This is a genomic window from Pseudoalteromonas sp. MIP2626 (genome assembly GCF_013414205.1).
Taxonomy (GTDB): Bacteria; Pseudomonadota; Gammaproteobacteria; order Enterobacterales; family Alteromonadaceae; genus Pseudoalteromonas; species Pseudoalteromonas nigrifaciens.
The window spans coordinates 1-55,103 of the sequence record NZ_JAATTW010000023.1 but is presented as its reverse complement, the minus strand read 5'-3'; the positions used below and the strand labels follow the sequence as shown (position 1 = coordinate 55,103).

At 40.4% G+C, this 55,103-nt stretch carries 40 protein-coding genes, 4 tRNA genes and 5 pseudogenes; 27 read left to right on the top strand and 22 right to left on the bottom strand.

Features of this window, described 5'->3' with window-relative positions; all coding sequences use genetic code 11:
- Positions 1–183 precede the first annotated feature (183 nt).
- The 5 genes and pseudogenes from HC000_RS11155 (at position 184) to HC000_RS11135 (ending at position 8,688) form a co-directional block, all read left to right on the top strand.
- A pseudogene (locus tag HC000_RS11155) lies at positions 184–950 on the top strand (PhzF family phenazine biosynthesis protein).
- Positions 951–1,296: 346 nt separating this feature from the next.
- A complete protein-coding gene (locus tag HC000_RS11150) occupies positions 1,297–2,481 on the top strand; it encodes an efflux RND transporter periplasmic adaptor subunit (RefSeq protein WP_179807660.1) in 1,185 nt (394 codons plus the stop codon).
- An 11-nt stretch (positions 2,482–2,492) separates the two neighbouring features.
- A complete protein-coding gene (locus HC000_RS11145; protein ID WP_179807659.1) occupies positions 2,493–5,618 on the top strand; it encodes an efflux RND transporter permease subunit in 3,126 nt (1,041 codons plus the stop codon).
- A 190-nt stretch (positions 5,619–5,808) separates the two neighbouring features.
- Positions 5,809–6,375, top strand: a complete 567-nt coding sequence (locus HC000_RS11140; RefSeq protein WP_179807663.1) for a chitin-binding protein — start codon at positions 5,809–5,811, stop codon at positions 6,373–6,375.
- 234 nt (positions 6,376–6,609) lie between these two features.
- Complete coding sequence (locus tag HC000_RS11135; protein ID WP_179807658.1) at positions 6,610–8,688, top strand: S9 family peptidase; 2,079 nt, start codon at positions 6,610–6,612, stop codon at positions 8,686–8,688.
- 104 nt (positions 8,689–8,792) lie between these two features.
- Here the strand turns inward: HC000_RS11135 and HC000_RS11130 are convergent, their stop codons facing one another.
- Entirely contained in the window at positions 8,793–9,266 is a 474-nt protein-coding gene (locus HC000_RS11130; protein ID WP_011329579.1) for a Dps family protein, read from the bottom strand.
- A 340-nt stretch (positions 9,267–9,606) separates the two neighbouring features.
- Here HC000_RS11130 and HC000_RS11125 point away from each other — a divergent pair, with 340 nt between their 5' ends.
- Complete coding sequence (locus HC000_RS11125; protein WP_011329578.1) at positions 9,607–9,816, top strand: hypothetical protein; 210 nt, start codon at positions 9,607–9,609, stop codon at positions 9,814–9,816.
- On the opposite strand, the gene HC000_RS11120 is transcribed toward HC000_RS11125, so the two are convergent.
- Together HC000_RS11120 and HC000_RS11115 are read right to left on the bottom strand one after the other, a co-directional pair.
- Entirely contained in the window at positions 9,813–10,418 is a 606-nt protein-coding gene (locus tag HC000_RS11120) for an alpha/beta hydrolase (protein ID WP_086993140.1), read from the bottom strand. The genes HC000_RS11125 and HC000_RS11120 overlap by 4 nt on opposite strands.
- A 21-nt stretch (positions 10,419–10,439) precedes the next feature.
- Positions 10,440–10,976 (bottom strand): YaeQ family protein, encoded by a 537-nt coding sequence (locus HC000_RS11115; protein WP_058374423.1) that lies wholly within the window; start codon positions 10,974–10,976, stop codon positions 10,440–10,442.
- Between the two features lie 491 nt (positions 10,977–11,467).
- Between HC000_RS11115 and ylqF the strand changes: the two genes are divergently transcribed.
- The 8 genes and pseudogenes from ylqF (at position 11,468) to fusA (ending at position 21,061) form a co-directional block, all read left to right on the top strand.
- On the top strand, positions 11,468–12,421 hold the full coding sequence (ylqF, locus tag HC000_RS11110; RefSeq protein WP_011329575.1) for a ribosome biogenesis GTPase YlqF: 954 nt from the start codon (positions 11,468–11,470) through the stop codon (positions 12,419–12,421).
- A gap of 633 nt (positions 12,422–13,054) precedes the next feature.
- A pseudogene (locus tag HC000_RS11105) lies at positions 13,055–15,318 on the top strand (PAS-domain containing protein); the annotation flags it as partial.
- A pseudogene (locus HC000_RS11100) lies at positions 15,318–16,190 on the top strand (homoserine O-acetyltransferase); the annotation flags it as partial. The pseudogenes HC000_RS11105 and HC000_RS11100, both read left to right, overlap by 1 nt.
- Before the next feature lie 9 nt (positions 16,191–16,199).
- Positions 16,200–16,961 (top strand): annotated as a pseudogene (locus tag HC000_RS11095) (3-hydroxybutyrate dehydrogenase).
- 9 nt (positions 16,962–16,970) lie between these two features.
- Positions 16,971–17,661, top strand: a pseudogene (locus HC000_RS11090) (CoA transferase subunit A).
- A gap of 11 nt (positions 17,662–17,672) precedes the next feature.
- Positions 17,673–18,329 carry a 3-oxoacid CoA-transferase subunit B gene (locus tag HC000_RS11085; RefSeq protein WP_179807657.1) on the top strand — a complete coding sequence of 219 codons (657 nt, stop codon included), beginning with the start codon at positions 17,673–17,675 and terminating at the stop codon, positions 18,327–18,329.
- 88 nt (positions 18,330–18,417) lie between these two features.
- On the top strand, positions 18,418–18,777 hold the full coding sequence (locus HC000_RS11080) for an HTH domain-containing protein (RefSeq protein ID WP_226898045.1): 360 nt from the start codon (positions 18,418–18,420) through the stop codon (positions 18,775–18,777).
- Positions 18,778–18,976: 199 nt separating this feature from the next.
- Entirely contained in the window at positions 18,977–21,061 is a 2,085-nt protein-coding gene (fusA, locus tag HC000_RS11075) for an elongation factor G (protein WP_179807656.1), read from the top strand.
- Positions 21,062–21,467: 406 nt separating this feature from the next.
- On the opposite strand, the gene mdoH is transcribed toward fusA, so the two are convergent.
- From mdoH to HC000_RS11005, 14 genes are all read right to left on the bottom strand, one after another.
- On the bottom strand, positions 21,468–23,429 hold the full coding sequence (gene mdoH, locus HC000_RS11070; protein WP_179807655.1) for a glucans biosynthesis glucosyltransferase MdoH: 1,962 nt from the start codon (positions 23,427–23,429) through the stop codon (positions 21,468–21,470).
- Entirely contained in the window at positions 23,401–25,008 is a 1,608-nt protein-coding gene (locus HC000_RS11065) for a glucan biosynthesis protein G (protein ID WP_179807654.1), read from the bottom strand. The genes mdoH and HC000_RS11065 overlap by 29 nt, the downstream gene beginning before the upstream one ends.
- A gap of 255 nt (positions 25,009–25,263) precedes the next feature.
- Positions 25,264–27,978 carry an ExeM/NucH family extracellular endonuclease gene (locus HC000_RS11060; protein WP_179807653.1) on the bottom strand — a complete coding sequence of 905 codons (2,715 nt, stop codon included), beginning with the start codon at positions 27,976–27,978 and terminating at the stop codon, positions 25,264–25,266.
- Positions 27,979–28,106: 128 nt separating this feature from the next.
- Positions 28,107–29,117 (bottom strand): porphobilinogen synthase, encoded by a 1,011-nt coding sequence (hemB, locus tag HC000_RS11055; protein ID WP_011329560.1) that lies wholly within the window; start codon positions 29,115–29,117, stop codon positions 28,107–28,109.
- Positions 29,118–29,119: 2 nt separating this feature from the next.
- Positions 29,120–30,985 carry a diguanylate cyclase gene (locus tag HC000_RS11050; RefSeq protein WP_179807652.1) on the bottom strand — a complete coding sequence of 622 codons (1,866 nt, stop codon included), beginning with the start codon at positions 30,983–30,985 and terminating at the stop codon, positions 29,120–29,122.
- Positions 30,985–31,770 (bottom strand): TatD family hydrolase, encoded by a 786-nt coding sequence (locus HC000_RS11045; RefSeq protein ID WP_179807651.1) that lies wholly within the window; start codon positions 31,768–31,770, stop codon positions 30,985–30,987. The genes HC000_RS11050 and HC000_RS11045 overlap by 1 nt, the downstream gene beginning before the upstream one ends.
- On the bottom strand, positions 31,770–32,267 hold the full coding sequence (locus HC000_RS11040; RefSeq protein ID WP_011329557.1) for a hypothetical protein: 498 nt from the start codon (positions 32,265–32,267) through the stop codon (positions 31,770–31,772). Before HC000_RS11040 ends, HC000_RS11045 begins: the two co-directional genes overlap by 1 nt.
- 1 nt (position 32,268) lies before the next feature.
- The gene (gene tatC / locus HC000_RS11035) at positions 32,269–33,009 is read right to left on the bottom strand and encodes a twin-arginine translocase subunit TatC (RefSeq protein ID WP_011329556.1); all 741 of its coding nucleotides are present in this window, start codon (positions 33,007–33,009) and stop codon (positions 32,269–32,271) included.
- Positions 33,010–33,057: 48 nt separating this feature from the next.
- On the bottom strand, positions 33,058–33,390 hold the full coding sequence (gene tatB, locus HC000_RS11030; RefSeq protein ID WP_008467380.1) for a Sec-independent protein translocase protein TatB: 333 nt from the start codon (positions 33,388–33,390) through the stop codon (positions 33,058–33,060).
- Between the two features lie 5 nt (positions 33,391–33,395).
- On the bottom strand, positions 33,396–33,644 hold the full coding sequence (tatA, locus tag HC000_RS11025; protein ID WP_008467382.1) for a Sec-independent protein translocase subunit TatA: 249 nt from the start codon (positions 33,642–33,644) through the stop codon (positions 33,396–33,398).
- A gap of 80 nt (positions 33,645–33,724) precedes the next feature.
- Positions 33,725–35,326 carry a ubiquinone biosynthesis regulatory protein kinase UbiB gene (gene ubiB / locus HC000_RS11020; RefSeq protein ID WP_011329555.1) on the bottom strand — a complete coding sequence of 534 codons (1,602 nt, stop codon included), beginning with the start codon at positions 35,324–35,326 and terminating at the stop codon, positions 33,725–33,727.
- A gap of 9 nt (positions 35,327–35,335) precedes the next feature.
- A complete protein-coding gene (locus HC000_RS11015) occupies positions 35,336–36,013 on the bottom strand; it encodes an SCP2 sterol-binding domain-containing protein (RefSeq protein ID WP_011329554.1) in 678 nt (225 codons plus the stop codon).
- Positions 36,014–36,024: 11 nt separating this feature from the next.
- Positions 36,025–36,780 carry a bifunctional demethylmenaquinone methyltransferase/2-methoxy-6-polyprenyl-1,4-benzoquinol methylase UbiE gene (gene ubiE / locus HC000_RS11010; protein WP_011329553.1) on the bottom strand — a complete coding sequence of 252 codons (756 nt, stop codon included), beginning with the start codon at positions 36,778–36,780 and terminating at the stop codon, positions 36,025–36,027.
- A gap of 82 nt (positions 36,781–36,862) precedes the next feature.
- Positions 36,863–37,846 (bottom strand): diguanylate cyclase, encoded by a 984-nt coding sequence (locus HC000_RS11005; protein WP_179807662.1) that lies wholly within the window; start codon positions 37,844–37,846, stop codon positions 36,863–36,865.
- A 354-nt stretch (positions 37,847–38,200) separates the two neighbouring features.
- Between HC000_RS11005 and HC000_RS11000 the strand changes: the two genes are divergently transcribed.
- Positions 38,201–39,982 carry a DUF885 domain-containing protein gene (locus tag HC000_RS11000; protein ID WP_086994415.1) on the top strand — a complete coding sequence of 594 codons (1,782 nt, stop codon included), beginning with the start codon at positions 38,201–38,203 and terminating at the stop codon, positions 39,980–39,982.
- 142 nt (positions 39,983–40,124) lie between these two features.
- On the top strand, positions 40,125–41,606 hold the full coding sequence (locus HC000_RS10995; RefSeq protein WP_179807650.1) for an FMN-binding glutamate synthase family protein: 1,482 nt from the start codon (positions 40,125–40,127) through the stop codon (positions 41,604–41,606).
- Positions 41,607–41,739: 133 nt separating this feature from the next.
- Here HC000_RS10995 and HC000_RS10990 read toward each other — a convergent pair whose 3' ends face one another.
- Positions 41,740–42,369 carry a methylthioribulose 1-phosphate dehydratase gene (locus tag HC000_RS10990; RefSeq protein WP_179807649.1) on the bottom strand — a complete coding sequence of 210 codons (630 nt, stop codon included), beginning with the start codon at positions 42,367–42,369 and terminating at the stop codon, positions 41,740–41,742.
- 412 nt (positions 42,370–42,781) lie between these two features.
- Here HC000_RS10990 and HC000_RS10985 point away from each other — a divergent pair, with 412 nt between their 5' ends.
- Positions 42,782–43,555 carry an amidohydrolase gene (locus HC000_RS10985; RefSeq protein WP_086994424.1) on the top strand — a complete coding sequence of 258 codons (774 nt, stop codon included), beginning with the start codon at positions 42,782–42,784 and terminating at the stop codon, positions 43,553–43,555.
- Between the two features lie 69 nt (positions 43,556–43,624).
- Positions 43,625–45,052 (top strand): mannose-1-phosphate guanylyltransferase/mannose-6-phosphate isomerase, encoded by a 1,428-nt coding sequence (locus HC000_RS10980; RefSeq protein WP_179807648.1) that lies wholly within the window; start codon positions 43,625–43,627, stop codon positions 45,050–45,052.
- A gap of 7 nt (positions 45,053–45,059) precedes the next feature.
- Here HC000_RS10980 and HC000_RS10975 read toward each other — a convergent pair whose 3' ends face one another.
- The 3 genes from HC000_RS10975 to HC000_RS10965 form a co-directional block, all read right to left on the bottom strand.
- Positions 45,060–47,216 (bottom strand): ATP-binding protein, encoded by a 2,157-nt coding sequence (locus HC000_RS10975; RefSeq protein WP_179807647.1) that lies wholly within the window; start codon positions 47,214–47,216, stop codon positions 45,060–45,062.
- 225 nt (positions 47,217–47,441) lie between these two features.
- Complete coding sequence (locus HC000_RS10970; protein WP_086994433.1) at positions 47,442–48,098, bottom strand: response regulator transcription factor; 657 nt, start codon at positions 48,096–48,098, stop codon at positions 47,442–47,444.
- Positions 48,099–48,311: 213 nt separating this feature from the next.
- Complete coding sequence (locus HC000_RS10965) at positions 48,312–48,683, bottom strand: histidine triad nucleotide-binding protein (RefSeq protein WP_011329544.1); 372 nt, start codon at positions 48,681–48,683, stop codon at positions 48,312–48,314.
- Between the two features lie 93 nt (positions 48,684–48,776).
- On the opposite strand from HC000_RS10965, the gene HC000_RS10960 reads away from it, so the two are divergent.
- Positions 48,777–49,379, top strand: a complete 603-nt coding sequence (locus HC000_RS10960; protein WP_179807646.1) for a DUF2057 family protein — start codon at positions 48,777–48,779, stop codon at positions 49,377–49,379.
- A 74-nt stretch (positions 49,380–49,453) separates the two neighbouring features.
- Here the strand turns inward: HC000_RS10960 and HC000_RS10955 are convergent, their stop codons facing one another.
- A complete protein-coding gene (locus HC000_RS10955; RefSeq protein WP_179807645.1) occupies positions 49,454–51,295 on the bottom strand; it encodes a M1 family metallopeptidase in 1,842 nt (613 codons plus the stop codon).
- Between the two features lie 143 nt (positions 51,296–51,438).
- On the opposite strand from HC000_RS10955, the gene murB reads away from it, so the two are divergent.
- The 8 genes from murB to HC000_RS10915 form a co-directional block, all read left to right on the top strand.
- Complete coding sequence (gene murB / locus HC000_RS10950) at positions 51,439–52,449, top strand: UDP-N-acetylmuramate dehydrogenase (protein WP_179807644.1); 1,011 nt, start codon at positions 51,439–51,441, stop codon at positions 52,447–52,449.
- On the top strand, positions 52,446–53,438 hold the full coding sequence (birA, locus tag HC000_RS10945) for a bifunctional biotin--[acetyl-CoA-carboxylase] ligase/biotin operon repressor BirA (RefSeq protein WP_179807643.1): 993 nt from the start codon (positions 52,446–52,448) through the stop codon (positions 53,436–53,438). Before murB ends, birA begins: the two co-directional genes overlap by 4 nt.
- A complete protein-coding gene (locus HC000_RS10940) occupies positions 53,435–54,142 on the top strand; it encodes a pantothenate kinase (RefSeq protein WP_179807642.1) in 708 nt (235 codons plus the stop codon). Before birA ends, HC000_RS10940 begins: the two co-directional genes overlap by 4 nt.
- A 117-nt stretch (positions 54,143–54,259) precedes the next feature.
- A tRNA-Thr gene (locus HC000_RS10935) sits at positions 54,260–54,335 on the top strand.
- Positions 54,336–54,376: 41 nt separating this feature from the next.
- Positions 54,377–54,461, top strand: a tRNA-Tyr gene (locus HC000_RS10930).
- Positions 54,462–54,506: 45 nt separating this feature from the next.
- Positions 54,507–54,581, top strand: a tRNA-Gly gene (locus HC000_RS10925).
- A 12-nt stretch (positions 54,582–54,593) separates the two neighbouring features.
- Positions 54,594–54,669, top strand: a tRNA-Thr gene (locus HC000_RS10920).
- Positions 54,670–54,804: 135 nt separating this feature from the next.
- Positions 54,805–55,103: GTP-binding protein (locus HC000_RS10915; protein ID WP_244363788.1), on the top strand; the 299-nt coding region annotated here is incomplete at its 3' end.

The following is a 55,103-nucleotide window of genomic DNA, read 5'->3' as shown; positions in this document are numbered from 1 at the left end:
TTAGTTCTTCAGCTATCTGTTTTTGGTTATTTCCTGCTTTTATTAACGCGTAAATCTGGTATCTTTCTTCTTGTGTCAGCTGTTTATATTTCATTAAAGCAATTTCCTTTGGCGAGAAAATGGCCGAATTATAACAGCTGGCCATCTAATCTGAGAAATTGCACTTATTATCCGAATTTAGGAATAGATGCGTTTACTAATGAATTATTTAAAGGCAATTATGCCGCAGTGATCCCCCTAGATACGTGGTTAAGCGACGATTTAATGCTAAAAATTGGCGCAGAAAATAACGTGTCTGAAACCGCTTTCACTTGCCAGCAAAGCGATGGCAGCTTTGCTATTCGCTGGTTCTCACCTTTGATGGAAATTGACTTTTGTGGCCATGCCACACTGGCAGCTGCTTATGTGCTTTGTGAGCAGCATAATTTAGCGCAAGTGCGTTTTTATGCTGCTGCCGTGGGCGAGTTAGTCGTTAATAAAATAGCGATGGTAGCTTTGCCATGACCTTTCCAAAACAAGCCCCGGTTGCTGTATTAAATACCCCTTCTGCACTGCTAAATGGTTTATCAAAAGCGCCCACAAAAGTGCTAAAAAACCGCCAAGCTTATTTTGTTATTTACGATAATGAGCAAGATGTAACTCAGCTTAAAACCGATTCGCAGTTACTAAAAACGTTATTTCCGCTCGATGTGGTTGCCAGCGCGCCTGGAGATAAATACGATTTTGTGTCTCGCTACTTTTGGCCCGCCAGTGGTGGCGATGAAGATTATGTAACAGGCTCTATTCATACCGGCCTTGCCCCTTATTGGGCGCAGCAATTAACTAAAACAAGGTTACGTGCTTATCAGGCTTCGAGCCGTGGAGGGCAGTTACTATGCGATGTTGGTGATACATATGTAACGATCACAGGGCATGCGGTAAGGTATTTAACCGGCACTATTTTTATTTAGCAAAGCGCTACATACTTTCTAAATTGTGTATAAATAAATCATGCTATTACTCTTGCGCTGCGAATAAAACGTTTTTATTTAAAAATATAATTTTTGAAAGTTAGCACAGGCGACGCAGCCGCCACTATATACTTATTACTTCAAACCGCGCCTCTACTATTCATTCTTGTTTAAAGTTATTGATTTATAAACTTAAAAATTACAGCTTTAATTTCTCTGTAGTATTACTTGTTATTCTTTTTATTAATTGAGAGCTATTTTAGAAATAGTTACTTACAAATGCGTCGTTAATATTTGGTTAAGCTCTGTTATTATGTTGTTAGTGAGTTTTTGAGGTAATTAAGTTATGCAAACAAGAATACTTAAATGGGTTTTTCCTTTTGTTGCACTTGCCATTGGCATAGTGAGCTTTATGGGAATTAACGCTATTGCAGAAGAATCGGCAGAAAAAAAACCAGTAGATACACGCCCTACCGTTACAGTAGAAAGTGCTTTGGCAAATAATCATCAGGTTATTATTAATAGTTACGGTGAAGTAAAGCCGCTTGAAAATACCCAATTGTCGGCGCAGGTGTCGGGTGAGGTATTAAGTTGGCATCCTAACTTTATTGCCGGTGGTGTAGTTGGCCGAGGCGAAACCCTATTTACTATTGAAAAAGACAATTACCAAGCAGCCGTTTTAATGGCAGAGGCTGAGCTTGCACGCGCACAAGCAGGCTTAATTGAAGAGCAAGCACAAGCACAAGTAGCAGCAGACGAAGCAACCCGCTTTCCAGGTAAGGCCCGTACAGATTTATTTTTACGTAAACCACAAGTGTTGAGTGCACAAGCGGCGGTTAAATCGGCACAAGCTGCTTTAAAACGTGCGCAACGTGACTTAGAAAACTGCGAAATAACTGCGCCATACGATGCGCTCGTTATTAGTCGTAATATTGGTGTTGGTCAGTTTGTATCTATGGGCTCGCAAGTGGCCGAAATTAATAACATAGAAACCGCAGAGGTGATCATTCCTATTGCCGGTTTTGATAGCATTTTTTTACCAGAGCGTATTAAAGGTATTACTGCAACAGTGATTCAAAAAGGACTAAATAGCTTTACTCGTGAAGCAGTAATAGACCGCGATTTAGGTATTGTAGATAGTGCTACCCGCATGAGTAGTTTAGTGGTGCGAATTGACGACCCTTACGGTTTAAAAAGCAAACAACCAGCAATTAAATTTGGCAGCTACGTACAGGTAAGTTTTGCAGGCGCTATGCTCAGTAACATTTACCGTTTACCGCAAGCATTAGTGAATAATCAAACGGTATGGATAGTAAATGATCAGCAACAACTTGAGCCGCGCAAAGTAACGGTTATTAGAGAAGAAGGTGAGTTTTTTTATATTAACAGCGGTTTAAATGCAGACGATAAACTCGTTGTTACCTTGCCAGAGTATCCGCAAAAGGGCATGGAAGTAAAAGTGGCTGGTACTAATACTAACAGCGCAACTGAAAGCTCAGAGACAAGCAACTCTAATACTCAGCAGTTGTAAGGCAGCAAAATATGAATGAACCAATAGAGCAAAAGCAAACGGGTATTATTGCCTACTTTGCAAAAAATTCGGTAGCTGCCAATTTAATGATGTTTTTTATCATTGTAATGGGGATTATTAGTTACTTTACTATTCAGCGCCAAATGTTTCCTAATGTAGAAATTAACTACATTAATATTGAAGCTAACTATCCTGGTGCATCGCCACAAGAAATAGAAGAAAGTATTCTCATAAAAATTGAGGAGTCGCTTAAGGATGTAACCGAAATTAAAAAAGGCGTGTATCGTGCGTTTCGTAATGGTGGCCGTGCGAGCTTAGAAATAAATACTGACGTTAAACTTACCGACGTGCTCGATAAAGTAAAACTTCGCGTAGATGGTATAGCCACGTTTCCTGGCGGTATGGAGCCGGTAACAATTAGCCAAGTAGAGTTTAGACAAGACGTAATAGGCATGACCTTAGTAGCCGACCTGCCACTGAGCGAGCTTAAGCCAATTGCAAACCAAATAGAGAGTGAGTTATTGCAGCTTTCTAATGTATCGCTAGTTGTTAACGATGTGCCACTTGATGAAATAGCCATTGAAATTGAACCCGATACGCTGCGCCAATATAACTTAACCTTAAGCGATGTAATGACTGCAGTACGCAGATATTCAGCTAACTTTTCGGCAGGGCAGCTAAAAACTGACTCGGGAGTTATTTCGGTACGCGTAGAAAATCAATTTTATAGCGGCGAAGAGTTTCGAAAAATACCGGTAAAAATTGGCGAATATGGCGCAAAAGTATTGTTGCAAGATATTGCCGTAATTAAAGACCAATTTACCGAAGGTGAGCGCTACTTTAAGTTTAATGGGCAAAATGCGGTGTATCTTTCGGTTAAAGCAACCCAAGAGCAAAACATGATCCCGGTTGCCGAGTCGGTTAAAGCATTTATAGAGCAAAAAAATAATCAGCTGCCACCCAGTATACGGTTAGAGCCATTAATGGATATGACTTACTATCTAAATGCTCGCCTTGATATGATGAAAGCTAACTTGTTTCAGGGCGCTATTTTAGTGGCAATTATGTTGTCGTTATTTTTGCGTTTTAAACTGGCGCTGTGGGTAATGCTAGGGCTGCCAGTGTGCTTTTTAGGTGCGATGATGATGATGCCGGTATTTGGTATTAGCATTAATATTATTTCGTTATTTGCGTTTATTATGGTGCTGGGAATAGTGGTGGACGACGCCATAGTCATAGGAGAGAGCGCCTACACCGAAATAGAAAGAAGTGGTGGTGGTGTTGAAAGCGTAGTGCGCGGCGCTAATCGTGTTGCAACGCCTGCGACTTTTGGCGTATTAACCACAATTGCAGTGTTTGCACCATTTACCTTATCGAGCGGCCCAGAAAGCGCGTTTTTTTACGGTATAGCGGTAGTGGTAATGCTGTGCTTAGTATTTAGTTTGGTTGAATCAAAACTAATTTTACCGGCGCATATTGCTCATACGCACTTTGCACCTATTAAAAAAGGCAGTTGGCGCGATCGCTTTAATACCCGTTTTTTTGGCTTTGTAAATGGCCCGTATAAACGCTTTATTGTGCGCTGCGTAGAATGGCGCTGGACGGTGATGTTTGCATTTATAGCAATGCTTATTCTTAGCGTTGGGTTAATTACCTCAAACAAAGTACGTACTGTACCCACCCCTAAAGTACCGCACGACTTTCCACAAATACGCGTAGAAATGAATGACAATGTTTCAGACATACAAACCATTGCAGCTATTCGCGACATTGAAGCTATGGTGCTGCAAGTTGATGAAGCAACCGAGCGTGAATTTGGTAAAAAAATGATCCGCGATATCTTGGTATTTAACCAAGGTAGAACAGAGTCACAGTTATTAGCGCCATTAGTTGATGAAGACTTGCGTCCGTATAACGCCTTTGAGTTATCGCGTCGTTGGCGTGAGGCTATGCCAACCATAGCTGGCGTTAAGTCGTTAACTATTCAAGATGATGCTGGCGGCGGCGGTGCCAACGGTAATGGTGAGTTTGGCTATTTATTGTATGGCTCAGACATAGACACGCTAAATAATGCAGGGCGTCGTTTTATTCAATTACTGCAGCAACAAAAAGGTTTGTTTGATATTAGCTCGACCATTGATCCTGCTAGTAAAGAAGTGCAAATGAGCTTAAAACCGGTTGCTTACGACTTAGGTTTAGATCTTTCGAGTGTTGCCACCCAAGTAGGTGCTAGCTTTTATGGTGGTGAAGCGCAGCGCGTGATCAGAAACGGCGAAGAAGTACGTGTAATGGTTCGTTACCCTAAGCTTACTCGCGAAGCATTTTCATCACTTAAACATGCAGTGATCACCACACCACAAGGGCGTGAGGTATTACTCGGTGATGTAGTTGAGCTAACCGAAACACCAGGCATTAGTTATATTCGCCGTGAAGGAGGCTATCGTACAGTTTATGTATATGGCAGTATCGACGAAGAACAAATAGAGCCAGGTGAAGTAGTTAAACAAGTTAAAGAAAACTTATTGCCGCAGCTTAAAGATGAGTTCCCTACAGTTAAATCTGAGCTAGGTGGTGCAATAGAGGAGCAACAAGCGCAAGCAAGTGAGCAAATGATGTTTTTTATTGGCGGCATGATCCTCGTTTATATTTTACTGGCTGTGCCATTAAAAAGTTACTCGCAACCGCTTATTGTTATGTCGGTTATTCCGTTTAGCTTAACGGGGGCTATTTGGGGGCATTATTGGTTTGGTTTAGATATTAGTTTAATGTCGGGCTTTGGTTTAATAGCCGCTGCAGGGGTAGTAATAAACGACTCCCTAGTTATGACCGATTATGTAAACCAAGTACGCCGTAACGGCGTAAGTATTAAAGATGCCGTTATTGAGGCAGGCTGTGCACGCTTTAGAGCTATATTGCTCACCTCAATTACTACCTTTGCAGGGGTATTACCCATTATGTTTGAAACCAGCCTACAAGCTAAATTTGTTACCCCAATGGCAGTAGCGCTGGGCTTTGCTGTTATGTTTGCTACTTTAATAACACTGATATTAGTACCGTGTTTATATATTATTTTAACGGATATAGGCGCGTTATTTAAACGCCCGTTTAGTAAAAAAACCACTAAAGCTACAATTTAAAATAGCATTGTAAGTAAGCAGCAAAGTAAAAAGCCAACCGAATTAGGTTGGCTTTTTGTTTTGTATAGAGCTTAAGTATTAGATTTAAATCTTGGTTACATTCTTTTGTTTGTTTATTGCTCTAAATGTCTTGGCTGTGTATTTGTGTATTACCAATGCAAGGTTTGGATTTTAAGGTGTTGCTGTGTTTATGCATACGTCATTGGTCTGTGGAAAATGGACACCAATAGGTTGCTTAAATCAGGATGTCCAATTATCTATTGGCGATTCTGTGGTAGTAACCTTTTATGACATGCAAGGAGAGCTAGTCGATTTATCATTTAGTTATGAAGTGACGGTATCTGAGCAGGGAGGGCCTAATACGTGGCCGCGCCTAATAGCAGAATATATTAATGTGCATGTTCCCTTAGTTAGCGCAGGGCGCATGACCGATACAGGGCTAGTAGTTGCTTATCGTTATAATCAAATATTTGCACTAGAATCAAGCGGTATTTGTAAAGCGGATGTTAGTGTTAATTGTTTGGCTAAACGCAATGTGTCGGTGATAGAAAATAGCGCAGAATACGATAGTGTTTATCCCGCTGGTGGCGATAGTTATAATGCAGGCATAAAAGTATTGCAGCCCAAAACAGGGCATATTTATCAGTGTAAAGCATGGCCATTTAGTGAGTATTGCCGTGTTAATGGTGAGCAAAGTGCCATGTTTGAACCCGGAGTGGGTAAAAGCTGGGCTATGGCTTGGCAGCAAGTAAAATAAATAGCTTGTATACAGTTTTGAATTGGAATTATTTCTCAAGGTGTTTTTCTTAAGATATTCTTCTTGAGGTACTCTCTTCCCAAGGTGCTCTCTTCCCAAGGTATAAAGACAACAATAAAAATTGCAGAAATTTTAGTAATTGTACTTATACCGTTTAGCCCGCTCAGCAATGAGTGGGCTTTTTTATTTTTATGGTAAACTGGCAAATATTGTTATTTTTTAATCGGTTTATTTGTGTCTACTTCTGATTTTTCTTTGGCCTTGCTGCCAAGCTCCCCTATTGCTGAAAAGCAAGCCTATACCCTTAACACACACGATAAAACACGTATCGATAATTACTATTGGATGCGTGATGACGAACGTCAAAATAAAGATGTATTAGCGCATTTACATGCTGAAAACAGCTATTGTGAAGCGCAATTAGCGCCAATGCAGCCATTGCAAAACATTCTTTTTGAAGAGCTAAAGGGCCGTATTGTAAAAGACGACAATACAGTACCGGTTAAAGATGGCAAATACTGGTATCACTCTGAAGTGCGTGGCGATGACGAATATTCTCGTCATTATCGCAGTAGTGATATGAGTACTAGCGATAAGCAAATTTTATTAGATGTAAATAAGCTAGCGGCCGGATTTGAATTTTTTGAGCTAGGCGAAGTAGCACTGAGCCCGTGTGAGCAATTAATGGCGTACTCAGAAGATACTGAAGGGCGTCGTATTTATACCGTGCACTTTAAAAATATAACCACTGACGAAATGCTCACCGATAAGTTAGAAAACACCGAAGGCCAAGTGGTTTGGGCTAACGACAATAAAACGGTTTTTTACGTTAAAAAAGATCTAAAAACATTATTAGGTTACCAAGTATTTAGGCACGTGCTGGGTACAGAGCAAAGCCAAGATGTAATGGTGTACGAAGAGCAAGACAGCAGCTTTTTTATGGGGCTGGGCAAAAGTCGCGACGAAAGCCTTATTATTATTGATTTAGCCAGCACCGAAACTAACGACACCTGGGTACTTGATGCTGACCAGCCAAACGGCGAGTTCAACGCATTAATGCCACGCGAAGAAGGCCATGAATTTGACGTTGATAAGCTTGGCGATACTTTTTACATAGTGACGAATTGGCAAGCCAAAAACTTTCGCTTAATGACCGCAACCAGTCAAACTATTGCCGATAAAACCCAGTGGCAGCAGCACACAGCTCATCGCGATGATGTACTGCTTGAAGGTGTAGAATTATTTAACGACTTTTTAGTATTAAGTGAGCGCGAGCAAGGGCAAGCCCGTTTTGTGGTTGTTAATAAACAAGGTGAACGCATGACATTAGCGTTTGAAGATCCTTGCTACTACGCCGCCATAGCAATGAATCCAGAGCCAGAATCACGCAGTGCCCGTATTTACTACTCAAGCTTAACTACGCCTGGCTCGCTATACGATGTTGATTTAACTACAGGCGAAAAAACCTTACTAAAACAACAGCAAATATTAGGAGACTTTAACGCCGATAATTATCAGTCAGAACGCCTAATGATAACTGCACGCGATGGCGTAAAAGTACCTGTATCTGTTGTTTACCGTAAAGAGAGCTTTAAAAAGGACGGTACTAACCCGTTGTTTCAATATGGCTATGGTGCTTATGGCTATACTATTGATCCTAGTTTTTCGAGTACATCATTAAGCTTACTCGATCGCGGCTTTGTGTACGTTATTGCGCATGTGCGTGGCTCAGAAATGTTAGGTAGGCAGTGGTACGAGCAAGGTAAAAAACAACATAAACAAAACAGCTTTAACGACTTTATAGACGTTACTAAAGCGCTGGTTGAGCAAGGTTACGGCGATAAAAATAAAGTATTTGCATCGGGTGGCAGTGCGGGTGGTTTATTAATGGGAGCCGTGGTAAACCAAGCACCTGAGCTTTATTGTGGCGTTGGTTGTCATGTGCCATTTTTAGATGTGCTAACCACTATGTTAGATGAAAGTATTCCGCTAACCACCAACGAATACGACGAGTGGGGTAACCCTAACGATGCGCAATTTTATGATGTAATTGCAGCCTATTCACCGTACGATAATATTTGCGCGCAAGAGTATCCGCATATGCTAATAACCACAGGGCTGCACGACTCACAGGTACAATATTGGGAACCGATGAAGTGGGTAGCTAAAATGCGCGAGCTAAAAACCGATAATAATATTTTAGTATTTAAAACCGATATGGATGCCGGACACGGTGGCGCATCTGGGCGTTTTAAAAGCTTAGAAGAAAGAGCGCTCGAAATGGCCTTTTTTATCGCCTTACTAAATAATTAGGCAACAATTAAAAAGTGCACAAATAAAAACATCGCCACTGTAAAGTAGGCGATGTTTTTATTTTATAGCTGCTTAAATACAGCGGTTAATGCATTTAACTTTTATTAATCTAAGTAAGCTTTTAACATCCAAACAAGTTTTTCTTGCTCTGAAATATAATCACTCATTAGCGCGGCTGTACCTTCGTCGTTTGCATCGGCTGCTTGGCTTAAAATTTCGCGCTGCATTTTAATCAACACACTGTAACCTGCAAGTAAGTTCTCTACTGCAGCTACACCGTCGCTAATACCTTTAGCTTCTTTAATTTTACTTACTTCTAGGTAATCTGAAAACGCATGCAGTGGCGCACCATCTAGCGTTAAAATACGCTCAGCAACTTCATCTACTTTTAAAAGCAATAAGTTATAAATTTCTTCAAACTTAATGTGTAGTTCAAAAAAGTTACGGCCTTTAATATTCCAATGAAACCCACGTGCGTTCATGTACTGAATTTGATAGCTGCTCAGTAGCGAGTTTAATGACTTAATAATGTCTTCACTTTTTGCACTGTTTAAACCAATAGCATTTACCTGTGACATAGCTTGTTCCTTAAATAACCGTTAATAACGTTAACTGCTAATGAGTATTGCCTATCATCAGCCGTTAGTAAAATAATTTAAATAGATGGGATTAATAGCTTAAATAAATCGTGTACTTACATTGCTTATAAAAATAATAAATAGATCATTAATAGTAATGGGTCGGATTAATTAAAATACCACCCCTGAAGGGAAAATATATCTTCAACACTACAAATCATGATCCAAAACAAGCTTTAAACAAGTTAAGTGCGCCGCTGTCGCATTAATTGATTTAGGTCAAAAATCATTCGACTTGATAACGCATAATAAGGAGGTAGCAATCATTAGGAGAAATAAAGTGAGCACAAAAACAGCTAAACAACATAAAGCTGAATTGATCGTAACGGGTATCGCCGTGGTAGTGTTTTTAATTGGCGTAATAGCGCATTTAGCCAGTGCCAGCTTTGCTAACTTTGATACTTTTGGTTATATAGCCGCACCTATACCACTAGTATTAGGTATTATATTTTTAATTAGTTATAAAATTGCAGCAGCGGCAGAAGATTAATCGTCTTCGTTTAAGCGCTCTAAAATATAATCGAGTACTTGGCGAGAGTAAATCATACTGGTATGGCTTAAATGAAACACTTTATGTTCGGCCATACCTTTGAGCTTGGTTTCATCAAGTAATACAGTGCCATCAGAGCAACTGCCTTTAACAATAAGCGGCATAAGCCCTATGGGTAAATCACCAGCAATACTGTAAAGTTTGGCTTTAAAAGGCCAATTACCGTTTTTAGAAAGTAAAAACTCTACGCTATTTTTTAAAAAAGATTCAAACCCTTTTTGCTGCATTTTTTGCGCAATATGGCTGCCTTTATGTGGGGTGCCTAAAGTAATTACTTTTTCAACATGTTGGCTTGCAGGCGAGTTCGCCTCAAGATACGCACGAGCAACAAGCCCGCCCATAGAATGGCAAACAAAAGCCGAAGGCTGATCGCCTATAAACTCATCTATTTGCGCAAAAATAGCATCGCGATTAGGAGTGAGCGTATTGTAAGTTAGGTTTAAAACTTTTACGCCAGAACTTTTTAAGCGAGAGCACAACGGGCGCATCACAAAGCCAGACATATATAAGCCGTGTAAAACAATAACCTGCTTAACCTTCATACGCCCCTCACCTTGGTGTTATCACATTAACTGCTGTGGTTTTATTTCAATATTGGTCGTGTCGGTATTAACCCACATCTCGCCATCTTGAATAGTAATAGCAAGCTTTATATTACGATCAACCAAATTGGCCAAAGCTTGGGTAACACCATAATCTAAACTAAATATACTAAGATTTTTAAAATCACGTAATTTAGGCTGCTGTTTTTGCCACCAAATAGCCTGGTTGTTTTCGCCATAAGTGTAAAGCACCACTTTTTTAGCTTTATTACAGGCTTTTTTAAGGCGCTTTTCGTCAGGTAAACCCAGCTCTATCCACAGCTCTATTTCTTCACTGTAGTTTTTATGCCACAGCTCGGGCTCATCGTCAGAACTTAATCCTTTGGTAAATTCTAAACCATCACAGCTATTGAGTGCAAAAGCGAGTAAGCGGATCATCAAACGTTGTTCGGTTTCTGAAGGATGCTGGGCCAAGGTTAAATTAAAATCTTGGTAAACGTGACGGTCCATATCGCTAAGCGACAACTGCACTTTCATAATGGTGGATTTAAGAGCCATAACTACTTATTTGAAAAAATTTGCGCCAGTATAGCGCAATTAAATGAATTGCCTGTGAAAATAGCAAGAAATTTACAATAGTGTTTAACTGCTGCCATATCAATTTACTGAGTAAGATTAATAATTGTTAGTTATGTTTTATAGAGGTTGATTGGGTTTTATTCATGGGATTGAATTTTTTGTTTTTAGTTTGTATTGGGCATGAGGTTGTTTTATTAGTTGTATACCTTATAGGCTGAAAAATAAAGAAAATTTACTCAATGTAGCCACATACTTTTTATCCGAGCGTAAATAAGATATTTTTCTATCAAAGCTTAAGTGCGATAGCATGATTAAAATTTCAACGGCTAGTTTATTTTAAGAAGAATTAAATCCTCTTTGTGTAGTAAACTGACACTATTAGCCAAGTACAAAAAGTGTAATTGTACTCTTTAGTACCCCACACAGTACCCCATGGCGTTATGGGTTAGAATAAAAGGTTTGCAAATCAAATGAGTAGAGCAGGAATACAGTGGTTCCCTGGGCACATGAATAAAGCCCGTAACGAAATTAAAGAAATAATGCCGCAAATGGATGTGATTATTGAGGTGCTTGATGCGCGCATTCCTTATAGTAGCGAAAACCCTATGGTGGCGACGCTGCGTGAAGGTAAACCGGTAATTAAAATTTTGAATAAAGCCGATTTAGCCGATCCAAAAATGACTCAAATATGGAAAGATTACTTTGAGCAAGAAAACGGCGTAAAAGCAATTGCTTTTGGTAATGATAAAGCGGCTGAAGTACACCGTATTAATGAGCTGTGTAAAAAGTTAGTGCCTCACAAGGTGGGTGCCGATAAGCAAATTAAAGCCATGATTATGGGTATTCCTAACGTGGGTAAATCTACGTTAATTAATGTGTTAGCTGGGCGTATAGTTGCTAAAACAGGTAACGAGCCTGCGGTAACTAAAGCGCAGCAACGTATTAAGCTTGAAGACGGCATTATGCTTTACGATACGCCGGGTATGCTATGGCCAAAAGTTGAAAATGAAAACTCGGGTTACCGCTTAGGCGCAACTGGCGCAATACGCGATACAGCACTTGAGTATGAAGAAGTGGCGAGCTACACAGCTGAGTATTTAATAAAGGCGTACCCTGAGCTACTAAAAACACGCTACAAAATAGATGAACTACCAGAGAGTGACTGGGAGTTTGTTGAATTAGCGGGTAAAAAGCGTGGTTGTATTCGTGGTGGTAACCAAATAGACACTTACAAAATGTCGGAAATTTTAATTAACGAACTACGCGATGGCATTATTGGCCGCATTACTATGGAAACCCCACAAATGCGTGAGGAAGAAGAGATAATGGTTGCTGGTTTACGTGCGGCTGCGGCGGCTAAAAAGCAAGCCAAAGAAGACGAAAAGTTACAACGCCGAGCGCGAGCGCGTAAAAATCGTCGTTAATAATTAATCTGAACCTAGGATAATCTATCTCGAGCAGCTATTTTCAGCGCTAACTGCGTTGAATTTACTTGCAATAGGCCAGCTATTGACGCGTAAATTCGCCTTGTTTTCACTGAGAATCTCTGGCTAGAGAAAATAAATTTAAATATCACCATGATTCAATACGTTAGTAAATCTCTTAACCAGAGTTCAGGTTATTTAGCGTTATAAGTAATTAAAGTTTGTTAAATTACAGACATAAAAAAAGCCCGTAAGGGCTTTTTTAGTTTCATATCTACCGTCACCGATATGAGCAATGTAGCAAGTAAAATAGTAGGGCGGTTACTCGTTATCAACATCAAGGGGCGTTGTGTTGAATTTACAAGTAACCATAGCAGTTAACGTGCGCTACACGTTGTTCCAGGGTCGAGAAACAAATCAGTTTATTTCGTAACAAGTTAGGATGTACCCCCTCCTTGTTGATAGTGATTATCAATTAGATTTAGGTGTGTGTCAACACCCAAATGCAAATAGTTCTTATTTATTTTTGTCGTGCATATTTTGAATTGTTAGCACTAAAGTGGGTGCTGCTTTTTTCTGCAAAAACACATATGCTAGATAAATAATTATAAAAATAATTAAAAGAATAAAACTATGTTTTCTATTTGGTCGATTAGCTTAATTGCCGTGGTGTATTTAGGCATATTGTTTGCTGTTGCAGGGTGGGCCGATAAGCGTAAGGTTTTACCTTTTAAAGGCTTAACTTATGGTTTGTCGTTAGGGGTTTATTGTACCTCGTGGGCTTTTTTTGGCACTACCGCACAGGCTGCAAGTAATGGCTGGTGGCTCGCCCCTACTTATGCGGGCACTATTATATTATTTATTTTTGGTTGGCAGCTATATTGCCGCATTGCGCATATTTGTCGGCAACAAAAACTTACCTCAATGGCCGACTTTATAGCCACTCGGTATGGACAATCATCGAGTTTGTCGGGTTTGGTGTCGCTTATTTCGGTGATTGCAATTGTGCCGTATACTTCTTTGCAGCTTAGTGCTACGGCGCAAAGTATTAACTTGCTTACCGACCGAGCACCCACGCAAAGTAATGCGGTGTGGGCCGACAGTACTTTTTATATCACCTTACTTTTAGCTTTATTTGCTATTTTATTTGGTGCTAGGCGGTTACGGCCAAGCGAGCATAACCCAGGGCTTATCGCCAGTATTGCGTTTGAGTCGGTGGTAAAGTTGCTGGCATTTATTACAGTGGGTTATATGTTTGCTTTGCACTATTTGATAACCCAGTCGCCTTATACGAAAAAGCCTATGAGCTTAAACTACCCACCCAAGTTACCGCTACGCAAAGCCCTGTTTATGTATATGTTGCGCACACCTTACTAGGGTTTTTAGTTACGTTATGTTTGCCGCGTCAGTTTCATATGAGCTTTATTGAAAACAATAACGACAATGAACTGGCCAAAGCGCGGTGGATATTTCCACTTTATTTGCTACTAATTAATTTATTTATTTTACCTATAGCTTACGCCGGCTTGGTTTACTTTAATGGCAATGATATTGGCCACGATTCTTTTGTATTAGCATTGCCTATGGCGGCAAACAATACCCTGGTAACGTTATTGGCATTTTTAGGTGGGTTTTCGGCAGCAACCAGTATGGTGATTGTATCGTCGATTGTATTATCGGTAATGATCACTAATGATTTTATTAATCAGTTTATTTTACGTCGCTCGCAGCTTACCTCAAGTAGCCGTGGGTTAGATAAAAACAACTTATTACATGCGCGTAAAATTGTTATTGTGCTCATTTTACTACTTAGTTACTTTACTCACCGAGTACTTGGAGAAACCAGCACTTTAGCCACAGTGGGCTTAATGTCGTTTACTTTAGTGGCGCAGTTTGCACCTGCCATGATAATTGGTTTGTGGTGGCGACATGCCTCTTGCAGAGGCGCGCAACTGGGTATTTTAACCGGCTTTATTATTTGGGGTTATACCTTACTATTACCAAACTTGGCCAGTGGCCTGGGTAGCCAAAGTAGTTGGCTAACAGAAGGGCCATGGCAAATAGCTTGGCTGGCGCCTACCGATTTATTGTCGCTTGGTTTGGAGAGTATTAGCCAAGCGTTATTGCTATCTTTAGGTGCAAATTGCTTAGTGTATTTATTAATGCCCTTTTTTAGTCAAGCCACTCTTGCTGAGCGATTACAAAGTAATAAATTTATTGCACAACCCCATGATTCACGCCTAGACACTACATTGCATCCGTTGAGTTATCATGACCTGGGGGCTTTATTGCAGCGTTTTGCTGAAAAAGAAGCGAGCCAATCGTTAGTTAATCATTATTTTCCTGATGATAAAAGCCAATGGAAAAGCCCGGCTAAAGCCGAGTTAGAGTTATTGGTAGAGCGTGAGATGTCGGCAGTAATAGGCGGTGCATCGGCACGGCTTATTTTAGACGTAGCTAAAAATGAGCAGCGCCAACCATTAGAGCAAGTGGCCGAATTTGTAGATGAAGCCAGCCAAGTACTTAAATTTAACCGCGATCTTTTACAATCCACAATTGAAAACATTCAACAAGGTATAAGTGTGGTAGATAGTGAATTGCGTTTAGTAGCGTGGAATAAAGGCTATAAACGTATGTTTACTTACCCAGACGATGCTTTATATATTGGCCGGCCAGTAGCCGATATTATTCGCTTTAATGCGCTGCGAGGGTTATTTAATAGCGGTAATATTGCCATTGAAATAGATAAGCGCTTAGCGTATTTAAAGCAAGGCAGTGCTTATAAATTTCAGCGTTCGCACAGCGATGGCCGAGTATTCGAAATGCAAGGCAACCCACTGCCCGGTGGTGGCTTTGTAACTACTTATACCGATATTACCGAGTTTGTAAAACAACAGACACTAATAAATACTTTGTAATTAGCTCAGACACTTTAGTTAATGCCAATTGGCACGATCCTAATGTAATTACGACTGGCCCTGCATCAACTAATCCGGCAACAGGTAAACCGTATGGCCTTGATTTTCCGGTAGTGACCATTACTGATTTTGTTGAAGTGCAAAAACGCTTACTCGATAGTTTAGGTATTAACAAACTGCATGCCGTAATAGGTGCCTCAATGGGATCGTTTCAGGCACTGGAGTGGGCGGTACGTTATCCAGAGCAAGTAGAGCGCTTAGTACATGTAATTGGCGCAGCAACCATGGATGCATGGACTGTGTCGGCACTAGAAAAGTGGGCTATGCCAATTCGTTTAGATAAAAACTGGCAGCAAGGTAATTACTATAATAAAGAGCGCCCGCTTGCAGGGCTTACCGCTACGCTACTAAACATTACCCAAGATGCTATGCATCCGCTTATTTATAACGCTAGTTTCCCAAATTTTGAGGTGCTAGATGACGACGCACTGCAAGATATTCGTACTCTACCAAAAGTAAACCAAGTTTTAGAGGCTAGAGCATTAGCTAAAGCTAAGCTACAAGATGCAAACCATGTGTTGTACTTAGTGCGAGCATCGCAGTTATTTACCGTAGGTAGATCAGCCAATTTAACTGATGCCCTAAAAAAGGTGCAGGCAAAAACCTTATTGCTACCTGCCACTAACGATTTATTACTACGTCCCGAAAATGTCCGCAAAATGCACTCAATAATGGATGAACTAGGTAAGGAGGTTACTATTTCTGAAATTGCGGGAGGCTGGGGTCATTTAGATGGGCTATTTTCGATTACGCCTAAAGCGCAGCAAATTAGTGAGTTTTTAGCCAACTAGTAGGCCTGCATGAGCAAAACAATTTTAATAACCGGTGCAGCCAGCGGTATTGGCTTATATATAGCACAGCAATTAGCCGCAGCGGGTCATCATATTATAGTAACCGACCTAAATGCAGCGTACGCAAAAGAAGCGGCAGAAGATATTGTTACTAATGGCGGGAAAGCCCAAGGTTATGCATTAAATGTGGCCGACAGCGAGGCAATTACCGTTTTTTTTAAGCAGTTACCGCAAGCTGTTGATGTACTTATAAATAATGCCGGCATTCAGCACGTAGCAAAGCTTGAAGAATTTCCGGCTGATAAATGGCAATTTTTGCAGCAAGTAATGCTCGTTGGGCCCGCAATGATGACCCAAGCGGTATTGCCTAAAATGCGGGAACAAAATTTTGGCCGAATTATTAATATTGGCTCTATTCATGCCATGGTGGCCTCTAAATATAAGTCGGCCTATGTGGCCGCCAAACATGGCTTAATTGGCTTTAGTAAAACCATAGCGCTTGAAACAGGAGATGCCAATATAACCATTAATACCGTGTGTCCCGCGTATGTGAAAACTCCGCTAGTAGAGCAGTAAATTGCCGCACAAGCCAAAGAGCATGGTTTATCTGAGCAACAAGTTATCGATACTATTATGCTAGCACCCATGCCTAAAAAAGCCTTTATTGGTTTAGATGAAATACACCATACGGTAACCTTTTTAATGGCTGATGCGGCGCGAAACATTACCGCACAAGCTATAGCAATAGATGGCGGCTGGACCGCACAATAGGAGCTAACAATGGCAGGATTCGATAAAGTAGTAAGCAGTTACAGCGAAGCAATGGCAGGGCTTGAAGATGGCATGACAGTGATTGCCGGTGGTTTTGGTTTGTGTGGTATACCGGAGGGGCTTATTGGTCAAATTAAACGCCAAGGTATTCGTAACTTAACTGTGGTGTCTAATAACTGTGGCGTAGATGGTTTTGGTTTAGGCGTGTTACTAGAGGATAAACAAATACGCAAAATGGTGGCCTCGTATGTGGGCGAAAATGCCTTATTTGAGCAGCAACTACTTAGTGGTGAGCTAGATGTAGAGCTTACTCCACAAGGTACACTGGCTGAAAAAATGCGCGCTGGTGGTGCAGGTATTCCTGCTTTTTATACCGCCAGTGGCTGAGGGCAAAGAAACGCGCAATATTAATGGTCGAGACTACTTGTTAGAACACAGTATTACCGGTGACTTTGCCATTGTAAAAGCCTGGAAAGCGGATCGCTTTGGTAATTGTATTTATCGCCATACCGCGATGAACTTTAATCCTATGGCCGCCACCGCAGGTAAAATAACTGTACTCGAAGTAGAAGAAATTGTAGAGCCTGGGGAGTTAGAGCCAAGCCAAATACACACTCCCGGTATTTATATCGACCGGGTTATAAAAGGGGTGTTTGAAAAACGCATAGAAAAAGTGACCACCCAAGCAGCAAAGCAGTAAGGAGTAAGCTAATGGCATTAACACGTGAACAAATCGCCAAGCGAGTCGCGATGGAATTACAAGATGGCTATTACGTTAATTTAGGCATTGGTATTCCTACCTTAGTAGCTAACTATGTCCCCAATAATATTGCAGTAATGCTGCAATCAGAAAATGGCCTACTGGGTATGGGGCAGTATCCTACTGCCGATGCGCTCGATGCTGATATGATAAACGCCGGTAAAGAAACCGTTACTGCCGCCACTGGCGCAGCAATTTTTAACTCAGCCGAAAGCTTTGCGATGATCCGCGGCGGTCATGTTGACTTAACCGTATTGGGTGCCTTTGAGGTTGACCAAAACGGCAATATTGCTAGCTGGATGATCCCCAATAAGTTAATAAAAGGTATGGGCGGTGCGATGGATTTAGTGGCTGGTGCAAAAAACATTATTTGTACCATGACCCACGCTAATAAGCATGGTGAGTCAAAATTACTCAGTGAGTGCAGCTTACCGCTCACCGGTGTGGGGTGTATTAATAAAGTAATTACCGACTTGGCCTTACTGGAAATTAAAGATGGTGCATTTCATTTGTTAGAGCGCGCCCCCGGAGTGAGCGTAGAAGAAATTCAAGCGAAAACACAGGGGCGTTTAATTATCCCTAAAAACACACCCGAAATGACATTTTAATAATAGCTTATTAATTAAGCCCGCATTGTTGCGGGTTTTTTTATAACTTAAAAAGCTACCAATTTGAATCCGCGTTATAAAACCACTAATGTTAAGTAGGTTAGATCAAGCTCTGGCACGTTTTGAAGCTCGCCAACAATGTTTTTCGGCTGCTGTTGAGGTAACGCAGTCTATGGTTGATACTCTATTTGGTTCAAAAGAGCGCGTTAGCACCACAACACGCTTACCCAAAGGAGTCGACTCGCTTACCTTAAAAAAAATAATAACTGCATTTAATGAACATAAAGAAACAGCATTTACAGCTCAGCAAATGGGCGATTTAGTTGGTGTAAGCCGATCGACTGCTCGCCGATATCTAGAATATATGCTTGAAGCGGAACAGGTTAGAGCCGATCAAAGCTATGGTAGTATTGGTCGTCCAGAGCGTTGCTATAAAATATGCCAATAAAATAAAGAGTACAGAGTAAGGTAAGGCCTCATTAGGTAAATAGATCGCTCGCTCCGACTACAAAAAATAGCTATTTCAAAGGATGGATTATTTTTTTTATATAATTGGCTGCATTTTAAGCGACTTCTATGGTGATGTTCGCTTTAAGTGATGTTATACTCTGGCCGAATAATTTTTCGACTTTATTAAGAGTAAACTAATGGCAGATTTATCGAAGTACAGAAACATTGGTATTTTCGCGCACGTTGATGCGGGTAAAACTACCACCACTGAGCGTATACTAAAGCTTACTGGTAAAATCCACAAAAGTGGTGACACGCACGATGGCACATCAGTTACAGATTTCATGGATCAAGAAGCTGAGCGTGGTATTACTATTCAGTCTGCGGCTGTAAGCTGTTTCTGGAAAGATCACCGTTTTAACGTTATCGATACTCCTGGACACGTTGACTTCACTGTTGAAGTTTACCGTTCACTTAAAGTATTAGATGGCGGCATCGGTGTATTCTGTGGCTCTGGTGGTGTTGAACCACAATCAGAAACTAACTGGCGTTATGCGAATGAGTCAGGTGTAGCACGTGTTATTTTCGTAAACAAATTAGACCGTATGGGTGCTGATTTCTTCCGTGTAACTAATCAAGTACAAAAAGTACTTGGTGCAACTCCATTAATCATGACTTTACCAATCGGTAGAGAAGATGAGTTTGTTGGTGTTGTTGACGTTTTAACCAAGCAAGCATATGTTTGGGATGCGACTGGTCTTCCAGAAAACTACACTATTGAAGACGTTCCTGCAGACATGGTTGACCAAGTTGAGGAATACCATGAGTTACTTATCGAAACTGCTGTTGAGCAAGACGATGAGCTACTAGAAACGTACATGGAAGGTGTAATCCCTTCAATTGAAGATGTGAAGCGTTGTATCCGTAAAGGTACTCGTGACCTTGCTTTCTTCCCAACATACTGTGGCTCAGCATACAAAAACAAAGGTATGCAGCTTATTCTTGACGCAGTTGTTGATTACTTACCATCTCCTACAGAAGTTGATCCTCAACCTCTTATGGATGAAGAAGGTAATGAAAACGGCGAATTCGCTATCGTATCTACAGACCTACCATTTAAAGCGTTAGCATTCAAAATAATGGATGACCGTTTTGGTGCGTTAACATTCGTACGTATTTACTCAGGTAAACTAAACAAGGGTGACACTATCCTTAATGCGTTTACTGGTAAAACTGAGCGTGTTGGCCGTATGGTTGAGATGCAAGCAGACGACCGTAATGAATTAGCTAGCGCACAAGCTGGTGACATCATTGCTATCGTAGGCATGAAAAACGTGCAAACTGGTCACACATTATGTGATCCTAAGCACCCAGTAACACTTGAGCCAATGGTATTCCCAACTCCAGTAATCTCGATTGCTGTACAGCCTAAAGATAAAGGCGGTAATGAGAAAATGGGTGTTGCTATCGGTAAAATGGTTGCAGAAGATCCATCTTTTCAAGTTGAGACTGATGAAGATTCAGGCGAAACTATTCTTAAAGGTATGGGTGAGCTTCACCTAGATATCAAAGTAGATATCCTTAAGCGTACTTACGGTGTAGACCTTATTGTTGGTCAACCACAGGTTGCTTACCGTGAAACTATCACTAAAGAAATTGAAGATAGCTACACGCATAAGAAACAGTCTGGTGGTTCTGGTCAGTTCGGTAAAATTGATTACCGTATTAAGCCAGGCGAAGTTGCTTCTGGTTTCACGTTTAAATCATCTGTTGTTGGTGGTAACGTACCTAAAGAATTCTGGCCTGCAGTTGAGAAAGGCTTTAAGTCAATGATGGGCACTGGTGTTCTAGCTGGCTTCCCAGTACTTGACGTTGAAGTTGAGCTTTTTGATGGTGGCTTCCACGCAGTGGATTCATCAGCAATCGCGTTCGAAATCGCTGCTAAAGGTGCTTTCCGTCAATCTATCCCTAAAGCGGGTGCACAACTTCTTGAGCCAATCATGAAAGTTGACGTGTTCACGCCGGAAGATCATGTAGGTGACGTAATCGGTGACCTTAACCGTCGTCGTGGTATGATGAAAGACCAAGAGCCTGGTTTAACTGGCGTTCGCATTAAAGTAGACGTACCGTTATCAGAAATGTTCGGTTACATCGGTTCATTACGTACAATGACATCAGGTCGTGGTCAGTTCTCTATGGAGTTCTCACACTACGCACCATGTCCACAAAACGTTGCTGAAGCTGTAATCGCTGCAGAAAAAGAGAAAAAAGCTGCTAAGTAATTAGCACCTTAACTCTTTAAAAAAACCCGCACATGTTGCGGGTTTTTTATTGCCCATAATAAAATTGATATATTAGGGTGTGCTTATCTTTCGAGGTTAAATTTACAGCATTGCGTTTCCTTTTAAGGCTAGGTAATAACGGCGCGTAAATGCCCAGCATGCGCTAATTTGGCGTTAAATATAACGATTACAGCGAGCCCAATGAGTTATTAACTTAGCTGTGCGTATGCAAGTGGGAGGAGCATTACGATGATGCGCTATACTCCATGATATTATTGCTGAGTGGTATACCTTTGCCTATAAACGCTACTAATTTAATACAATTAATAAAAAAGGTGTAAACAGCTAATTGCCGACAATAAAAAAGGAGCTATTTGTAGCTCCTTTTTTATTTTAAAGTGCGGCGCTAGCTAAGCTTTTTAATTAGCTTTTCTTTTAGCGCTTTCATCTTTGGCGTGCGTGATTTCTTAAAGCTTTGTATTGGCATGGTAACCAAGTGCTCTTTTGGCAATGCGGGTATAGTTAAAGGGTATTGCCCTGCGGTGGGTACCGGAATCTCTTTAAGGTGCACTTTAAGTGCCTCTAGCATGGTATCGTTATCTACTTCACTAGGGCAGATAAATATACCTAGCTTTCTGAGTTTAACCCCCAGTTTTATACTGCTTGAATAACGCACTATAGGTGCAGCTAGTACTAAACCTAGTAATATAGGTGATAGCCACCAAAAAAATACCGGCGTGAAGTAATACGCTGTGCTACCCCAAGCAATAGCGACCAAAGTAGAAAATAACGTATAACTAAACGCTTCTTTCCATGGCACCATACGGCCTTCTCGTGGTTGAGCATCCCACTTAACTTTTTTGCCTAAAAACACACAAACAACAAAATAAGCATGAAACACCATCATTAATGGAGCCATGACAATAGCAAAAACTGTTTCTATAATTGCGCCTAACGTAAGCTTAATAGCACCACCGAAGCGGTTTTTTCTGTGCACCAAGGTTACGATTATACCCATTAGTTTTGGTAGCAATAAAATAACAATAGTAAGATAGAGCAGAGCATCAATTAAATCGGTTTTAGCTATTTGCCAAGTAGGGAACAATTGATAAGCGCGGTTAAAATAAACGTCGCTATTTAAAGCACGTGTTACGGCATCAACCGTACTTAACGCGAGCATAAGTAACCATATTAATGACGAAATATAAGCGGTAGCGCCAAGTAAAAAGTGAAATTTGCTCATCAGCTTTAACTTTGGTGACGGGAGTAATCCAATGTGTTGAATATTACCCTGTACCCAACGTCTGTCGCGCACGGCATAATCTAAAATATTACTTGGGACTTCTTCATAGCTGCCTTCAATATCTGCAAGTAGTAATACTTCCCAATTTGCACTGTGTAGTAATGATGCTTCTACAAAGTCATGGCTGAGTATTTCACCACCAAAAGGAGCATTGCCTTTAAGTGTGGGTAAACCACAGCAGTCAATAAATGCGCTTACTCTAATTATGGCATTATGGCCCCAGTAGTTTGCTTTATCGGTTTGCCAAAATGCCGATCCTGTTGCCAGCATAGGGCTATAAAGTACCGAAGCAAACTGTAAAAAACGACCAAAAAAGGTATCTTGGCGTACCGGAATAGGAATGGTTTGAATAAGTCCTACTTGCGGGTTGTTAATCATGCTTGCCGTTAGCTCTAGCATGCATTTACCTGTCATAACGCTGTCGGCATCAAGCACAATCATATGATCGTACTGGCTTCCCCAGCGCTCACAAAAGTCGGTTAAATTACCTACTTTACGGTGTTTATTATCTTCGCGGCGACGATAAAACAACTGCTTTGATGTCTCGCCTAGGCGCTCACACAAAGCATGCCAAGCACTTAGTTCATTTTTAGCTATTGTTGGATCTTGTGTATCACTGAGTAAATAAAAATCAAAGTTGGCTAATTCCCCAGTCTCTTTTAATGACTGTAAGCTAACTTCAAAGCCTGCAATAACACGGTGTGTATCTTCGTTATAAATAGGCATTACTATGGCAGTTTTTTGCTGAGAAAATGCCTGACTATCAAGCTTTATAGGTTTTATGCGCCTAAGGGTAAGCGGATCAATACGCAGTAACTGCAGTACAAACCCTATAGTACCACTACAAAATGCGGTAACAATCCATGCAAAGGTAATTGAAAATAATGCCAGCAAAGCATATTCAAGTGGTGTCATACCATTTGAGTTTAAAATTTCAAACATAATAGAGATGCCATACGCAGATATACCAATTGCGGCAATGGCAAATAACCAAATACGAAGTGCCTTAAAGGGCATAGATATTTTGGTGGTTTGTTTACTTGATGTCATTTGGATACCAAACATAACTCCATACCTCGCTAATTTCTTTATCATGCAGCTTTAACGATAAGCGCATGTCTACAGGTTTGCCGTTTTGTGGAGCTATTTTAAAAGCAACTCGCCAGCCTAATGAATCAGGTAATTTTTGCACAGTTACATCTCTAACCTCACCCGTTGTTAATTGGATGTCGGCATTTAAATTTAACTTTTCTGAAAGCTTATTTATATCAGGCCCAGCAAAATCAACCGTAAATTGGCGATGGCTTTTAGGTGGCGGATTATCTTCACCCGGTAATGCCGCGCTACCAATGCGAGTGCGAACTGCGCGTGCCTTATCATGCTGAGTTAAGTAAGCATTAAAGGTGGTCATTTCATAGCTTAGCTTTAACGAATCGCCTGCTTTAAATGGTTTTTCAGGTACCCAGTAGCTCACTATGTTGTCGTTTGTTTCTGTATCTGTCGGTATTTCTACCAGCTCTACTCGACCATTTCCCCAGTCACCTTCAGGCTCTATCCACAGGCTAGGGCGGTTGTGATAATGCGCTTCAATATCGAAGTAATTATTAAATTCACGATCACGTTGCGCTAAGCCAAATCCCTTAGGGTTCTCGTATGAAAAAGAGGTTACGCTAAGTTGCGACGGATTATTAAGCGGACGCCAAATCCAGTTGTTATCCTGAGATTGGGTTAACAGTCCGTCTGAGTCATGCACTTCTGGGCGGTAATCGTCAAAAAACTTAGTGCTGTTTTCGCCGTGATAAAACATGCTTGTTAGTGGTGCTACGCCTAATTTTTTCACGTCTTTACGGGCAAAAATTTGCATATCTACTTTAACGCTGGTGTTGGTGGTAGGGTCAATACTAAACTTATAAGCGCCGGCAACCGATGGGCTATCAAGCAGTGCAAAAATGATAATGTTAGTTTGTTCTGGCTGTGGTTTTACTAGCCAAAACTCTTTAAACACAGGAAACTCCTCACCAGACGCTTCAGCAGTATCAATTGCTAACCCTCGCGCCGATAGGCCATACACTTGATTAGGCCCAACAACTCTAAAATAAGAAGCACCTTGAAACACCATTACTTCATCTTTGTACTCAGTGGTATTAATTGGGTAATGCAGCCTAAATCCAGCATGGCCTAATTGTTTATTGGCAATACTCTTGGCTATTTCATCTTTTAAAGGTGCTGCAGTACCATCGTACTGATAAAAGTCAGTACTAAACGGCAAACGGCTAAGTTTAGAATCGCTATCAACTGTATTAATTGTTACTGGTGTTTTATATAAAAAGCCGGGGTGAAACAACTGTAGCTCGTAAAGACCTTCATCTTTCCACATTGACTTGTCTTGTTTAAAACGAATAGAGCGATAATCTTGATATTCAATATTATTTAGCGCATCTAGCTCGATGTTTTTAGGGGCAATATACTCCTCACTCGCTAATTTTTGAGCGCGGGCGCTGATCACATCAAATAAACTGTCTTGCGGGATGGCAACGTCAAGCGTAGCGGAAAATGCTTGCTGAGCTGAAAAAACAAGAAACAAGCTAAGTAATGGTACTGAGGCTTTTTTCCATGTTGATATTAGGTGAATTGGTGCTTTCATTTTCGTTCCTTTATAAAAACATGACTTATTTTTACAGTTAAGATTAATATCGATTTATTAATTTGTTTCATTGGTACTTTTAATAATAAACGTATAAAAAGGCTCAAGTATGCTTTGTTGTTTACAGGCTAAATACGAGAGTGAGTAGATTTAGTACGGATAGTACACAAAGTTTACTGAAGCTTGTCTGAATTACATTTGTATATAAAGAGAAAAGCCGCAACAGCGGCTTTTTAACAATTATAGTGTTGGCTTTTAGCTTTTAAACCTGCGAAATAAAGTAAGAGGTGCCAAAAAAATAGTTAACCAAAATAATGAGCCAGAGTCATCGTCATCATTTTGAGCCTCATCACTATTAACATTTATAGTAACTGTTTGCTCTAATGATATATTGTCAGCACTATCCTGGGCTTGCACAACTAAAGTAATAAGACTTTGTTGTTCATAATCAAGTTCAGCAGTCACCACGATCTGACCCTGGTTGTTAATAGTTACGCTATTACTACCCGACACAATAAATTTAACAACGGGAGAGTCATTAGCATTTGGATCGCTAAACGCTAACTGGCCAATCACAGTACCAACAGGGCTATTTTCATTAACAATAAATGTCTGGTTAGCTGCTATAACTGGGGTTTGCTCCTCAGGTGTTAAAATAACCTCAGATTTTATATCAACAATTATTGGATCGTGATCTGATGCACGATATGGGCCTGCTGCGTATAAGCTTGATTGTTGAGCATCACTTTTAAACTCGACATTGTAATCGAGTAAAGTGGGCTCATCGGCATTAATATGCCAATCATTAGTTGCAACTATTTTGCTTAATAATGATGGGCTTACTAAGGCATAATCTAAGCTACCCGCACGTCCAGAAAAACTATAAGAGTAGCCAAGGGTATTACCATCAAGCTCTGCAACTGCATTTTTATAGCCATTGTCGGCAAATGCACGAATAGGATCTTCCATGGCATAGGCATTTAAATCACCAATAAGAATAATATCCTCATCATCAATACCGGTTGGCTTGCTATTAAGCCAGCTTGCGTATGCATTAGCGCCGGCAACGCGTGTTTCATTCCAACATGCTTGGCCATCACTTTTATCTTGGTTTGCTCCTGTTGCGCTATTGCAACCACCTTTTGATTTAAGGTGCGCTACTGCAGCGGTAAATACCTCATCTGTTGCTAATACTTTAAAGCTTTGTGCAATTGGTGGGCGGTTTCCAAAGTCAAACGGAGGTTGTGTGGTGATTGCTGCACTACCTACTTCTACTACTCTATTTACACGATAGATTAAGGCTGTGGTAATTGCATCACTACCAATTTTCTCAAGGCCAAAATTAACAAATGCATACTGGTTAGCTGTGTCAAAGTCGTTAAGCGCATTTACTAAGCTAGCAATTGCACTAAACTCACCAAAGCCATCGTTTTCTATTTCCATTAAGCCAATAACATCGGCTTGTATTGCACTAATAGCACTAACAATTTTAGCTTCTTGACGAATAAACTCAGCTTCACTATCGGCACCACGACTAGTGGGGAATCCGGCTCCCTGACCATCGCCATTAAAATAATTAAGAACGTTAAAGCTAGCTACCCTTAGATCCGCATCTACGTGAAGTTCGGGAGCATTTTTACGTGCATTGGTAGTGATAAACTGCGGTGTTATGGTAGGCTGAATGCGATAAGTATCAAAGCTATATGCAAGTACCCCAGTTACAGTGTTAACGGTATCGCCAGTGCGTAGCGTATTTTCGGCAGATAAACCCGGTATAGGGTAAATTGGCTCAATATTTTGTAAAGTTGAGCCATCGTCTAAAAGAATTTTTTTAGTTAAGTTATTCGCTTCAAGTGTGTTGGCAGCATCACCGGGCAGGGCAACTTGTGTACCTTGATACAAACGCTCGGTTGCCAGCTCTATTTCACCATAGCGTCCTAAACCAAAGTTATTAGTCACTATTAATGGCTGCTCTAGTGTAATAAGCATGCCTTCAAATGCTTCTAAATCTGTTGTATTTGTAACTGGGAGTGAGATTTTAGTTGCTGATACAGTTAAACCCGAATTGCAAACGGCCACTTGGGTAACGCTACCAATTTGAGTGGCATTGAAATACTCTTCAACACTGCCTTGTACACGCACATGGTCGCCTACACTCACATTTGCTGCTGCAAAATAAACAAAGATGCCTTCAGAGGTTAGTGGGTTAGTATCGTCATCAACAGGTAAAGAGCTAATAAAAAAACCTTTTAACTGATTGTCACCTTGGAAGTTGGCCGTTACAACCCCTTCTAACTCTACTGTAGTATTAACCAATGGGCTGGCAGCACCAGTACCTTGAATGGCGTTAATGGTTGTTTTATCGTTGCCACATATCAGTGGTTCAAGTGGCTCTGGTTCAGGTGTTGTGCCGCTACCAAAAAAACCTAGCCCTGAAAAGTCGTTTTTATCAAATTGTAGCCATTCGTCACTTGGGTTAAAAGTGGAGTCAGGGGTTGCCCGACCAATAAGAATATTTTCCTTACGGCGTAGCGTTTTATCTTTTGTAGTTACGCCCCCGGCAGACCAAATTTCTTTTACCCCACGCTGCCCAAAACTGTCAATAACATTAGAGCCTTGCATTAGTACTAATGCGTCGTCACCATTAAAGTTAACTGCACCACTAAATAGCTGAGCTTTTAATTTAAGCTCATCATTTGCTCTAGAGTCTGAAGTGACAATAACATAGGTACTGTTTGCAGCAAGCAACCCCGTAAGCTCTTCAGTTACACTGGCTGATCCAGAGCCATTTGAATACAAGCTAAGTGAGTAGCCATTTAAAGAAACCTCTGCGGATGATGTGTTATAAATCTCAATAGCTTTATTAAAGCCACTTCCCTCAACGTATTCAGAAATTATCAGTTCGGCAGAGGCTGATGCACTAATGCTTGCAATAATAAGCGCTAATGGGGTTATTTTTGTTTTAAACATTGGTCATTATTCCCGTTTATAATTCCAGATAGGATATTAGTTTAGAGAATAAATATTACAAAAATAATATTCAGTGTGAATGATTGTAAATGCAAAGTAAGGCGGGCTTGTTGCCCGCCTTGTAAGGCTTACTTTTTAGCTAAGTATTGTGCAGCTTGCTTAGCAAAATAGGTAAGAATACCGTCGGCGCCAGCACGTTTAAATGCCAGTAGCGACTCCATAATAGTGGCCTCTTCAGCTAACCAGCCGTTATCAATCGCAGCTTTGTGCATAGCGTATTCCCCACTTACTTGATAAGCGAAGGTTGGCACGCCAAACTCATCTTTAACTCGGCGTACAACATCCAAATATGGCATGCCAGGTTTAACCATTACCATGTCGGCGCCTTCTTGCAAATCAAGCGCGACCTCGCGAATGGCTTCGTCAGAATTAGCTGGATCCATTTGATAGGTTTTTTTATCAGCACCCTTTAAGTTACCGGCAGAGCCTACCGCGTCTCTAAATGGGCCATAATAGCTTGAGGCGTATTTAGCTGAGTAAGCCATAATGCGAGTGTGAATGTAGCCATCGGCTTCAAGTGCCTCGCGAATAGCGGCAATTCTGCCATCCATCATGTCCGAAGGGGCAATAACGTCAGCACCTGCTCGGGCGTGCGACAGTGCTTGCTTAACTAGTATGTCAGTTGTGATGTCGTTAATTACATAGCCACTTTCATCAATAATGCCGTCTTGTCCGTGGGTGGTAAACGGGTCTAGCGCGGCATCAGTAATTACACCTAACTCAGGGAATGCTTCTTTTAATGCACGTACTGTACGTTGTGCTAAACCATCATCGCTATACGCTTCTTCAGCATGTAATGACTTTTTGTCGGCCGGTGTTACCGGAAAAATAGCAATGGCGGGCACACCGAGCTCAACCAGTTCTTTGGCTTCTATAAGTAGTAAGTCAATTGATAAGCGCTCGATACCGGGCATTGATTCAATTGCTTCACGACGGTTTTTACCTTCGAGTACAAATACCGGATAAATAAGATCATTAACGCTAAGCTGGTTTTCAGCCATAAGACGGCGTGAAAAATCATCGCGGCGCATTCTGCGCATGCGAGTATATGGGAAAAGATCTAGACCAGATTGGGCCATATTTATACGCTCCTACTTTGGGATTGTGGGATTGGAAAATTAATTACTTGGTTACGACCATGCTGCTTGGCAAAATACAGTGCTTTGTCGGCACGTTCGGTAAAAATTTCAGGGTTATTTATATCTTCAGCAACGCTAGTATACACTCCCGCGCTGATTGTAAATGAAATAGTAGTGCCAGCCACATGCACATTATTAGTAGCAATAGCGTGGCGAATTTTTTCAGCAATGGCTATCGCGCCATCATTTTGGGTATTGGGCAATAGCACCACAAATTCTTCGCCGCCGTAACGTGCTACTTCATCAAGCGGGCGTTGTAATTGCTTTTTAATAGTATCAGCAGCAGTACGAATAACCTGATCGCCAGTTAGGTGGCCATAGGTATCGTTTATTACCTTAAATTTGTCTATATCAAGCATAATAACACTTAATGGTGTTTGTTCGCGACGCGAGCGGCGCAACTCCATCACTAATTTTTTATCAAAAAAGCGTCGGTTTTTAATACCAGTTAAGGGATCTTCCATGTTTAGCTGTTCAAGCTCACGGTTTTTTTCTTCTAGTTCTCTTAGTGTTACTTGTAACTCAAAAGTACGCTCATCTACTTGTGTTTCGAGCTCTTGACGCACGCTTTCTTGTAAAGATATCCGCTCATGTAATAAGGCATCTTGGGCAGCACTTTTAGCTATTAAGGTTTGTTGAGTAGTTACTTGTTCATCGCGCTGTAAAATAAAGAGTTTCATTACCGCATATCCAAGGGAGAAAGCGCAGCTAAGAGAGCAAATAAACACAAAAGCCACTCTACTGTTTGTAAATATATAAAGCCCTGAAACAGTAATAATAAAATAAACAATTGCGGCTAAAAAGCTGCATAAAGCTAGCAAAAGTGCTTTTTGGGGTTCTGATGGGTTTTGGCGAATACAAAGTAAGGTTGTTACAACATAGTAGCCTAAAACAATGGGAGTGGTAATAAGGCAAAATAAGGTGACAACAAGTGTGGGAAAAAGCCAAATAAACGCAATAAGCAGTGCATATATAGCTATTATAATTTTTTGCACTTTAAACCATGTAACGGTTTTAGGCTGACATACCTGTTGCTGTAGAGGTAAGAAAAGTACAGTTATCAGCATCACCAACATGGGGATCATAAGTTGTACTGTGCCCGCAGAACGTGTGTGGATGAAACTAAAGCCACAAATAAAATATAATAAGATACTGAGCATTAATGTTATAGCGCCCGTGTAAGCAAAGTATTGCTTACGCGAAAAAGCATATAAAATAAGACAGCTAATCGCTAAAGAAAAAACAAAGCCAATTAATAATCCGTAAAGCAAATTAAGCTTACTTTTATATGTAAAGAGCGCATCTGCCTGCCATAAGGTTAAAGGCACGCGTAATCCTGAGCTATTGCTCACTTTAACGATAACAGTGGTATTACTGCGAGCAGGAAGCGTTAATTTTACCAGCAAAGGTTCGTTTTTTATTTGTTGTTGTGGCAGTAAAGGAGGGGCATTAATATTTATTGAGGAGGATCGTCGCTTATCGAGTAAGTGATATACCTGTACTTCATTTAATAGCGGATTATCGATAGAGAGTATTGGCGTTACACGCGTATTGAGCGTATTTTTAATTGTAAATTGGATCCAAACAGGGCGTTGTTCAATCCCTAAATTAAGTGGTTTGTTGGTTAACGTTTGCCACTGTTTAAGATCGCTCTGCTGGGCGGTTGCTATGGATGTAGGCGCAAAAGAATAATAAATAGAGTTAATTTTTTCAGATGTAAACTGCTCATCGATCTCTATTGTATTAGCGGCGGCTAAACCAGTAAAAAGGATAGTTAATAAGCTTAATAACACTCCAATAACTTTCATTACTTAGCTTTTAAACCAAAAACATTATAAAAGTTTAGAGTAGTTTGCTGCGCTATTGCCTCAGGAGTAAGGTTGTATAATTGGGCAATTGTTTCGCACACATAAGTTAATAATGCAGGTTCATTACGGCGAGATTTAGGCTTTGGGCTAACGGTGCGCGGAATCAAAAAAGGCGCATCAGTTTCTATTAACAGTTTATTAAAAGGGATACTGGGGATTAATTGTTGTAGTTCTTTTCCACGGCGTTCATCGCAAACCCAGCCGGTAATGCCGATATAAAGCCCTAACGCTAAGTAGCTTTTTAATGCCTGAGCGTTACCTGTAAAGCAATGTAATACGCCGCGTACATTAAATTCTTTTAAAATACTGAGCATGTCTTCGCTGGCATCACGTTCATGCAAATATACAGGTAAGTTTAGCTGTTCAGCTAGGGCAAGCTGGCGCCTAAGTACGCTTCGTTGTACATCGCGAGGCGAAAAATCACGGTTATAATCAAGGCCGCACTCCCCAATGGCTATAACTTGTTTATGGCTTGCAAGTTGAGTGAGTTGTGTCTCAAGCTCATCAGTAGCCGATTTAGCATCGTGAGGATGTACGCCTGCTGTAGAAAATTGCTGATGCTCTATAGCCAGCTCAAGCGACTGCTCACTGGCTGCCACGTCGCAGCCTATAATCAGCATATGCTTTACTCCCGCAGCATTAGCGCGGGCAATAATATCTTGATGCTGTTCATCAAACTGATGGTTAGTTAAATTAACCCCAGCATCAATTAAGCTGTATGGCATTATTGAGTACGTTTAACGCGTATAGAGCGGTTTTGACCTTCTTTTTTTAATAAAAAAGAATTAAATACACCACGACTAATAACCACGTTGTCATCTTCTTTTAGCGTTATGCCGTCAGATCCAATTTGGCGCCATTGTTGGCCGTTTTCTAGAGTAATAATTAACTCACCATAAGCTGCTTCTTTAATGGCTGATACAGTTGAGCTAATAGAGCTGTCATTTTCTTTCGCAATATTTTTATGCTCTAAACCAAACTCTTCTGCTTGTGTTACCGCTACAGCAACAGGTGCGGTGGCTTCTGTATTTGTTGGTGAGAGTGTTTTATTTACAGTAGGCTTGCTCAGCGGTTTACCGGCAACCGTATTATCGTAACAAAGCAGGCGGTTAAAGTCGTTTTCAATAAAGCTACATGCTTGCAGTGCTTGCTCGTTAATAGCTGTGGCTGCAAAAGTCGGTGCGCTTAACAAAACTAATAGTGAGAGTAGTTTTTTGTTCATGTTATTCCTCAGATTCTTGTTGTGGTTTAGCGGTATAAAATTTAGCTAAAATTAGGCCTAGCTCAAACAAAATAAGCATAGGTAGCGCTAATAAAGTTTGTGACAATACATCGGGCGGTGTTAAAAACATCGCTACTACAAAAACACCCACTACAATATAGGGACGTTTTTCTTTTAAGCTTTGCGTTGTTGTAGCGCCGCTCCAGCACAGCAGCATAATGGCTACTGGAATTTCGAAAGCGACACCAAAGGCAAAAAATAGTTTTAGTACAAACCCTAAGTAGCTACTAATATCCGGTGCTAAGGTGAGCATTGCAGGACCCGCACTGGTAAAAAAGCCTAAAATAATTGGCAGTACTACAAAGTAGCAAAAGGCAATACCACCATAAAACAAAAAGATGCTTGAGGCGAGTATTGGCATTAACATGCGTTTTTCGTGCTTATACAATCCCGGAGCTATAAAACCCCAAACCTGGTGTAATATCCACGGAATAGAGGCAAATAATGCGACAAATAACGTTAGTTTAAAAGGGGCAAAAAATGGCGCTGTGACATCAGTTGCTATCATGGTTGCAGTGCTTGGCAAATGTGAAATTAATGGCGCTGCAACAAATGTATAAATGTCGTTTGCAAAATACACTATTGCAATAAAAATAACTAAAATGCTTAATAGTGATTTAATCAGCCGATCGCGTAATTCAATTAAATGCGCGACAAACCCCGATTTTACTTCCTCAGCCATTATTTTTTATACCATTTAGTAAGTTGACCACAAAGTGAGAAATTAATTTCACTTTGTATCATCAATATTTTGCTTATTAGAGGGATCGATTTGATTTTTTTTATAACTGTGGGTCACAGACTGAGCGGCCTGTTGTAGTTCAGTTAGTGAACTTTGTAGTTCAGGACTTAAATCGGTTAAGTTTTGTTGCTCCGCTTTTTTAAGGTTTTCGTGTAATTCGTGCACACGCAACTCTTCGCTCACTTCAGCTTTCACTGAGTTAGCAAGCGACTTTGCAGTTTTTATCCAGCGGCTTACCGTTCTAATTGCTACAGGTAAACGCTCTGGACCAAGCACCACTAAACCAACAATTAAAACAACAATTAGCTCCCACATCCCCATGCTAATTAAACCTTGTTATTGTCTTTATTTTTTTCAGTGTGGGCAGAATCAAGCGGTGCACTTTCTTCTGATTTTTGAATCTGCTCTGGCTTTTCTTTATCTGTATTTTTTTCGTCAGACATTGCTTTTTTAAAGCCTTTAACTGCTCCACCTAAATCACCACCAATACCGCGTAATTTTTTAGTGCCAAACAAAAGTACAATAATTGCTAATACAATCAATAACTGCCAAAGACTAATACCGCCAAATCCCATGTTTATCTCCCGTTTTCATAATTATAAAGTGTATATTTTAAATACTAATTATACGCCTAAAAACGTAAATAGCACTTAGTTTATGTGCTACGCCATGCTGCTATAAAACCAATAATAGCGCTACTTATAGCGATACTTGCAGCAATTAAATCGTGCTGTAAATAAAATAATGCAGCAATAACCATAGCCGCACTGCTAAACAAACCTAAAACCAAAGGTTTATGAGATCCCTTCGGAGCCTGTACTTGAATTTGTGGTGGGCGTTTTAAGCTTTGATAAATTAGATCGGGCAGCTCTGGCATTTTTTCGGCCCAAAAGGGTAATTGTGCATACATTTGCTTTATAACCGATAACGGACCAACTTGTTGCTTAACCCAGTCTTCTAAAAAGGGCTTAGCGGTTTTCCATAAATCTAATTGTGGATAAAGCTGGCGGCCTAAACCTTCAACATACAGTAAGGTTTTTTGCAGTAATACCAATTGTGGTTGTACCTGCATATTAAAGCGCCTTGCAGTATTAAATAAATTAACCAATACATGACCAAACGAAATTTCAGCTAAAGGCTTATTAAATATAGGCTCGCAGACAGTGCGAATAGCAAATTCAAACTCTTCAATACTGGTGTCGGGCGGTACCCAACCCGAGTCCACATGCAACTGCGCAACTTGGCGATAATCACGATTAAAAAAGGCTATAAAGTTTTCCGCTAAATAGCGTTTATCTTCTTTGTTTAAGGTGCCTACAATACCGCAATCTATACCAATATATTTAGGGTTTTCGGGGTGCTCACGAGAAACAAAAATATTACCTGGGTGCATGTCAGCATGAAAAAAGCTGTCTCTGAACACTTGGGTAAAAAACACTTCAACGCCACGCTCAGCCAGTAGTTTCATATTGGTGTTTTGCGCTAATAAAGCATCAGTGTCTGATACCGCAATACCATAAATACGCTCCATTACTAATATATTATGGCGGCTGTAATCGCTATAAACCGTAGGGATGTAAAGCGAATCTGAGTCTTCAAAGTTACGTTTAAGTTGAATGCCGTTTGCACCTTCGCGCATTAAATCAAGTTCATCAAGTAGGGTCTTTTTGTACTCTTTTACTACTTCCACAGGACGCAGACGTTTTGACTCGTGGTGTACTTTTGCTAACACCTTAGCGAGCTTTTCCATTAAGGCTAAGTCGGCGTTAATTTGTTGATTAATGTTAGGGCGGATTACTTTAATAACTACATCTTGCTCTATACCATTTGTGTCAACTAACGTTGCGGTATGTACTTGTGCTATTGATGCCGACGCCAGTGGTGTTTGTGAAAACTCACTAAAACGCTCGCTTATGTCATTAATTTCGAGAGCTTTTTCTATTATTTTTTGTGCAAGTTCGCCGGGAAAAGGTTCAACCTGATCTTGCAAAAATGCCAGCTCTAATGCAATTTCGTGCGGCAGTAAGTCACGACGCGTAGAAAGCATTTGGCCAAACTTAACCCATACTGGGCCAAGCTGTTGTAGGGCTAAACGTAATCGCAGCCCTGCGGGCTTATCTTTATGCTGATTACGCAGCCAAAATAAACTACCTCGGGCTATTTTCGCAAACCAAGGGATTTTATGTTTTGGTACTAACTCATCTAATCCGTAGCTAAGCAGTGTTTTAGTGATGTAATACAGTCGTGCAGTTGACACAAAAAATCCTTAGCGGGTAGTCAAAGTGGTTAGTAAGGCATTAATACGTTGTTCTATAGCAGCAACTTGGCCTTTAAGCTCACGGTTTTGTTGTTTAAATTGTTTAAGCTCTAACGGATGAATGGTAATTGCCAATTCATCTTGGCATAAGCTTGTTAGGGTGCGGCTTAACTGCGTTTTTGCTTTATTGCCGTGTTGCTGGAGCGTTTTGAAGTGTAAATATAATTGCTGTGCGGGAGCATCACCAAGGTGCGATGAAAGCTGCTCAGGCCAATCTATATCTAGTGTTGAAAATGCATTGCTATAGGTTTGAGCTATGTTTAAATCGCCTTGTAAATCAAGTTTGTCTTGGCGAATTAGCTGGGTAAGCATGGCTGGGTTTTTTAGCGCAAGCAGGGTGTTAAGGTCGGCGCTAATCATGCAATCTGCGTCTGTATCACTGGTTGCGCTATATAAATGAAGTTGCTTGTCGCTAAACACTAGCAGCAGCTTTAGCTGAGAGCCCCTAACATCAACGACTAAGCGCTGATGCTTAACTGCTGCCAACTTTCCCGATAGGCTTGTATCGAGTTTAAGTGCTTGATTAAGTATTCGCTCCACGAGCGAAAGTACTAAGTTGGGTAACATAAAAAAATCAGTTGAGGGAGCCTCAGTAGAATTTTTTTCGGTTGCTTGCTCAAGCGCCATAATTATTTACCTTAGTATTTAAAGCCGCGATGCAGCGCAACAATACCACCGGTTAAGTTTTGATAAGTGGTTTGCTCAAAGCCTGCATCAGACATCATGCTTTTAAGCGTGTCTTGATCTGGATGCATACGAATCGACTCAGCTAAATACTTGTACGATTCGCTGTCGTTTGCCACTAACTTACCCATAGTTGGTAATAAGTTAAATGAATAAAAGTCGTATGCCTTACTGAGTATTTCATGCTCTGGCTTTGAAAACTCTAATACCAGTAAGCGCCCGCCTGGTTTTAAAATGCGGTACATTGAACGTAATGCTTTGTCTTTGTCGGTTACATTACGTAAACCAAATGCAATAGTGATCAGATCAAAGCTATTATCTGGGAATGGTAAGGCTTCAGCGTTCATTTGCACGTAGTCAATATTGCCAACTAAGCCTAAATTATGGAGTTTTTCACGGCCCACTTTTAACATAGACGAGTTAATATCACCGAGTATAACCTGACCGGTTTCTCCGACTAGTTGGCTAAATTTTGCAGTTAAATCGCCCGTACCACCGGCTAAATCTAAAACATGGTGGCCTTTACGAACGCCAGAGCTGGCTATTGTTTGACGTTTCCATAAACGATGTACCCCAAAAGACATTAAGTCATTCATTACGTCATATTTTGCCGCAACTGAATGAAATACGTCTGCAACCATTGAGGCTTTATCGTTTTCGGCTACCGTTTTATAGCCAAAATGCGTGGTCTTTTGTGGTGTTTCGCTCATCATTAATCTCTATCGTGGTAATAAAGACTAGTGTACTTGATTGTGCCCTGAAGGTGCAATTTGAATATGATTTATCAGCTAATTAATGCTCCGCAGTAAAGCTATTTTGCCCTAAAGAGCGTGCTTTAAATGCCGCATTAGAAGCACTTTTAGTTAATTGCTCAAAGTCAGCTTGTTGTTGCTGTGCAATCCCCAAAGAGAGCTTAATTGCAGGTAATGCCAGCGCGTTTTTTGAGCTGATAAAGCGCAGCTTTGCAACACCTGCGCGTACTTTTTCTGCAATTAAATTGGTTGTTTCACAATCTACGTCGGTAAGTAGTACAGTAAATTGATCTTTTGCAGTACGCCCCGCTAGGCCGCTTTGAAACACATATTTTTGTACTTGTTTAGCCACTTTGCTTAAAATTGCTTCTGCGATTACATCGCCAAAGTTATCAATAAAGTGATCTAAATTGTCTATTTGAATAGCAATAGCACAAACCGGTTTATGTTGATTTGCCCATATTTGCACTTGCTTGGTTAAATAATGGCGTTTATACAAGCCAGTTTGACTATCAATAATATGTTGTTTACGCAGGGTGTTAAGCTGCTTTTTAGTTTTTTCGTGGAGTTGTTTAGCATTACTTAATTGTTGTTTAAACTGTTTGTGTTGCGTTAACAGTGTTGCTGTTTGCTGATCTAGCCTTGTAAGTGCGACCCGGCTATTTTTAATGTTATTTTCATCAAGCGAATGCATACACTCGCTAATATGGCCGGCAAAATTAATAAATTGTTTTTCAGTGTGTTGTGCGCTTTTAGACAGCGAGTTAATTACCCCATTAACATTCTCTATCATCGACACTTCAGTGGCATGGCCTTGATTTAAATGCTCAAAGTAGAGTTGCTCGGTAAATAAACTGTCAATAAGAGTGTTACTTGCAATAGCGCGCTCAATGGCGCTATTAAGGTCGTTGTTTACTTGGCTAATATAAGTATAAACAACCTGATAATTAAGTGGTGTAGGTGGCAAAACATGGCGCTCTAAAAATACACACACTTTTGTCATTTTATCTTGTGCTACAGCCATAGAGTCATGGAACATCATTTGCAAATACCAACTAAATACATATGCGTATTAATTTATAAACTCATCCAATGAAGCGTTTCGCATCCAAGCACTTGTACCATAATCATTATATCGGTTATTTAAAAGTAAAAACGACAGTTAGTTATCTAAATTGTAACTTTAGCAACATAATGGCTGCTTTTATCATCAATTACTTTTTGTTTCATTCAAAAGCATGTTTTATTACTGGTTATTAAATACCAACCTGCTTATATCAGTCGTATTAGTTTTTGCGTGCTTGGTCGTATTTATCTTGCTATTTATTTAGCCTGCGATAGGTTTACAAAATCTATTTAATTGTGAAGCTATATAATAATGAATCAACTTTTATCTCGACCATTACGCCACTCGCTACTGGGAATTACTTTTTTATGCACCTTAAGTGCATGCCAAACAACCTCACTTAATGCCGATAAGCAATTTACTCAAGTTGCCGAAAACATTGTGCAAAATAGACAAGATGCTAGCCCCTACAGTAATAATCCTCAGGGGGTAGATGGCTACTTACTACCTAACTTAACTGCCGAGTATTTAGCGCAAGAATATAAAAAAAATACCCAGCTACTTGCCGATTTAGATACGGTAAACATTGATAAGTTAAGTGATGAAAATCGGATTAACTTTAGTATTTTGCGTGCTCAAGTGCAAAATAGCGTGGATGAATATGTATTTAATGCCCACTATATGCCGCTTACATCTGAATATGGGTTTCATTCAAGCTTGTCGTTTATGGTTAAAAGTTCACAATATAAAACGTTACAAGATTATAAAAATTATTTAGCGCGATTAGCTCAGGTACCACGCTTTTTTGAGCAAAATATTTATTGGATGAAACAAGGTTTAGCAATAGGGTTAACGCAGCCTAAAGCTGTACTTAAAGGTTATGAAGATTCAATTAGTGTTTATATTGTTGATGATGTAACACAATCTGAATTTTATCAGCCATTTTTAACGAATACTGCAGGCTTAAGTAGCAGCGAATTTTATGAGCTGCAACTCCAAGCTAAAACAATAATTAAAGAACAAGTAATAGCAGCATATAAAGATTATCTCACCTTTTTTACTGAAGAGTATCAAGCAGGTGCTCGAGACAGTATTGGTATTTCGGCAACGCCTAATGGGGCTGCTTTTTATGCTAATCGCGCCAAGCATTACACCACTACAGATATGACCCCAAAAGAAATTCATGAGTTGGGCCTAAAAGAAGTGGCACGTATTCGTAGCGAAATGGAAGAGGTAATAAAAGAAGTTGGTTTTAAAGGCACGTTCGCTGAATTTATCCACTTTTTACGTACTGATCCGCAGTTTTACGCAACTACTCCAGAGCAGTTACTAAAAGAAGCTGCTTATATTGCTAAAAAAATGGATGCGCAACTGCCTAGATTATTTCATACCTTGCCGCGCAAACCTTATGGCGTAGTGGCTGTTCCCGCCAATATTGCTCCTAAATATACTACAGGGCGTTACTCGGGTTCGAACCGCGACGATCAAGCTGGTTATTACTGGGTAAACACTTATGCGCTAGATAAGCGACCTCTTTACGCGCTAGAGGCGTTAACGCTGCATGAAGCTGTACCAGGGCACCATTTACAAATATCACTTAATGCTGAGCTAGAAAATTTGCCGAGTTATCGTCGTGATGCTTATTTATCAGCATTTGGCGAGGGGTGGGGGCTTTATTCTGAGTACTTAGGAATAGAAGCTGGGTTTTATCAAGATCCATATAGCCGTTTCGGACGTTTAACCTATGAAATGTGGCGCGCTGCACGTTTAGTTGTTGATACGGGAATGCATATGTATGGCTGGAGCCGTGAACGCGCGATGAACTTTATGGGCGATAACACTGCTTTGTCGTTGCACAACGTTAAAACTGAAACAGATCGTTATATTTCATGGCCTGCGCAGGCGTTATCGTATAAAATTGGAGAATTAACTATTAAGCGCTTACGTAAAGAAGCGGAGCAGGCCCTTGGCCAAAAATTTGATGTGCGAGAGTTCCATCATCAAGTGCTACGCCATGGTTCAGTACCGTTATCTGTACTTGAGCAGCAAATTCGTTTGTATATTAAAAACGAACTAGCTAAACAGGATATTTAATTAATCCGCATCAATCGTAATGGCTTATATTAGGGTTATAAATTAATAAAATGCGCATATCATCTATAATAAGTGATATGCGCATTTGTCTATTGAAGCCATTTTCATTTATTGGCGAAAAAGTACTGCAGAGGGGTTTTGAGTGAACAATTTTATAGTTCTAAGTATTAATGTATTTGCGAGCCTTTTTATTGTTGTATTAGGGTTTATAGTTTTATCGGTTATTATTTTTTATTTTAGAGATATAACCCAAACAAAGCATGCAATTAGGCGCAACTATCCGGTAATTGGTCGGTTTCGATATTTTTTTGAGCGCCAAGGCGAATTTTTCCGCCAGTACTTTTTCGCACTAGATAGAGAAGAAATGCCGTTTAATCGTGCTGAACGTAGTTGGGTATATCGCGCTGCAAAAGATGTTGATCATACTGCTGCGTTTGGCTCGACTCAAAGCCTTGAAGTAACCGGTACAGTGATGTTTATGAACTGTGCATTCCCTACTTTAGATGAAGAAGCGCTCGATCCTAGTAATGTGACATTAGGCCCTTACTGTAAAAAACCTTATACCACTAATTCAATATTTAATATTTCAGGTATGAGTTTTGGTGCTTTGTCAAAACCTGCTGTACGTGCTTTATCTAAAGGAGCTAAGCTTGCTGGCTGTTGGTATAATACCGGTGAAGGCGGTTTAAGCCCGTATCATTTAGAAGGCGGGGGAGATATTGTATTTCAAATTGGTACTGCTAAATACGGTGTGCGCGACGATAATGGCAATTTAAGCACTGCTAAATTAAAAGAAATAGCAGCTCACGAACAAGTAAAAATGTTTGAAATAAAGCTAAGCCAAGGCGCTAAACCAGGTAAAGGCGGTATGTTACCTGGGCGAAAAGTTAACGCTGAAATTGCAAAAATACGCGGTATTCCCGAAGGGCAAGATTCAATTAGCCCTAATGGCCACCTTGAAATTAAAAAGCCGTCAGATATTCTTGATATGTTGGCAACCGTACGTAACGCAACCGGTAAACCAACCGGCTTTAAAGCGGTAATTGGTGAGTATACTTGGTTAGAAACTCTTTTCGCTGAAATAAATCATCGCGGTATTGAGTCAGCGCCCGACTTTATTACTATTGATAGTGCAGACGGTGGCACAGGCGCCGCACCACAGTCATTATTAGATTCAGTGGGCTTACCACTGCGAGAAAGCTTGCCATTAGTAATTAACTTGTTAGAAAAACATGGGCTCAGAGAGCGAGTAAAGGTTATTGCCTCAGGTAAGTTAATCGTACCCTCTAAAGTTGCATGGGCATTAGCACTGGGGGCTGATTTTGTTGTATCTGCTCGCGGCCATATGTTTGCACTAGGGTGTATTCAAGCAATGCAATGTAATAAAGACACTTGCCCTACAGGGATCACCACGCACGACAAGCGCCTGCAACGTGGCTTAAATGTGGCAGACAAAGCACAGCGTGTGGCAAACTATAATAAGTATGTGCACTATGGAGCGGGCTTAATCGCGCACTCGTGCGGCGTATCTAGTGCGCGAGAGTTAAAACGTGAACATGTGCGTATAGTTCAAGAAAGTGGTCTTTCAGAGCCATTAGATAAAATTTACGAAAATTATAAATAACACAGTGAGCATTAAATATATGAGTGCTTAAGCGCACTAAACTAAGCTGCTTTTTTATGCACTCAATATTTATTAGGTCATTAATTAAGGCCCATTGTTACGTAATATAACAATGGGCCTTAATTTTATTTATTTATTTATTATTTGCTTGAATGCCGGTAATTTTTAAACGCTCTAATTCACAGCTAAATAAAAATTCCAGCACTTCTAAATGACGACGAACTTCATCAATATTTCGCCCTACAGCATATAAACCATGGCCACGTATAAGCACTCCGTGTTCAATAGGAGTGTGTAAATGATGATCGCTTACCAATAAACTTAAATGGTCTATGTCTTGGTCGTTATTAAAAATAGGAATGCTTAGGGTTTCTAAATGCGAGGTAAAACCGGTTAAAGCTTTTTGCATTTCGTAGCCAGTTAAATCGAGTTTATGACTTTTTGTTATTTGCGAAAGCACGGTAGCCGCAACAGAATGCGTGTGCAGTACACATTGCGCTTCGGGAATTAGCTGATACAAGCTCAAGTGCAGTTGTGTTTCGGCTGAGCGTTTTTTTGTTCCTGCCAAAGGCTTGCCTTGTAGATCTAGCTGTAAAAATTGCTCATTGGTCAACTTGCCTTTATCTTGGCCACTAGCTGTTATTACAAAGCCCGACTCAGTTCTTGCTGAAAAATTCCCACCGGTTGCGGGTATCCACTCTTTTTGGCTAACCCACTTCCCAGCTTCAATAAGTTGCGAAATAGCGGTATTGTTGTTTTGCATATATTCCTCACAAACGAGCATCAGTTAATTGTATTTAGACGGCTAAACTTCTATATTAAGTGATGGTAGCACCGCTTTGCGTGCAAAACCACAATTAAGGATATAGAGTGTTAATAACTAAGCTACCAGCATAAGGTATGTTTTATCAAACTCTAATAACAATTAAGTTGGTCATTTATACTTAACCTGATCTCCGGATAATAAACCTATCTCAAGCAGCTATTTTCAGCGCTAACTGCGTTGAATTTACTTGCAATAGGCCAGCTATTAACGCGTAAATTCGCCTTATTTTCACTGAAAATCTTTGGCTAGAGAAAATAAAGTTAAATATAAATATGATTCAATACGTTAGTAAATCTCTTAACCAGAGTTCAGGTTACACTAAAAACTTAAAAGAGGGCGGCACAAAACTATGTCAACTTTAACACTTACATTATTGCAAAGCTCACTACACTGGCTCGATAAAGACGCTAATTTAGCTATGTTTAATAAGCAGTTAGATGCAGTGACTCAGCAGTCAGACTTGATTTTACTGCCCGAAACCTTTGCCACAGGCTTTGCAATAAACTTAGATTGCGCTGAGCCTGAAAATGGCAAAGTACTTACCTGGTTAAAGGCGCAAGCGCATAAACATAATGCAGTAATTGCAGGCTCAGTATTTGTTACGCAAGGCAGTAAAAAGGCCAACCGGTTTTATTGGGTGCAGCCCAATGGAGAAGTAGACTTTTACGATAAGCGTCATTTGTTTTGTTTAGGCAACGAAGGCGACTTTGTAGTAGCAGGACAAGCGCGCAAAGTGTTTACTATTAATGGCTTTAAGCTATTACCACAAGTGTGCTACGACCTACGCTTTCCGGTATTTCAGCGCAATAACAACGATTACGATGTAATGATTAATATTGCTAATTGGCCCGCAGTGCGACGCCATGTTTGGGATACATTATTAATGGCGCGAGCGATGGAAAATGTATGTTATGTGGTTGGGGTAAATCGCATTGGTGATGATGCCAATGGTGTTGCTCACAATGGTGGCACAGCGGTATATGACTTTAAAGGTGATGCTTTAGTAAAAGCTGCAGATAATAGCCAAGCGCTAATAACCATTACTTTGCACAAAGCACCATTAAATGACTTTAAGGCTAAATTTCCGGCGCATTTAGATGCGGATGCTTTTAACTTAGTATAAAGCAGCTTAAATTAGCCAGCGGCTAATTAAGTGTTAAAATAGCCGCTGATATTTATTGGCGGCAGCACTATGAACAACTCTTTAATCACTCCAGTTATTTTAGCGGGCGGCATTGGCTCTCGTTTATGGCCGTTGTCGCGCCAAGCAATGCCAAAACAGTTTTTACCCTTACTCGATGCTGAACCTACTGGGCAGTCGTTATTACAAAATACCCTAACACGGGTAACCGGTAGGGTATTCAATCGAGCTATTTTAGTATGTAACGAACAGCACCGATTTATTGCCGCTGAGCAAGCTGCTAGTGCAAATCCGCGCGCATTACTTTTAGAACCCACAGGTAAAAATACTGCCCCAGCAATTGCTTTAGCTGCGCATTATGCGCTACAAAATGGCATAACAGGGCCACTGTTAGTTATGCCAGCGGATCATCATATAAATAATTTTAACTTACTCACCGAGCAGTTACACGGCGCGACAATATTAGCTGAGCAAGGTAAATTAGTTACCTTTTCTATTACGCCTACCGAGCCACACACAGGTTACGGATATATAAAACAAGGAAGCGCCATTACCGGTACTGACTGCTTTGAAGTAGCTGAATTTAAAGAAAAACCCAGCTTAACCACCGCAACAAGCTACCTGTTAGATGGAAGTTATAGTTGGAATAGCGGTATGTTTTTGTTTACTGCTGCAGCGTATTTACAAGAGTTGGCTCGCTTTGCACCTAAAATTGCCAATTGTGTGGCTAACGCCGCCAATTTTAGTCAGGATTTAGGCTTTACGCGCCCTAGTGCAAAAGCGCTCGAAGCTTGCCCGAGTGACTCCATAGATTATGCTATTTTAGAGCGCAGTGACAACGTAGTTGTCATGCCTGTTGCCTTAAATTGGAGTGACGTAGGTGGTTTTTCATCACTTGCTAAATTGCTAAAAAAAGATCCGCAAGGCAATAACGTAAATACTAATTATGTCGCGCAAAACAGTAAAAACAATTTAATAATAAGCGAAACCGATCATACTATTGCCACCTTAGGGGTAAGTAATTTAGCTGTTATTCATACCCACGATGCCACACTTATTGCGAATCAAAATGAGCTTGATGCACTGCCGTTATTACTCAAAAAAGTAGCGCTTATGCAAACAGACAAGTTAACCCACCACCAAGTTGTTTATCGGCCGTGGGGAAATTATCGTACCTTGGTAGAAAGCAGTGGATTTAAGGTTAAAAAAATAACCGTAAACAGCGGCGCTAAGCTCTCTACGCAGCGCCATCAATATCGTGCCGAGCATTGGGTAGTTGTATCTGGGGTTGCCGATGTATGCATTGATAAGCAAGCACTAACACTCAGTGCAGATCAGTCTTGTTATATTGCCGCTAAGCAAATTCATAGTTTGGCTAATAATAAAAATGCGCCGTTAATAGTAATTGAGGTACAAACAGGCACTATTTTAGATGAAAGCGACATTGAACGGTTTGATGATAAATATGGCAGAAACTAACAACGCTTTACTGCAGCCCTTTGCGTACACACCTTAAATACTCTTCTAAACTTTGCTGCCAAAGGTCGAGCGCTTCATTGATGGCGTTTTTTAGCGGCTTTTTATCAAGCATACGACGCTCTATTTTTTTCAGCGCTAAACCATAACGGTTAAAGCCCAGCTGTAGTGCGGTATTGGCTTGGCGATGTAATAATTTAATGCATTGCTCGGGCTGTTGTTCTACGAGCGCTTGGCAGTGATTTAGTTTATTGCGGGTAGAGAGCACAAACTCGTTATAAATAGACGACACTTCATCAATACTAAAAGAGCTGGTAAGCGTTTCGCTAGCGCTTGCGTCATATAAAGTATCAACCAAATCTACAGCTACAGTAGCCGTTTTAGTTGACTGTGAATCGCTTAGTGCTTGGCGCAATTTTTGGTGTTTAATAGGTTTACCTACAATGTCTTTTATACCCAGCGCTAAGTACTCTTTTACCTCACTAGGGCTTAAGCTTGCAGTAAAGGCTAGTACGGGAGTACGCTGGTTTTTATGCTCAATTTTAGCCAATGTTTTAAGTACTTGTTGGCCGGTCAAATCAGGTAGGTTCATATCGAGCAGCACTACATCAAAATGATGCGCTTGCATTAACTCTATTGCAGTTTTACCGTCTTTTGCTAACTTAATTTTATGTTCGTCGTCGGCCATAAATTCTACGGCTATTTTTTGATTTAAATCTAAATCCTCTACTAACAACACCTTTAAACCGGTTAAATAATCTTTACTTTGATGACGCTGTGCTACTAGGCTGAGTTCGCCCAGCGCACACGTAATATCAAAGCTAAACACGCTGCCACTCCCTAGGCTACTGGCTATTTCTAACTTGCTATGCAGTTTTTCGAGTAAGCGGCTGGTTATTGCTAAACCAAGGCCTGTACCGCCTTTTTCTTTTCCGGCGTTACTTTGCACATAGGGTTCGGTTAGGTAGGCTATTTCGTCATTCTCGATGCCGGGGCCTGAGTCTTTTACGCTTATTTTAATAGTGTGTTCAAGTTGTTTTTCAGTGATTAGATCAATTTGAATTTTAACGCTACCTTGGTCGGTAAATTTAATTGCGTTACCCACAAGGTTAATAATAATTTGCCTGAGTTTTTGTTGATCGCAGTAGTAACAGGCTTGATCGGGTATATTGCAAAGTAGCTCAAACTTAAGTTGCTTTTGCTCTGCTAGAGGGCTTAGTAATAAGCATAAATTTTGTATCCAAGTTTTAAACTCAATATCTTCTTCGTAAAGAGCTTCGTCGCTTTGATCAAGGCTGGCGTAGTCGAGTACTTTATCAACCAGTAAATTAAGGGATTCGGCAGAGTTAATAATTGCCTCGCAATAGGCTTTATTGCGAGCATCACTTGTTTGGTTCATAACTAACTGAGCACTGCCTAAAATGCCGTTTAAAGGGGTGCGAATTTCGTGGCTGATAGTTGATAAAAACAACCCACGTATTTCTAGATCTTTACGGGCTTTTTTAGTGAGCTTATTAAGATGCTGCTCCCTGCGCTCATTACACAACAGTGCCATGCCAGCGGCATAAAACATAGGTGCTATAACCCCGTTTAAAAAAAGTAACGAGCTAAACCAAGGGCTTAATAGGGTGTCATGTTGCTCAATTTTTTGCATAAATATCGAGCGGGCAATAAAGCTTACGGCAACTAAAGTTAAAATTATAATATAAACAATGCTGCCGTTGGGATAGGGCTTACGTGCATACTTTATAAATATAAACAGTAAAAATGCAGCTTCAGCTATATGCTGTATATCAGATATAAACAGCCTATCTTGAATAGATGGCGACAAAAAGCTGTAATAACCCAGCATTACGCTGCTAAAAGCAGTAAATGCACAAACAAGTTTAAAGCCAATACCGCGATAATCTAAAAACTGGCTAATAGCAAGGCAATGCACAATTGAGGCCGCAAACATCAATATATTGGCAATGCTAATGGCGACAAGTTCAGGAACTCGCCCGATCAGAGTAAAGCCAATAATAACGCCGAGCAATAAAACAGGATAAAAAATATAAAGCAGAGTGCCTGGAGTGTGTTTATTGGTGCGCCAGGTTAAAAAATTTAGCAGGGTCATTACCACCATAACGGCGATACTGGCAAAATATAGGGTAAAAGAGTCGAGCATTGAGGCACCAATAGCGTGTTATTAGATTAAAAGTATAACAATAATTACTTAACCGAAAATAGCTCAATATATTGTTTAACACATTGAACTGTATTGAAATTAAAACGTATATTTTATTTGCTGGGGAGCGACTTATTATTTAAAATTTGAGTTTGCTGATTAAGCTTGCCCAGATACAAAAACAGACACGTATGTGCCTGTTTTGTGTTTAAACTAAAGTTTAAATTAACGTATTTCGTCTGGAATATGCTGCTGTGCCCACGATAGTAGCTCAATACGGTTACGACATTTTGTTTTTCTAAATGCGCTGTATAAATGAGTTTTAACTGTGTGAGGGCTAATGCTTAGCTCTTCAGCAATTTCTTTATTTTTTGAGCCATTACTCATTAATGAAATTATGGCTTTTTCGCGCTTGGTAAGTTTAACTGGCTCAATATCGCCTTCGGTAAGCTTATGCAGTGCATCTTTATTAAACTGCAACATACGATTTAATGCATTACACATTATATCTCTGCGATACCAAAGTTGATCTTCAAGTAGTAAGCGAATACCTTTCATCAATACATCGGCGTTATCTGTGGTGTAAAATACACCACGAATTCCGCTAAGTAAGGCACGATTAGCAAGCTCTGGGTTTTCATCCAAATTAAATAATACGATATCGCATTTAATCCGTAAATTAACCAGTTGCTCTTTTAATTTTCCCCACGCATCTTTGCTCGATGTTTCGATAAACAAAAGTCGTGTTCCTACAGGCACATCTAAAATATTGGTGCCTGTGGTTACGCTAATACCTTGCGTTTTTAACAAAGGTTCTAAAACGTTAATACCAATAGTGTTAATGGGCTCTTCATCTAATAACAAAAAGGCTGAACTGCTCATATTATTTTTACTCTTTTATAAAGCTTATGATTAAGTTTACCACGACCTCCACACCTTTTGTATTAGAAAGTCGCGTTGTAACGCAAAAAGCAAGTACGATATTATGATTATTTAAACATAAAATGTTGCAAATAAGTAATTATTTATTGATTGCGATTACAAAATAAAACAACCTAAAAAGCTTATAACTAATTGTATAAAATAAATAGCTGGTTATAGCGCCACTTTTTTGGTGTTTTGATAAGGAGGCCAGCCCATCTCTTTACCTGCAAGCATATGTAAATGAATATGATATACGGTTTGGCCACCATGTTCATTGCAATTCATGACCACTCGGTAGCCATCGTCGGCAAAGTTTAGTTGCTTGGCTAATTTAGCCGCTACTACATATAAATTACCTACTAAATGCGAGTTTTCAGGCGTTACATCGTTAATAGTAGCAATTGCCTTTTTGGGGATAATAAGTGCGTGAAATGGCGCCTGAGGGTTTATATCTTTAAAGGCGAGAGTATGCTCATCTTCATAAATAATATCAGCTGGGATCTCACGATTAATTATTTTAGTAAAAATAGTCTCTTGGCTCATTATATGGCCCCTAATTAAGTATGATTAAAGTAAGCTCCACTAATGACAAACTTTACAAGCAGTGTCAAACTGAAATCAAATAAAGGAGAAAATATGCGTAAATCAATATTATTAGGTAGTGCCGCAGCGCTATTGTTTAGTGTGTCGAGCATGGCAGAAAATATTCACTTTCCAGAAGAGTTTGTGCCTCTGCAAGTTGGTGAGCGTGTTATTGAAAGCTCGATATTTAGCCGTGTTGATGACATAGAGCTAGCACCGGGTAGTTATAAATTAAAGCTTAAATATACTGACTTGTATGACCTAGGTTACGACGATCACGAAGTGGTAGAGTCTGAACCATTTTGGGTAAATGTAACTATTGAAGCGGGTAAAGATTATACTTTAGAGTTTAATCGTGCCAAAAATGCGGTTGGGGCTAAAGTATTTGCACAGTCGCCACAAGTAAGCTTAAAAGCAAAAGGAAGTGCACTGGCTGCGCCATTAAGTGTAATTTCTAATGCCCAGCTTACAAACACTGTGCCAGTACAGCAAGTTAGTAATACAACGGCAATGGCAACAAGCGCAAGCGAAGTAAGTAAACTCGTTGCACCTATTAATGGTAAGGGCATGCCTAGCGCAGCAGCAATGCTCGACTTTTGGTGGCAACAAGCAACTCCAGCTCAGCAACAAGCCTTTTTAGAAAAAGTAACCAAGTAGCTTTTTTATGCAATTAAAAAGGGCCGAATGTCGGCCCTTTTTGTATTTTAAACACTCGCTTATTAAGCTCGTTTTTATTCAAATAATGCGTCTATAGTGCCATGTGCTAGTGGGTGATAACCCGGGCGTGCTTTTAAGTACACGCTTTGTGCCCAGTCTTTTTTGCCGTTATCAATAAGTGACTTATAAAGCGGGACAATTAGCTTACGACGACCAATACTGGTTAAGTGCTTATCAAGCGCCGGATAAATTGGCTGGTAGCCATTACCTACCGCTAGCATAAACCAAGCAAATGCACGCTCAGCGTTAGTTGATTGCGTTAAGTTATACGCAGTATCAAGCTCGCTCATATGTGTTTGGCTTAAATCGCGCGGTAAGTTATTTAAAAAGTGCAACCATTCATGCACCGACCAATTAGCTGTAGGCAATTGCGCTGCTGTGATATCGCCATTTAACCAAGTAGCTGTTGCTGTATCTACTTTATCAAATGCATCTGATGTTGGGTTAGGTGTATCGCTTGGTAAACCTGGCGCAAAAATCCATTCATTTACTTTATCCATGCTCACAATACCAGGGTACTTATCAATTAAGTTAGCTTTTAGGTAAGTAACAAATTGTGCAGTGGTTAAAGATTTAAAGGCAAATTCGTTAAAGTAAGTTTTTACAAAGGCGTCAAACTTATCGCGGCCATATTTTTCTTCTAGGTAAATTAAGAATAATTGCCCTTTGGTATAAGGTACAGAGCTAAACGCATCATCAGGATCGCGGCCATTAAGCTTTAAGTTAAGGCGCGTGTCTGGTGCATCAAGCGTTTTAATTTGGGCGCGAATACCTGCTGCATCAAGGGCTTGTTCCATTACTGCGCGGTCGCGACCAAATACTTCTTCCATAATGCGGTTTTCAACGTACGAGGTAAAACCTTCGTTTAACCATAAATCTTCCCAGGTTGCATTGGTAACTAAGTTACCAGACCAAGAATGAGCAAGCTCATGGGCAATTAGATTTACTAAGCTTTTGTCGCCTGCAACCACGGTTGGGGTAATAAACGAAAGGCGTGGGTTTTCCATGCCACCAAACGGAAAACTTGGCGGTAACATAAGTAAGTCGTAACGACCCCATGCATAATCGCCGTAAAGTGCGTTAGTTTTATCGATCATCGCTTGGGTGTCGTTAAATTCGGCAACCGAGGCATCTAAAATAGTTGGCTCAGCAAAAATACCGGTTTGATGCGACATTGCTTTAAATTCTAAATTACCTGCGCCAATAGCAATTAAGTAAGGCGAAATAGCTTGTGGCATATCAAAAATGTAGTCGCCATCTTTATAAAGCGCGTCTTTATTGTCGGCACTCATTACCGCACGTATATCTTTAGGAGTATGAATGCGCGCTGAGTACGTTACTCGCATTGCCGGCGTGTCTTGTACTGGGATCCAACTACGGGCATGAATTGCTTGCGATTGGCTGTACATAAACGGGTGTGTTTTGCTGGCTGTTTGCTCTGGTGTTAACCATTGTAGGCCAGACGCTTCAGGGCGGCTATTATAGTAAATACGTACTTTTGGCGCTTGGCTTTTAAAAGTAATGGTTAATTTTGAGCCTTTAACATCATCGCGTGTTGCTAAACTAAATTTAGCTTTATGCCATGTGCCGTTTTGCGCTTGATACATTACTTTATCAATATCTAAATCGCGAGTGTCGAGCACTAGAGTTTTACTGTTGTTATTTTGCCATTCTAGGGTGTGCTCAACAAAACCTTCTAATTGCTTGTCGGCAAAGTCGACATCTAAATCAAGGTTTAAATGCGTAGTAATAACGTCATTGAGGTTAGCATACGAGTTTTGATCAATAGCATTGGCCATTGCTTGTGAGCACATACCAGCCATAGCTAGGCTTAAAAAAAGAGGTGTGATTTTCATAATTACCCTGAACACAAATAAATAAGTGTTGGTTTTATATCATGATTGGCGAGGCGGGTTGAGCAATTTTTACATTCAGATGCGCTATTTGCGACAATGCGTTAAACTAACGCGATTAGTTACCGGTATATTTAGAGAGCTTTGTGGCGCACTCATTACAAACGTTACATACATTTGCATTAACCAGCCAATGCCAACAATTTGTTAAAATTAATAACCTAGAGCAGCTTAAAACGCAAAGCTTTAAGCCTCCATTTTGCCTATTAGGCGAGGGCAGTAATACGGTATTTTTAAATGATTACACCGGTACTGTTATTAAAATGGCAACTCAAGGTGTACAAATAAAAGAGCGCGCAAACGATTACTTAATTAGCGTGGCCGCTGGCGAAAACTGGCATCAACTAGTCAGCGAGCTGTTGGCTAAAAACATTCCCGGGCTTGAAAACCTAGCGCTTATTCCAGGTACTGTGGGTGCTGCGCCGGTGCAAAATATTGGTGCCTACGGAGTTGAATTGGCTAAATTTGTAGAGTCGGTTGAGTATTTTGATATAGCAAACAAAACCTTTAATACCTTAAATAATGCGCAATGTGAATTTGGCTATCGCGATTCTATTTTTAAACACGCGTTAAAAAATAAAGCGGTGATCACTACTGTGCATTTAGCCTTGCCTAAAGAGTGGCAGCCGGTATTGAGTTATGGACCGCTGCAGCAACTTGCAGCCGTTACGCCACAAGCGGTATTTGAGCAAGTAATAGCAACACGTAACAGCAAACTGCCCAATCCTTATACCTTACCTAATGCAGGTAGTTTTTTTAAAAACCCCATTATTACTAATCAATGTTTAGCTACCTTATTAACTACCTTTGCAGATTTACCGCATTATAAACACGGTGCAAAGCACCATAAAGTGGCTGCGGGTTGGCTAATAGAGCAGGCGGGTTTAAAAGGCTACCGCATTGCAGGTATTGAGGTACATAAACAACAAGCCCTAGTGCTAGTAAATTACGGCCAAAGCCAAGGAAGCGATTTAATTGCGATGATTAAACATATTCAACACAGCGTATTTTCTCGTTACAACATTATGTTAGAGCACGAAGTACGCTTAATTAATAACAATAGTGAATGCCATATTACAGCGGAGCCAACGCCATGAAAGCACCCGATGGGAATAAACTCGCCATTTTAAATGCCCTCAATCAAGGTGGTTTTATTTCAGGGCAGGTATTAGGCGAGCAACTGGGTATTAGCCGCGCAGCTATTAGTAAGCATATTAAAAGTTTACAAGAAATGGGCTTAGATATTTTTAAGGTAACTGGTAAAGGTTACAGCTTAAATAGCCAAGTCGGACTGTTAAACCAAGCGCAAATACAACAACACTATCAAGCGTTAGGTGCAACTACCGCCAAAGTAGAAGTACACCCCATAATAGACTCCACTAATAGTGAGCTAATGCGCCGCATACAAGCAAAAACTGAGCTTGAATCGGGTACTGTTATTGTGGCCGAAATGCAGCAGTTGGGGCGTGGGCGTCGGGGCCGGGTTTGGCAGTCGCCATTTGGAGCCAACTTATATTATAGTTACTTTTGGCGCTTAGATGATGGCATACAAGCCGCTATGGGCGTATCTATAGTGGTTGGCTTAGCTGTATATGATGCTATTAAAGCGCTATACAACATAGAAGTAGAGCTAAAATGGCCTAACGATATTTACCTCAATAAACAAAAGCTCGCTGGCGTATTAGTTGAGCTCGACGCGCAACCGCAAGGTCCTTGTCAGTTAGTTATAGGCATAGGTATTAACTTACAAATGCCAGAGAGCTTTAGTCAGCACATTGATCAAGCATGGACTGATTTAAGTCAACATACGCAGCAGCTTAATAAAAATCAGTTGGTTGCCTCGCTTACTTATTATTTAGAGCAGCGTTTAGAGCAGTATAGTGAAAGCGGTTTACAGAGCATGCATCAGCAATGGAATGCTTTAAATGCATTTGCTGGTGAATGTGTAGAGCTAAATACCGGACATCGTAGTTGGCGCGGAATATGTGAGGGAATAGACTCACAAGGCGGAATTCGTATTCGCCAAGATGGTGAAGTAAAAAGCTATTACGGCGGCGAAATTTCGCTCAGAAAGGCGCAACTATGAAATTACTCATAGATGTAGGCAATACTTCACTTAAAGCTAAGCTGTGGCAAAACGAGCAAGTTCAAGCATGTGATTTAAATAATTTACCTTGGCATGCAATTACACACGTTATTTATGCTTGCGTAGGGCGCAGTGAGCTACTTAATGCTATTTTAGCGCAAGCCGCCTTTAATAGTATTAGCTGCTTTGAAGCTAAAGTAACTAAAACGCTAGGCGGGCTCACCTGTGCTTACGAGCACTTTAATAATTTAGGCATAGATAGATGGCTGGCACTTATTGCAAGCTTTACCTTGTATCCAAATAAGGCCTGCATAGTTGTTGATGCCGGTACGGCTACCACAATTGATGTACTCAATAGTGACGGGCAGCACTTAGGTGGCTGGATTTTACCTGGCCTTGATTTAATGACCTGCTCGTTAACACAAAATACCCAGCGCGTTTTTGATGATGAAAATACGCCATTTACTAATCAGCTGGGAAAAAACACCCCAAACGGTTTAAAAAATGGTGCCTTGGTTGCCACCATAGGGGCAATTAACCAAGCTAAACCTTATTTAAATGATAAAAATACGCAAATTATTTTTGCCGGTGGTTATGGGGCGTTATTACAACAGCAATTCAAAGAGAGTATTTTTGATCCAATGTTGGTTATTAAAGGCTTAAATTATTGGTATGAATTAGATGAAAATAGCAATAAATTATAAAAAAGCCGGTTTTTGCCTGAATTGTGAGCATTTAGACAATAAATTCTCATTTATTTTAATTTTATAGTTGCATCCCAATAAAGCTTACTCTAATATCTCGCCCCGTACTAAAGCAGTGCCGACTTAGCTCAGCTGGTAGAGCAACTGACTTGTAATCAGTAGGTCAACCGTTCGACTCGGTTAGTCGGCACCACTTTCCTTTTTACCGAAAGTGCATTAGTAAAGAATTATCGTGGAGGGGTTCCCGAGCGGCCAAAGGGATCAGACTGTAAATCTGACGGCTCAGCCTTCGCTGGTTCGAATCCAGCTCCCTCCACCACTTTATTCTTGACGGTTAGAGGTATTTTAAGAACAGGTTCCTAACGCGGGCATCGTATAATGGCTATTACCTCAGCCTTCCAAGCTGATGATGCGGGTTCGATTCCCGCTGCCCGCTCCAGTTTATGGTGATGCTGATATAGCTCAGTTGGTAGAGCGCACCCTTGGTAAGGGTGAGGTCGGCAGTTCGACTCTGCCTATCAGCACCAGTTTTAAGAACCTCCTTAAGCGCTTCCTTTATCTGTCAGAAAAAACTATTTGAAATTTGAAAAAATCAACTTAATCTACCTATGGTGGATTATTTTCATATGTAATATAGATACACAAAACTGATAGGTTCCGTCATGGCAAAAGCAAAGTTTGAACGCGTAAAACCGCATGTTAACGTAGGTACAATTGGCCACGTTGACCACGGTAAAACTACATTAACTGCAGCAATCACTAACGTACTTGCAAAAGTATACGGCGGTGTTGCTAAAGATTTCGCATCAATCGACAACGCTCCAGAAGAGCGCGAGCGCGGTATCACAATTTCAACGTCTCACGTTGAATACGATACGCCTACTCGTCACTACGCACACGTAGATTGTCCTGGTCACGCCGATTATGTTAAAAACATGATCACTGGTGCTGCTCAAATGGA

Excerpts from the sequence above, each read along its gene's own strand:
- HC000_RS10980 (WP_179807648.1), top strand. The coding sequence starts at position 43,625 with ATGAACAACTCTTTAATCACTCCAGTTATTTTAGCGGGCGGCATTGGC.
- HC000_RS10975 (WP_179807647.1), bottom strand. The coding sequence starts at position 47,216 with ATGCTCGACTCTTTTACCCTATATTTTGCCAGTATCGCCGTTATGGTG.
- tatA (WP_008467382.1), bottom strand. The coding sequence starts at position 33,644 with ATGGGATTTGGCGGTATTAGTCTTTGGCAGTTATTGATTGTATTAGCA.
- HC000_RS11005 (WP_179807662.1), bottom strand. The coding sequence starts at position 37,846 with ATGGCTGTAGCACAAGATAAAATGACAAAAGTGTGTGTATTTTTAGAG.
- HC000_RS10965 (WP_011329544.1), bottom strand. The coding sequence starts at position 48,683 with ATGAGCCAAGAGACTATTTTTACTAAAATAATTAATCGTGAGATCCCA.
- HC000_RS11080 (WP_226898045.1), top strand. The coding sequence starts at position 18,418 with ATGTTAAGTAGGTTAGATCAAGCTCTGGCACGTTTTGAAGCTCGCCAA.
- HC000_RS11015 (WP_011329554.1), bottom strand. The coding sequence starts at position 36,013 with ATGGCGCTTGAGCAAGCAACCGAAAAAAATTCTACTGAGGCTCCCTCA.
- birA (WP_179807643.1), top strand. The coding sequence starts at position 52,446 with ATGAAAGCACCCGATGGGAATAAACTCGCCATTTTAAATGCCCTCAAT.
- HC000_RS11050 (WP_179807652.1), bottom strand. The coding sequence starts at position 30,985 with ATGAAAGTTATTGGAGTGTTATTAAGCTTATTAACTATCCTTTTTACT.
- HC000_RS11045 (WP_179807651.1), bottom strand. The coding sequence starts at position 31,770 with ATGCCATACAGCTTAATTGATGCTGGGGTTAATTTAACTAACCATCAG.
- HC000_RS11150 (WP_179807660.1), top strand. The coding sequence starts at position 1,297 with ATGCAAACAAGAATACTTAAATGGGTTTTTCCTTTTGTTGCACTTGCC.
- HC000_RS11120 (WP_086993140.1), bottom strand. The coding sequence starts at position 10,418 with ATGAAGGTTAAGCAGGTTATTGTTTTACACGGCTTATATATGTCTGGC.
- hemB (WP_011329560.1), bottom strand. The coding sequence starts at position 29,117 with ATGGCCCAATCTGGTCTAGATCTTTTCCCATATACTCGCATGCGCAGA.
- fusA (WP_179807656.1), top strand. The coding sequence starts at position 18,977 with ATGGCAGATTTATCGAAGTACAGAAACATTGGTATTTTCGCGCACGTT.
- HC000_RS11140 (WP_179807663.1), top strand. The coding sequence starts at position 5,809 with ATGCATACGTCATTGGTCTGTGGAAAATGGACACCAATAGGTTGCTTA.
- HC000_RS10955 (WP_179807645.1), bottom strand. The coding sequence starts at position 51,295 with ATGAAAATCACACCTCTTTTTTTAAGCCTAGCTATGGCTGGTATGTGC.
- HC000_RS11130 (WP_011329579.1), bottom strand. The coding sequence starts at position 9,266 with ATGTCACAGGTAAATGCTATTGGTTTAAACAGTGCAAAAAGTGAAGAC.
- HC000_RS11115 (WP_058374423.1), bottom strand. The coding sequence starts at position 10,976 with ATGGCTCTTAAATCCACCATTATGAAAGTGCAGTTGTCGCTTAGCGAT.
- mdoH (WP_179807655.1), bottom strand. The coding sequence starts at position 23,429 with ATGTTTGGTATCCAAATGACATCAAGTAAACAAACCACCAAAATATCT.
- HC000_RS10990 (WP_179807649.1), bottom strand. The coding sequence starts at position 42,369 with ATGCAAAACAACAATACCGCTATTTCGCAACTTATTGAAGCTGGGAAG.
- HC000_RS10940 (WP_179807642.1), top strand. The coding sequence starts at position 53,435 with ATGAAATTACTCATAGATGTAGGCAATACTTCACTTAAAGCTAAGCTG.
- tatB (WP_008467380.1), bottom strand. The coding sequence starts at position 33,390 with ATGGGGATGTGGGAGCTAATTGTTGTTTTAATTGTTGGTTTAGTGGTG.
- HC000_RS11060 (WP_179807653.1), bottom strand. The coding sequence starts at position 27,978 with ATGTTTAAAACAAAAATAACCCCATTAGCGCTTATTATTGCAAGCATT.
- HC000_RS11040 (WP_011329557.1), bottom strand. The coding sequence starts at position 32,267 with ATGAACAAAAAACTACTCTCACTATTAGTTTTGTTAAGCGCACCGACT.
- HC000_RS11000 (WP_086994415.1), top strand. The coding sequence starts at position 38,201 with ATGAATCAACTTTTATCTCGACCATTACGCCACTCGCTACTGGGAATT.
- HC000_RS11145 (WP_179807659.1), top strand. The coding sequence starts at position 2,493 with ATGAATGAACCAATAGAGCAAAAGCAAACGGGTATTATTGCCTACTTT.
- HC000_RS10985 (WP_086994424.1), top strand. The coding sequence starts at position 42,782 with ATGTCAACTTTAACACTTACATTATTGCAAAGCTCACTACACTGGCTC.
- ubiE (WP_011329553.1), bottom strand. The coding sequence starts at position 36,780 with ATGAGCGAAACACCACAAAAGACCACGCATTTTGGCTATAAAACGGTA.
- HC000_RS10970 (WP_086994433.1), bottom strand. The coding sequence starts at position 48,098 with ATGAGCAGTTCAGCCTTTTTGTTATTAGATGAAGAGCCCATTAACACT.
- HC000_RS11065 (WP_179807654.1), bottom strand. The coding sequence starts at position 25,008 with ATGAAAGCACCAATTCACCTAATATCAACATGGAAAAAAGCCTCAGTA.
- ylqF (WP_011329575.1), top strand. The coding sequence starts at position 11,468 with ATGAGTAGAGCAGGAATACAGTGGTTCCCTGGGCACATGAATAAAGCC.
- HC000_RS11085 (WP_179807657.1), top strand. The coding sequence starts at position 17,673 with ATGGCATTAACACGTGAACAAATCGCCAAGCGAGTCGCGATGGAATTA.
- HC000_RS10960 (WP_179807646.1), top strand. The coding sequence starts at position 48,777 with ATGCGTAAATCAATATTATTAGGTAGTGCCGCAGCGCTATTGTTTAGT.
- tatC (WP_011329556.1), bottom strand. The coding sequence starts at position 33,009 with ATGGCTGAGGAAGTAAAATCGGGGTTTGTCGCGCATTTAATTGAATTA.